The sequence below is a fragment of the Pseudomonas sp. NPDC086278 genome (genome assembly GCF_050280905.1).
In the GTDB taxonomy this organism is placed as follows: Bacteria; Pseudomonadota; Gammaproteobacteria; order Pseudomonadales; family Pseudomonadaceae; genus Aquipseudomonas.
Window position 1 is genome coordinate 110,159 of sequence record NZ_JBNNWE010000001.1, and the last position, 57,671, is coordinate 167,829.

Here is a 57,671-nt window from a genome sequence, read left to right on the forward strand (position 1 = left end):
ATCACCGTGCGCCAAGCCTTGGGCGATCTGCAGAAAGAAGGGCTGATCTTCAAGATTCACGGCAAAGGCACCTTCGTCGCCAAACCGAAAACCTTCCAGAACGTCAGCACCCTGCAAGGCCTCGCCGAGTCCATGACCGGTCGCGGCTACGAGGTGATCAACCGCTTGCGCAGTTTCAAATTCATCGCCGCCGACAAACTGGTCGCCGAGCGTTTGCACGTCAAGGAAGGCGAAACCGTGGCGCAGATCAAACGCGTACGGCTGATCAACCGCGAGCCGATCTCGCTGGAAATCACTTACCTGCCCAAAGCCATTGGCGAGCGACTGGAGAAGTCCGACCTGGTTACCCGCGACATCTTCCTGATCCTGGAAAATGACTGCGGCCTGGCGCTGGGTCACGCCGACCTGGCCATCGACGCAGTGCTGGCCGACAGCGACCTGACCCAGGCGCTGAACGTCGAACCGGGCTCGCCGATCATGCGCATCGAACGCCTGACCCACAGCGCCGACGGCCAGCCCCTGGACTTCGAACACCTTTACTACCGTGGCGATGCGTTCCAGTACCGCTTGCGGATCGACCGGCAAAAAGGGGCGCAGGCATGACCCACGACTCAAGATCCAGAAGCACGCTGGAACAGGAATACGACATCGTCGTGATCGGCGGTGGCACCGCTGGCCCGATGGCGGCGATCAAGGCCAAGGAACGCAATCGCGATCTGCGCGTGCTGTTGATCGACAAGGCCAACGTCAAGCGCAGCGGCGCGATCAGCATGGGCATGGACGGCCTGAACAATGCGATCATTCCAGGGCATTCGACGCCGGAGCAGTACACCAAGGAAATCACCATCGCCAATGACGGCATCGTCAACCAGGCGGCGGTGTACGCCTATGCGACCCACAGCTTCGAGACGATCGAGCAACTGGACCGCTGGGGCGTGAAGTTCGAGAAGGACGAGACCGGCGACTACGCGGTGAAAAAAGTCCACCACATGGGCGCCTACGTGCTGCCGATGCCGGAAGGGCACGACATCAAGAAAGTCCTGTATCGCCAATTGAAACGGGCGCGGGTCAACATCACCAATCGCCTGGTGTGCACGCGATTGCTGACGGACGAAGAGGGCGCGGTCAATGGTGTGATGGGCTTCGATTGCCGCACCGCCGACTTTCATGTGATCAAGGCCAAAGCCGTCATTCTGTGCTGCGGCGCGGCCGGGCGTCTGGGCTTGCCGTCTTCGGGTTACCTGATGGGCACCTACGAAAACCCGACCAATGCCGGCGACGGTTACGCCATGGCCTATCACGCCGGGGCAGAGCTTTCGAACCTCGAATGCTTCCAGATCAACCCGTTGATCAAGGACTACAACGGCCCGGCCTGTGCGTACGTCACCGGTCCGCTGGGCGGCTACACCGCGAATAACAAGGGCGAACGCTTCATCGAGTGCGACTACTGGAGCGGGCAGATGATGTGGGAGTTCCACCAGGAACTCGAAAGCGGCAACGGCCCGGTGTTCCTCAAGCTCGATCACCTGGCCGAGGAAACCATCCAGAACATCGAAGAAATCCTGCACAGCAACGAGCGCCCGAGTCGCGGCCAGTTTCACGCTAATCGCGGCACCGATTACCGCACGCAGATGGTCGAGATGCACATCTCGGAAATCGGTTTTTGCAGCGGGCATTCGGCGTCCGGGGTGTGGGTCAACGAGAAGGCTGAAACCTCGGTCAAGGGTTTGTACTCGGCCGGTGACATGGCTGCGGTGCCGCACAACTACATGCTCGGCGCGTTCACCTATGGCTGGTTTGCGGGCACCAACGCGGCGGATTTTGTCGCCGGACGTGAGTTTTCGGAGGTGGATGTTCAACAAATCGAAACGGAAAAACTCAGGGTCTACGCCCCTCTGGACCGCGAACACGGGCTGCCCCCCGCGCAAGTCGAATACAAGCTACGGCGGTTTGTGAACGACTACCTGCAACCGCCGAAAGTGACCAAAAAGATGCAAATCGGCCTGCAACGCTTTGACGATATCCAGCGCGACCTCGATCAGATCAAGGCCCACAACCCCCATGAACTGATGCGCGCCATGGAAGTCAGCATGATCCGCGACTGCGCCGAGATGGCCGCCCGCGCTTCGCTGTTTCGCGCCGAAAGTCGCTGGGGGCTTTACCACTATCGGGTCGATCACCCGCAACGCAACGACAGTGACTGGTTTTGCCATTGCCACCTGAAGAAGGGTGACAACGGCCAGATGACCAGTTTCAAGAAAGCCGTCGAGCCTTACATCATTGCGCTGGACGCCGATGAAATGCAGGCCTACGGCCGGCTGCGCGTGGGTGCCTTTGCGGCTTGAGCAACACACTACAGAGAGACCGAAAATGGCCTATCAACCCCAGGAAATCTTCTTCCGCTCGAACGCGCCGGTGACGGTCGACGAGGACCTGTGCATTGCCCACAAAGGCTGCACCGTGTGCGTCGACGTTTGCCCGATGGACTTGCTGGCGATCAATCCGGCCACGCAAAAGGCCTACATGGCGTTCGACGAATGCTGGTACTGCATGCCGTGCGAAAAGGACTGCCCGACCGGCGCCGTAAAAGTCGAAATCCCCTATTTGTTGCGCTGAATAACAGGACGCCTTCGCGAGCAAGCCCGCTCCCACAGGGGAATGCATTTCAAATGTGGGAGCCGGGCTTGCCCGCGAAGAGGCCGGTACAGCTTGCATCTTTATTGACCGAGAGCACGCCTTCGCGAGCAAGCCCGCTCCCACGGGGGAATGCATTCCAGATGTGGGAGCCGGGCTTGCCCGCGAAGAGGCCGGTACAGCTTGCATCTTTATTGACAGAGAAGACGCCTTCGCGAGCAAGCCCGCTCCCACAGGGGAATGCATTCCAAATGTGGGAGCCGGGCTTGCTCGCGAAGAGGCCGGTACAGACAAAAAAAGCCATCCGGCAACACCCGGACGCCAGTTTCCAAACACCCCTCGTTTCCCACCGCGCCCTGATCGTGGCGGAGACGACCATCCTATAAATGATTCGAGGGGAAATACTCATGTTATTGCGTGCAGCATTTGCCGGTCTGGTACTGGCCTCATTCACCTTGTCGGCGCAAGCCGAAACCATCCGCATCGCCATCGGCACCCAGGACACCACCATCAATTGCGCTGCCGGCGGATTGCTGATTCGTGAGCTCGGCTTGCTCGACAAATACCTGCCCCACGACGGCGCCTACAAAGATGCCCGATACGACATCGAGTGGAAGAACTTCACCAGCGGCGCGCCCCTGACCAACGAGATGGTGGCCGGCAAACTCGACTTCGGCGCCATGGCCGATTTCCCTGGCGCGTTCAACGGGGTGGCGTTCGAAACCGCCGGCAAGCACAGCCTGTTTATCAGCGTGCTCTCGGGCAGCATCAAGGGCAGCGGCAACGGCATCGTGGTGCCGAGCGCGTCGGGTGTGCAGTCGCTGGCGGAATTGAAGGGCAAGACCATTTCCGTGCCATTTGCCTCCACCGCCCATGGCATGTTGTTGCGTGCCGTGGCGGCGCAGGGCTGGGACCCGCTCAAAGATGTGAACATCATCGCCCAGCCGCCGGAAGTCGCCGGCTCCGCGTTGCAGGCCGGGAAAATCGACGCCCACGCCGACTTCGTGCCGTTCGCCGAACTGTTCCCGAGCCGGGGTTTCGCGCGAAAAATTTATGACGGTTCCCAAGCGGGCGCGCCGACCTTCCACGGTGCCTTGGTGGATCAGGGCTACGCGAAGAAGTACCCGGAAATCGTCGTCGCTTACCTGCGTGCGAGCATCGAAGCCAATCAATTGCTGGCGGCGGAACCGGAGAAGTACAGCGAGTTGATTGCCAAGGTTACCGGGGTCGATGCCGAGGTCAATTATCTGTTCCATGGTCCGCTGGGCGTGCAGACCCGCGACCTGAGCTGGAAGCCGGAATACCGTCAGGCCGTCGGCACCGCTATCGACACGCTCAAACTGTTGAAGAAGGCTGATCGTGGCCTCGATCTGAACACCTTTATCGACGATCAGTACATTCGCGCCGCGTTCAAGGCCGCGAATCTGGACTACACCGCGCAACTGGCCAATTACGCACAGACGCCGTTGAAAGCGGTGGATGCGGCGAACGGGCAAGCGATCACCGACTTCAGCCACGTCGCGGAAATCTGGGTGCGTGGCGAGCCGAAAGTCCGACAGTACGCCTCGGCAGAAGCGGCGTTTACCGCATTGGCCGGTTTGAAGTCGGAAGGCAAAAACATCCGCGCGGTGTATGCCCAGGCGAGTGACAGCGGCATCAAGTTGCTGGCGGATCAGGCGTGGTTTGCCAGTGATGGCAAGGGTCGTCTCAGCGCCTTCCTGCTCAAGGGCCAGGCCCAACAATTTGCCTCGGCCCAGGGCGGCAAAGTCTTCGACTTCACCGACGCCACCACCCAGGCCGTGGCCACCCGCTAACCCCCAAATCAACTCGGTCAACTGTGGGAGCGAGCTTGCTCGCGAAGGCTCACGCACATTCAACATCGATGTGCCTGAGCCACCGCCATCGTCGGAACACCGCCCGGAGCAAACCCGCTCCCACAGGTTTCGGGTTGAGAGGAATTATTGTGTACGGACCCTATTTGCGCTGGCTCCCCCGAGCCGCCTCGCTGCTGCTCTGCCTCGTATTCTGGCAACTCGCCGCCAGCCACCACTGGAACCTCGGCCTGGTCACTTTCGCCAACGTCCCGACGCCGCTGGCGGTGATCCACGCCGCGTTGGGCCTCGGCGACTCCGGCAAGCTCGGCCAGCACCTGAGCAGCAGCCTCAGCCGGGTTTTTGCCGGTTATCTCGCGGCGCTGATCATCGGCATAGCACTCGGCCTGGCCATCGGCCGCTCGAAGTGGGCCGAGGATCTGTTATTGCCGCCTCTGGAAGTATTAAGACCTATCCCCGCCGTCGCATGGATTCCGTTGGCGATCCTGATGTTCCCGTCCTCGGAACTGTCGATGGTGTTCATTACCTTCACCGGCGCGCTGTTCCCGATCCTGCTGAACACCGTGCACGGCGTCGAAGGTGTCGACCCGCGCCTGATCGCCTCGGCGAAAAGCCTCGGGGCAGGGCGCCGGGCGATCCTGCTGGAAGTGATTCTGCCCGGCGCCGCGCCGAGCATCATCACCGGCCTCGCCATTGGCATGGGCACCTCGTGGTTCTGCCTGGTGACGGCGGAAATGATCTCCGGCCAGTACGGCATCGGCTATTACACCTGGGAGTCCTACACCATTCAGAACTACGCCGACATCGTGGTCGGCATGTTGCTGATCGGTGTGCTCGGGATGGGCAGCAGCCTGTTGATCAAACGTCTCGGCGGGCTGTTCACGCCGTGGCACCGACCACGAGGAAAAGCCTGATGAGCGTGATGCAAACCCCCGAAGGGCGGATCGACATCCGTCAGTTGTCGATTGTCCTCGGTGAGAGCGCGCAAGCCTTCGAGGCCTTGCAGGGCCTGGATTGCCAGATCGAAGCGGGGCAGTTCGTGTGCATTCTCGGGCCCTCCGGTTGCGGCAAGTCGACCTTGCTTGGCGCGCTCGCCGGCCACCTGCAACCGCGTTCCGGCACGCTGAAGGTCGACGGCGCACACATTTCAGGCCCGTCACCGCAACGGGGCATGGTGTTCCAGCACCATACGTTGTTCCCTTGGCGGACCGTGCGTGACAACGTCGCCTTCGGCCTGAAGATGCGCGGTATCGGTAAAGCCGAGCGCCACAAAGCCGCCGATGAAATCCTCGCCCTGGTGGGCCTTGAAGGTTGTGCCGAGCGTTGGCCGGATCAACTCTCCGGCGGCATGCAGCAACGGGTGGAAATCGCCCGGGTGTTGATCAACCGCCCACGCCTGTTGCTGATGGACGAGCCGTTCGGCGCGCTCGATGCGCTGACCCGGCTGAACATGCAGGAGTTGCTGCTGGACATCTGGACGCGGATTCGCACCACGGTGGTGTTCGTGACCCACGACATCGACGAGGCACTGTTCCTCGCCGACCGCCTGCTGGTGATGAGTTCGCGTCCCGGCCGGATCATCGAAGACCTGCGCCTGGACTTCCCGCGGCCCCGCACCACGGAACTGGTGACCCGTCATGAGTTCTCGCGCCTGAAGCGTCATTGCCTCGAATTACTGCGTCACGAAGACGGTCGGCAGCTCCCGCGCCTGAACCCTCTCGGACTGCCTCCTGAAAACAAACTGCCGCGATTTGCCCTATGACCTCTCTATTTGAAGCAACCGATAACGACGACATTCTGGCCCTGCAACCGCGCCTGACCGCTGACGACGCGGGCGTGCGCCGCATCGCGCTGATCGAACTGGCCGACCTCGAAGAACCGGATGGCTTGCTGTGGCTGGTCAATCGACTGGCCGAAGACCCGACCGAAGAAGTCCGTGCCGAAGCCGCGCGGTTGCTCGAAGCGTGGGAGGACGCGCCAGTGGTCGAGGCGTTGTGCCAGGCGCTGACCGATCCGTCGTTGGCCGTGCAAGCCGCCGCTGCGCAAAGTCTCAGCCTGCTGAAAAGCGCAGCGGCGGGCCGGGTGATTCTGCCGTGGACCGGCCATGTCGAGGCCAGCGTGCGCATCGCCGCGTTCAGGGCACTGCGTGAGTTGCGTTGCCCTGATGCCGCCGCTGCGGCGGCCGTCGCGTTGCAGGATGCCGATGCCAGCGTTCGGCGCGAGGCCGTCGGCGTGCTGGGCTGGCTCAAACAACTCGATGCGTTACCGGCGCTGGCAACCTTGGCCAGCGAAGACCCGGACACCGAAGTGCGCCGCGCCGCCACGGGCGCACTCGGTCTGGCGTGCGACGCACAGGTGCTGCCAGCCTTGCGCCGGGCCTTGCAAGATCATGCCTGGCAAGTACGCGAGGAAGCCGCGACCACGTTGGGCAAAGTCGGCCATGGCGACGCCGGGCCGGCGTTGGTCGAAGCCTTGGGCGACGATTACTGGCAAGTCCGCCTGCGCGCCACCCGCAGCCTCGGTCGCTTGCGTTACGCCCCGGCGCTTGAAGCCTTGATCGAAACCTTGGGCCATCGCATCAGCAACCTGCGCAAGGAAGCCGCGCTGGCCCTCGGCGAATTGCACGCCAAAGGCGCCATCGCCCCGCTGCTGGCCGCCCAAGACGACGGCGACCCGGAAGTGCGCAAAGCCGTGCGCATTGCCTTGAGCCAGTTGCAATGAATCCGGTGGCGGTGGGCAATTCACAAAGCAAACAGCAGCTGCGCTTGAACTGGCCGGATGGCCGCGAACAGCTGTTGGATCATGCCGAGCTGCGGCGCCAGTGCCCGTGTTCGCAATGCCGGGCGTTTCGCTTGAAAGGGTTGGCGCCCTTGGTGGATGACCGGGTTCGCGTCATCGAGTTGAACGCCCAGGGTTACGGCCTGCAATTGGTCTTCAGCGACGGCCATGAACGCGGCATCTACCCGTGGGCCTACCTGGCTCAACTCGGCTTGAACACCACGCCACTCTAATGTGGGAGCAACTGTCTTAACCCTGCCATTCGTCACCGCCATTCGTGGTCAGCGACCTCGGCGTGGCCGTTGGCACATTGCCTGCCGGATTGACGGTTGTTGTCAGGAAAACCCGAAAAGAGTACAAATGTACTCCATGACGACTCTGACTCCCCGCCGTACCGCCATCCTGACCTTTATCCGTGATCGAATCGCGGAGCACGGTCAGTCCCCGAGCCTCGCTGAAATCAGCGAGGCGTTTGGTTTTGCCTCGCGCAGTGTGGCGCGCAAGCATGTGCTGGCGTTGACCGATGCCGGTTTCATCGAGGTCAATCCCCATCAGGCGCGGGGTATTCGTCTGCTCGGGCAACCGGCGCGCCCCGAATTGCTCGACATCCCGGTACTCGGCCGAGTCGCGGCGGGTGCGCCCATCGGCGCCGATGCCGAGGTGCACAGCCGATTGCTGCTCGATCCGTCGATCTTCTCGCGGGTGCCGGATTACATGCTGCGGGTGCAGGGTGATTCGATGATCGAAGACGGCATCCTCGACGGCGATCTGGTGGGCGTGCACCGCAATCCCGAGGCGTTAAATGGCCAGATCGTCGTGGCGCGGCTCGACGGTGAAGTCACCATCAAGCGTTTCGAGCGGGTCGGCGACGCGGTTCGCCTGTTGCCGCGTAACCCGGCCTATCAGCCGATCACCGTGCAGCCCGATCAGGACCTCGCGATTGAAGGGGTGTTCTGCGGTCTGGTGAGGCAAGGGTGATGGGGGCCGTCGTTGCGCTGGACACGCTGTTCAATGGCGGCCAGGTCTGGAAGGGCCGGCCCGCGCCCCCGGCCGTCAGCCCGCAACCTACCGGGCATGCCGCGCTGGACGCGGCGTTGCCCAGCGGCGGCTGGCCGGAAGCGGCGTTGACTGAAATTCTGCTGGCCGGGCAGGGCGCGGGTGAGTTGCGACTGGTGTGGCCGGCGCTGGCGCGGTTGTCGGCGGCCGGCGAGCGCATCGTGCTGGTGGCGCCGCCGTACGTGCCGTATCCGCAAGCGTGGCAGAACGCCGGAATCGACCTGCGCCAGTTGTCGATCATCCAGGCCTGCGAGCGCGATGCCTTGTGGGCCGCGGAACAATGCCTGCGTTCCGGCAGTTGTGGCGCGGTGCTGTGCTGGCCGCACAAGGCCGATGACCGGGCGTTGCGCCGTTTGCAGGTGGCGGCGGAAACCGGCTCGACCCTGGCGTTTGCCTATCGCTCGCTCCATGAAGCAGTCAACCCTTCGCCAGCGGCCCTGCGCATCGCCATCGACGCCCGGCCTGCGCAATTGCGCGTGCTCAAGTGTCGGGGCGGGCTGGCGCATTCGGCGCCGATTGCCTTCCCCGTGGGGCATTGAGGTTGCCATGCGCTGGGTGTGTATTCTTTTCCCGCAATTGGCGCTGGACGCGGTACTGCGTCAGCGCCCCGATCCCGATGAACCGCTGGCGCTGCTGACCGGCCCGGCCCAACGGCGGGTGCTGCAAGCGGTCAACCCGTCGGCGCGAGCGCTGGGCTTGCGTCCGGGCCAGTCGATGAGCGCCGCTCAGGCCATGAGCAAAGGCTTTGCCACGGCCGAATACGACGTCGCCGAGATAGAGTACTGGCAGCAGTTTCTGGCGGCATGGGCCTATCGCTTCAGTTCGCAGGTCAGCGTGCATTACCCGCGTGCGGTGGTGTTCGAGATCGAATCGAGTCTGGGGCTGTTCGGACCATGGCCACAGTTCGAAGCACGGTTGCGCGCTGAACTCGGCGAGCTGGGCTTTCGCCATCGGATTGTCGCCGCGCCGAACCCGGTGGCCGCGCGGGTACTGGCCAATGTGTATGACGGGCTGGTGGTGCCGGACGATCAAGCCTTGCAACACCATCTCGGGCAATTGCCGGTCGAGCGCATCGCTCTGGAGCCGGCGGTGGCCACGGCGTTGTCGCGCATGGGGTTGCGCACCTTGAGCCAGGTGCGGGCGTTGCCGCGCCATACGCTGGCGCGACGATTCGAGGCTCAGGTGCTCAAGCACCTGGACGCGCTGTCTGGCACGCGGCAGTTGGCCCTGGCGTTTTACCTGCCGCCGGACCGCTTCGATGTGCGTATCGAGCTCAATTTCGACGTGCAATCCCATCAGGCGCTGTTGTTTCCGTTACGACGCTTGACCGGTGACCTGTCGGCGTTTCTGTGTGGCCGGGACAGCGGTGTGCAGCGCTTCGACCTGCACCTGGAACACGCCGGTTTGCCGGATTCGGTGATCAAGGTCGGGTTGCTCAGCGCCGAGCGCGATCCGGCGATGCTCTTCGAACTGGCGCGCGGGCGGCTGGAACAGGTGCAGGTCGAGGCGCCGGTGCGCGGTTTTCGGCTGCGCGCCGAAGACTTGCCGAGCTTCGTTCCGCAGTATCAGGAACTGTTCGACGACCGCCCGCAGCAGTCCTTGCCCTGGGAGCAACTGCGCGAACGCTTGCGCGCGCGGCTTGGCGATGACGCGGTGCACGGCTTGCGCTTTCAGGCCGATCACCGGCCGGAGTGCGCATGGCAGGCGCAGGTCGACAGTCAGCCCTGTGCGGGGCTGGCGGGCGTGCAGCGTCCGGGCTGGTTATTGACGCAACCAGAGGCGATTCACGAAGGTTCGACACGGATCCTCATGGGCCCGGAGCGCATCGAGTCCGGCTGGTGGGACGGCGCCGACGTACGCCGCGATTACTATTTGGTCGAAACCCGTTCCGGCCAGCAGGGCTGGGCGTATCGGGCCGTGGGTGAGGGCGGTCCGCTGTGGCTGCAAGGCTGGTTCGCATGAGCGTCGGCTATGCCGAGTTGCACTGCCTGTCGAACTTCAGCTTCCAGCGCGGTGCTTCCAGTGCTTTGGAATTGTTCCAACGCGCGAAAAAACACGGCTATCAAGCGTTGGCGATCACCGATGAATGCACCCTGGCTGGCATCGTTCGCGCCTGGCAGGCAGCCAAATCCGAAGCGTTGCCGCTGATCATCGGCAGCGAAATCCGCATCGAGAACGGCCCGAAACTGGTGTTGCTAGTGGAAAACCTCGAGGGGTACGAGCACTTGTGCCGGCTGATTACCCGAGCGCGGCGGCGCACGCAAAAAGGTCAATATCAGGTGCTGCGCGAAGACTTCAACGAACCGCTGCCGGGGCTGTTGGCGCTGTGGGTGCCGGACGCGGTCGATGATGTTGCCAGTGGCCACTGGCTGAAACAGGTCTTCAGCGGGCGCCTGTGGCTGACGGTGCAATTGCATTGCGGCCAGGACGACACTCGGCGCCTCGACGCGCTGCTGACGTTGGCGCGAGAGCTACGGATTGCCGCGGTGGCCAGCGGCGATGTGCACATGCACACCCGTGGCCGGCGCGCGTTGCAGGACACCATGACCGCGATCCGTCATCACCTGCCGGTGGCCGAGGCCGGGTTGCGCCTTCATCCCAACGGCGAGCGGCATGTGCGCAGCCTTGAGGCGCTGCAATCGATCTACCCGCAGGCGTTGCTCGATGAAACATTGGCCATCGCCCGCCGCTGCACATTCGACCTCGGCCAGTTGCGTTATCAATATCCACGGGAGCTGGTGCCGAAAGGCCGGACGGCCACGTCCTGGCTGCGTCATTTGACCCATAAAGGCATTGCGTGGCGCTGGCCAGAGGGTCCAAAAGCCAAGGTGTTGGCGCAGATCGACAAGGAGCTGAAGCTGATCGCCGAGTTGGGCTATGAGAGCTATTTCCTCACGGTGCACGACATTGTGCGGTTCGCCCGTGACCAGCAGATTTTGTGTCAGGGCCGTGGTTCGGCGGCCAACTCGGCGGTGTGTTTTGCCTTGGGCATCACGGAGATCGACCCGGACCTCACCACGCTGTTGTTCGAACGTTTTCTCTCCAGGGAACGCAACGAGCCGCCGGACATCGACGTCGATTTCGAGCACGAACGCCGCGAAGAAGTCTTGCAGTACGTGTTCCAGCGTTACGGTCGGACCCGCGCCGCGCTGACGGCGGTGGTCAGCACCTATCACGCGGCCGGCGCCGTGCGCGACGTGGCCAAGGCGTTGGGTTTGCCACCGGACCAGATCAATGCACTGGCCGATTGCTGTGGCCACTGGAGTGACCAGGCGCCGCCCGTCGAGCGCCTGCTGGAAGGCGGTTTCGACCCCGAGAGCCCGGTGTTGCGCCGGGTGCTGAGCCTGACGCAACAGTTGATCGGTTTCCCCCGGCACCTGTCCCAGCACCCCGGTGGCTTCGTGATTTCCGAGCAACCGCTGGACAGTCTGGTGCCGGTGGAAAATGCGGCCATGGCCGAGCGCACGATCATTCAGTGGGACAAGGACGACCTCGACGCGGTCGGGCTGCTCAAGGTGGATATCCTGGCGTTGGGCATGCTCAGCGCGATTCGTCGTTGTTTTGACCTGCTGCGCCGCCATCGCAATCAAGACTTGAGCCTGGCGAAGATCCCCGCCGAAGACTCGCTGACCTACGACATGATTGGCCGTGCCGACACCATCGGCGTGTTCCAGATCGAATCCCGCGCACAAATGTCGATGCTGCCCCGGCTCAAACCGCGCAATTTTTATGACCTGGTGATCGAAGTCGCCATCGTCCGCCCCGGACCGATCCAGGGCGGGATGGTGCATCCGTATTTGCGCCGACGGAACAAGGTAGAGCCCGAAACCTATCCCTCGCCGGAACTGGAATCGGTGCTCAAGCGGACCTTGGGCGTGCCACTGTTCCAGGAACAAGTGATGCAGATCGCTATCGTCGCCGCCAACTACAGCCCCGGCGAGGCCGATCAGTTGCGCCGCTCCATGGCTGCCTGGAAACGCCACGGCGGACTGGAGCCGCACAAGGAGCGGCTGGCTGCCGGGATGGAAAAGAACGGCTACACCGCGGAGTTCGCCGCGCAGATCTTCGAACAGATCAAAGGCTTCGGCAGCTACGGGTTTCCCGAGTCCCACGCCGCCAGTTTCGCCTTGCTGACTTACGCCAGTTGCTGGTTGAAATGCCACGAACCGGCCGCCTTCGCCTGCGCGCTGATCAACAGCTGGCCGATGGGGTTCTACAGCCCGGATCAGATTCTGCAGGATGCCCGCCGGCATCATTTGCAGATTCGCCCGGTGGACGTGCGCGCCAGTGACTGGGATTGCAGCCTCGAACCCATCACCGGGGCGCAACCGGCGATTCGTATGGGGTTGCGGATGATCAAGGGCTTTCGCGAGGACGATGCCCGGCGCATCGAAGCCGCCAGGACGAGGGGCACGTTTGTCGACATCACCGACCTGGGCGAACGCGCGCGACTCGATGCCCGCGCCCAGGAGCAACTGGCCGATGCCGGCGCGCTGCGTGGCCTGGCCGGTGACCGGCATCGGGCGCGCTGGGAAGTGGCGGGGGTGCAAAAACAGCTCGGCTTGTTCGCCGGGCTGCCGAGTCAGGAAGAGGCGCCGGTGTCGTTGCCCAAACCCACGGTGGGCGAAGACCTGCTGGCCGATTACACCAGCGTCGGCACCACCCTGGGCCCGCATCCGCTGGCATTGCTGCGCGGTGAACTCCAAGCCCGGCGCTGTCGTAGCTCGAAACAACTGCTGGAGGTTGAACACGGGCGGCCGGTCAGCGTGGCCGGGTTGGTCACGGGGCGGCAGCGGCCGGGCACCGCCAGTGGCGTGACGTTTGTCACCCTTGAAGACGAATTCGGCAACATCAATGTCATCGTCTGGCGCGACCTGGCCGAGCGGCAACGCCAGGTGCTGGTCGGCTCGCAATTGCTCAAGGTCGATGGCCGTTGGGAAAAACAGGGCGAAGTGCGGCACCTGATTGCCGGACGCCTGAGCGACCTGAGCCCGCTGCTTGACGGCATCCGCGTGCGCAGCCGCGATTTCCGCTGAGCAAGTATCGGGTAATCCTCGGTATTCGCACGGCATCGAGCAGGCGATTCTCGACGTCGCCGCCACCCTGAAAACCGGCTACCATCCGCTCACGCACCTGATCGAAGTGTGAGGCTTTCCCAGATACACAATCAGCTATGCCGCTGATGAAACCATTGGCGACAGCCATGCTCGAAACAGACGGGCGCGTGCCGTCTTCATGCGGTTGCGATCCCGCGAGTCAGCCATCTACAGGGGTATTGAGCCAGTCAATGCAGTTTCTATCTGACAGCCATGGGTGTGCCGGCTGGAACGGCGAAATGGCCGGGCGTATTCGTGCGTTCGACTGGGGCCAGACCGAACTCGGCCACCTCGACACCTGGCCCGCCAGTCTGTGCAGCGCCGTGCAATTGGTGCTCGCCTCGCCGATGCCAATGGTGATGCTCTGGGGGCGCGCCGGCTACATGATCTACAACGACGCTTATTCGGTATTCGCCGGCGGCCGCCATCCCTATTTACTGGGCGCGCCAGTGGAGCTGGGCTGGCCGGAAGTCGCCGAATTCAACCGTTATGTCGTTGATACCTGCCTGGCGGGCGGCACCTTGTCCTACCGCAATAAAGACCTGGTGCTGTTGCGCGACGGCGTCCCCGAGCAGGTCTGGATGGACCTCCACTACAGCCCCGTTGCCAACAATGACGGGCAGCCTGCCGGTGTCATGGCGATGGTTGTGGAAACCACCGAGCATGTGATTTCCGAGCGCCGGCGTCAGGCCGCCGAAGATGCCTACCGCGCCGACAACGAACGTGTGCGCCTGGCCCTGAATGCCGGGGCCTTGCTCGGTTCGTTTGTCTGGGACATCAAGGCTAACGTCCTGTCCGGCGATGAACGTTTTGCCCGGACCTTTTCCTTTACCCCCGAACAGAATTTGTCCGATCTGCCGACCGAAGTGGCCGAGTCCCGCATCCACCCGGACGACCTCGCCTGGGTGCAGGAACGGGTCAACAACTCGGTGAAGACCGGCGAGGCGTTCAACGCCGAATACCGAGTGCTGCGCACCGATGGCAGTTATTTGTGGGTTCAGGCGAGTGGCTGTTGCGAGTTCAATGAACAGGACGAACCGTTCCGTTTCCCCGGCGTGTTGATCGACATCCACGAACGCAAGACCGCTGAAGAGTCCTTGCTCAAGTTCACGCGCAATCTGGAGCAGCGCGTCACTGATGAAGTCGACGCGCGACTGGCGGCGGAAGAACAACTGCGCCAATCGCAGAAACTCGAGGCCATCGGCGGCCTCACCGGTGGCGTGGCGCACGACTTCAACAACCTGCTGCAAGTCATCGCCGGCAACCTGCATTTGCTGGCACGGCACGAACCGGACAACGCCAATGTGCAGCGCCGTGTCAGTGCGTCGATTGCGGCGGTCGAGCGCGGCGCCAAACTGTCTTCGCAACTGCTCGCGTTTGCTCGCCGCCAACCGCTGTCACCGGCGGTGTGCAGCCCGCAACAGATCTTTGAAGGCCTGGGTGAATTGCTGCAGCGGGCGCTGGGCGAAACCATCCAGATTGATGTGCGGCTGCCCACGGAAGTCTGGTCCATCAACGTCGATCGCAATCAACTGGAAAACGCCATTCTCAACCTGGCGATCAATGCCCGTGACGCAATGCATGGCGAGGGCACCATCGACCTCAGCGCCGACAACGTTGCCCTTGATCGCCGGTTCTGCGCGGGCAAAGGCATCGTCGCGGGCGATTATGTGCGCGTGGCGGTGGCCGACACCGGCGCCGGCATGTCAGCCGAGGTGCTGGCGCAGGCATTCGAGCCATTTTTCACCACCAAGGCCGACGGTCAGGGTACGGGCCTGGGTTTGAGCATGGTCTTTGGCTTCGTCAAACAGAGCGGCGGTCACATCGAGATTGCCAGCGAGGTGGGGCAGGGCACGCGAGTGCAGTTGTATTTCCCCCGAAGCCTGCGCCCGGTGCTCAGCGAGACACCGCTGCAAGATGGGCAATACGGCGGCGGTCACGAAACCATTCTGGTGGTCGAGGACAACGAGGCGGTGCGCAGCACGGCGGTGGAGCTGTTGAGTGAAGAAGGTTACACAATCCTGACCGCCGCCAACGGCGACGCCGCCATGCAGATGTTGCTCAACGGGGTGGCGGTGGACCTGATTTTCACCGACGTGGTCATGCCCGGCCTGATCAAAAGTTCGGAGCTGGCGGCGTGGGCCAAAGTGCAACAGCCGCCGGTGGCGGTGCTGTTCACCTCCGGGCACACCCGGGACATTATTTCGCGCAACCACCAGCTCAGCCCCGACACCTTCCTGCTGAGCAAGCCTTATAGCCCGCAAGCACTCACTCAAATGGTCCGCACGGTTCTCAGCGGCTGAACACCTCACCTGCAGGCGCCGAGCGTGCTCGCGATGGCAGCCGCCCTCGTTGGCACACTCATCGCTTGCAGCCCTTGAACTCTCCATCCAAGGTTTTCCATGACTTCCAAGCGCACCTCCAATCCTCCTTCCGGCCTGGTCAGGGTGCGTGGTGCCCGGGAACACAACCTCAAGAATGTCGACGTCGACATCCCGCGCGATGCGTTGGTGGTGTTCACCGGCGTGTCCGGTTCGGGCAAGTCGTCGCTGGCATTCTCGACGTTGTACGCCGAAGCGCAACGGCGCTATTTCGAATCCGTCGCGCCGTACGCGCGGCGCCTGATCGATCAGGTGGGTGTGCCGGATGTCGATTCCATCGACGGTTTGCCGCCGGCCGTGGCCTTGCAACAACAGCGCGGTACGCCGAGCACGCGGTCCTCGGTGGGCAGCGTCACCACGTTGTCGAGCCTGATCCGCATGCTCTATTCACGGGCCGGCAGTTACCCGGCGGGCCAGCCGATGCTGTACGCCGAAGACTTTTCGCCCAACACCCCGCAAGGCGCTTGCCCGCAGTGTCATGGTCTGGGCCGGGTGTATGAAGTCACCGAAGCGCTGATGGTCCCGGACCCGAGCCTGACCATCCGCCAGCGCGCGGTCGCGTCCTGGCCGACGGCGTGGCAAGGGCAAAACCTGCGCGACATCCTTGTGACCATGGGCTACGACGTCGACAAGCCGTGGCGCGATCTGCCGAAAAAACTGCGGGACTGGATTCTCTTCACTGAAGAAACCCCCACCGTGCCGGTGTACGCCGGGCTCACGCCGCAAGAAACCAGGGTCGCGCTCAAGCGCAACATGGAACCGAGTTACCAGGGCACGTTCACCGGTGCCCGACGCTACATCCTGCACACCTTCACCCATTCGCAAAGTGCGCTGATGAAGAAGCGTGTGTCGCAATTCATGCTTGGCAGCCCATGCCCGTTGTGCGACGGCAAACGCCTCAAGCGCGAGGCGTTGTCGGTGACCTTTGCCGGCTACGACATTGGCGAACTGTCGCAGATGCCATTGCTGCAAGTGGCCGAGGTGCTGAAGCCGGTGGCGGCGCAGAGCTACCTCGAACAGGCCGACGAAGCGAGCGACGTGTTGTCCCACGACCAGACCCAGACCGCTCGCGCGCAACGCGTGGCTCACGGCGCCAGCGGCCATGCCAATGCGCCAGACGTGCGCCATACGCCGAATCTGTCGGTGGAAAAACGCTTGGCAGCGCAGCGGATTGCCGAGGACCTGCTGGAGCGGGTCAGCACTCTGACCGATCTGGGCCTCGGTTATCTGGCGCTGGAACGCAGCACACCGACGCTGTCGTCCGGTGAGTTGCAGCGGCTGCGGTTGGCGACGCAACTGGGTTCGCAGCTGTTCGGCGTGATTTATGTACTGGATGAACCCTCGGCGGGCCTGCACCCGGCGGATGGCGAAGCGCTGTTCGAGGCGTTGCAACGACTGAAAGCGGCCGGCAACAGCGTGTTTGTGGTCGAGCACGATCTGGAAACCATGCGCCGCGCCGACTGGCTGATCGATGTCGGCCCGGCGGCGGGCGAAAACGGTGGCCAGATTCTCTACAGCGGTCCGCCGGCCGGCCTGGCCGACATCAGCAACTCGCAAACACGCGCCTACCTGTTCGCCGAGCAGGTCAGCGAACCCCGGGTCAGCCGCCAGCCGACCGACTGGCTGCGCCTGGACGGCATCACCCGCAACAACCTGAACCACCTCAGTGCCGAGTTCCCATTGGGCTGTTTTACCGCCGTCACCGGTGTTTCCGGTTCCGGCAAATCGAGCCTGGTCAGCCAGGCCTTGCTGGAACTGGTCGGCGCGCACCTGGGCCGGCCCGGCAGTGACCGCGAACCCGAAGAGCTGAGCCTTGAGGATGACGCCCCGCAAGTCAGCGGCGGTCAGGTCACGTCAGGGCTGGATTCGATCAAGCGACTGGTGCAGGTCGACCAGAAACCCATCGGCCGCACGCCCCGTTCGAACCTGGCGACCTACACCGGTTTGTTCGACAACGTGCGCAAGCTGTACGCCGCCACGCCTGACGCGCAAGCGGCGGGTTACGACGCGGGGCAGTTCTCTTTCAACGTCGCCAAGGGTCGTTGCCCGACCTGCGAAGGCGAGGGGTTTGTCAGCGTCGAGTTGCTGTTTATGCCGAGCGTTTATGCGCCATGCCCGACCTGTCACGGTGCCCGGTATAACCCTGAAACGCTGGCGATCAGTTGGCAGGGATTGAACATCGCCCAGGTGTTGCAATTGACGGTGGACGAAGCGGTCGAGGTGTTCACCGAGCAACCCGGCATTCGCCGCTCGCTGGAAGTGCTGCGCGATATCGGGCTGGGTTACTTGCGCCTTGGTCAGCCGGCGACAGAGTTGTCCGGCGGTGAAGCGCAGCGGATCAAATTGGCGACCGAGTTGCAGCGCAATCAGCGTGGCGCGACCTTGTATGTGCTCGACGAACCGACCACGGGGCTGCATCCGCGGGATGTCGATCGGCTGCTGGAACAGCTGAATACGCTCGTGGCGGCGGGGCATACGGTGATTGTGGTCGAGCATGAAATGCGTGTGGTCGCGCAGAGTGACTGGGTGATCGACATCGGGCCGGGTGCGGGGGATCAGGGCGGGAAAATTGTGGTGGCGGGGACGCCGCGGACAGTGGCCAAGAGCAAGAAAAGCAAAACCGCACCGTTTTTGGCTCGGGTGCTGGGTTCGGCTTGAGGGCAGTAGTGAGTATGAGGGCGCTTTCGCGAGCAAGCCCGCTCCCACAGGACATTGCGATCACTGTGGGAGCGGGCTTGCTCGCGAAGGCGGTGGGTCAATCAGTACAAGGGCACCTGCCACACCGCCTTCGCCAGAGTGCCAAGCCTGCCCACGGTGCCTGCCGGGTTTACCTCAGGCGTAACCGAGGGTGCGCCTGACTTTGTCCAGCAGTTCACTGATCTGGAACGGTTTGATCAGCATCTCCATGCCTTTGCCGAGAAACACCTGCCGGTTGATCGCGTTTTCCGCGTAACCGGTCATGAACAGGATCGGCAAGCCTTCACGCCAGCCACGCGCCACGTCCGCCAGTTCGCGGCCGTTCATGCGCGGCAACCCGACGTCGGTCAGCATCAGATCAATCGACGGATCGTTTTGCAGCCGTTCCAGAGCGCTTTCGATATCGCCAACTTGCGTGCAGCGATAACCGGCGTCCGCCAGCACTTCGGTGACGAACATGCGCACCGAAGGCATGTCCTCGACAATCAGCACGTGCTCGCCCGAACCTTGATGGTCCACGGTCTCCGGCACGACGTCTGCCGTGGTCGGGTCCGTGCTGGCGGGCAGCATGATCGTCACCTCGGTGCCCCGTCGGGCGACGCTGCGAATGTGCGCGTCGCCGCCCGATTGGCGGGCGAACCCGTAAATGCTCGACAACCCCAGGCCGGTGCCCTGGCCGAGGGGTTTGGTGGTGAAAAACGGGTCGAAGACTTTGTCGATCACGTTGTGTTCGATGCCCGTGCCATCGTCGCGCACTGCCAGCGCGACATACGCGCCGTCCGCCAGTTTCACGTCGCCGTGGGAATACGCCGCGTAGGTGCTGACCCAAATGTTGCCGCCTTGAGGCAACGCATCGCGCGCGTTGATCACCAGATTGAGCACGGCACTTTCCAGCTGGATCGGGTCGACCAGCGCAATGGCCGCTTTGGAGGTCAGTTCGAGTTTCAGCGCGATGTGTTCGCCGATGGTGCGCACCAGCAATTCTTCGAGGGAGCGGATGTGCTCGTTGATGTCCACGGGCCGCGTGTCGAGCGGTTGCTGCCGGGCAAAGGCGAGCAGACGATGCGTCAGCGCGGCGGCGCTCATCGCCGAGTTCAATGCCGCGTCGGTGTAAAACAGCACCTTGTCGGTGCGCGCATCGGCGACCCGTTTCTGGATTAGTTCCAGGCTGGTGATGATGCCGGTCAGCAGGTTGTTGAAGTCATGGGCGATGCCGCCGGTGAGTTTGCCCAATGCGTCCATTTTCTGCACTTGCAGCAACTGCGCTTCGGTGCGCACGCGCTCGGCGATTTCACGTTCCAGTTGCGACGTCGCGTCGTCGAGCCGCGCCAGGTGCGAGCGTTCGCGGTGGCGGTGTTCGGTGACGTCCTCGACGAATACCAGGCTCAATTCCGGGGTGCGATAGGGCGAAATCTGCCATTCGGTCTCCCGCAGCTCGCCTTCGACCCGCATGTTCAAAATGCCTTTCCAGCGCTCTCCGGCCGCGAGCCGCAGGCGCAGTTCGTCGAGCACGGCGTCCTGCTCCTCGGCGAAGCATTCGCGCAGGATATCGGGGTCCAGGTTGTCCTGAATCAGCCGGGCGAATGCGTGGTTGCATTCGTGGACCCTGAATTGCGCGTCCAGCACCGCAATCGGCGCCGACACGTTGACGAAAATCTCGCGAAAACGCGCCTCGCTTTCACGCAGGGCGTTTTCGGTTTCACGCACCCGCAGCAGGGTGCGCAGGGTCGCGAGCAGCACGTCCGGATCAACGGGGTGGATCAGATAAGCATCCGCGCCAGCGTCGAGGCCGGTGATGATGTCGCCGGTCTGGATCGACGCGGCGGACACGTGAATCACTGGCAGCAGGGCGGTGGCGGGCTCGGAGCGCAGTTTGCGCACGATGTCGAAGCCGCTCATGTCCGGCAGATTGACGTCCAGGATCAGCGCGTCGATGGCTTCGCTGTCGATCAGCGCCAGGCCGTCGCCACCGGTCCCGGCTTCCAGCACGACGTAGCCGTGGGGCTCCAGGCGTCGGCGCAGTGCGTAGCGCGTGGCGACGTTGTCATCGACGATCAGCAGTCGGATGTCACGTTTCATCGGCGGGCTCCATGGCGATGGCCAGCGGGATGATCACGAAAAAGGTCGAACCGACCCCGGGCGTACTCTCGACCCCGACTTCGCCACCCAGTAGTGCGGCGAAGCGTTTGCACAGGGACAACCCGAGACCGGTGCCGCGCAGGCGTTTCTGCAACGGCGAGTCGACCTGGGAAAAGTCCTCGAACAATGCGCCATGCAGCTCGGGAGCGATACCTATTCCGGTATCACTGACGGCAAAGCGCACACGGCTGGTGCCTTCGAGCCGGGCCGAAACCCGCACTTCGCCGCGCGTGGTGAACTTCAGCGAGTTGGAAATGAAGTTGCGCAGGATCTGCCCGAGCTTCTTGTCATCGGTGTACAAGCGCGGCAGGCCGACCGGTTCTTCGAAGATCAGGTCCACGGCCGTTGCGTCGACAATCGGGCGAAACATGCCGCGCAGGGCGGCGAACAAATCGAACATGTCGAACCAGGCAGGGGAAATGCTGATGCGCCCGGCCTCGATCTTCGCCAGGTCGAGCAAGTCGTCGACCATGTCGCTCAGTTCACGCGCGGCGGTGCTGACGAAGGCCACTTGCTTGTGTTGTTCCTGGCTCAGCGGCCCGTCGAGTTCATCGGTCAGCAGGCTGGCGATGCTCAGGATCGAACCCAGGGGCGTGCGGAACTCGTGGCTCATGTACGACAGGAAACGGCTCTTGAGGTCCGATGCCTGGCGCAGTTCTTCGGCCTGATTGTCCAGCTCGGCGTAGAGCGCCAGTACACCCTGATTGGTTTCGTCGAGTTCTTCACGCAGGGCGGCGGACTCGCTCTGCAAGCGTTGGATCAGCGCTGTCTGTTCATCGTGCGCAAGTGTGGGCGATTCAGCCATGGGCGGCCTCCAGGGCAACAACCAGTACCGTTACGTCATCCCGGCCACGACAGAAATCGCGGTGCAGGACGGCGGCTATCACGGCGGGATGGCGGTGCACCAGGCCGGGGTAGTCTTGCAGGTTCCAACGAGACTGCAGGCCATCGCTGTACATGATCAATAAGTGTCCATTCACGTGAGCATAGTCAAAAGGCTGGGCTTTCCGGTATTGCCCACCAACGATTCCAGGGTGCGACGCCAGGCCCCGGGACTTGTCGGGCGCGATCAGGCTGGCGCCGATGTTGCCGATGCCAGTGAATTTGAGGCTGGCGTGCTGGCCATCGAATTGCGCAAACGCGGCGGCGCCGCCACGGGTGCCGGTCATGGCTTGATGCATGTCCTCCATCAAGAGGCCCGGCGAGGCAAACGGGGTGAGGGCGAAGGCTTTTTCACCGGCGCGGGCGGCGCGTTCGGCGTCTTCGCCATGGCCCAGGCCGTCGATCACCAGCGCGCTGAGGTGCGGCCCGTCCAATGCAAGGTGCCAGACATCGCCGCACGCCGGGTCGTTGTGCAACGAATGCTGGCTGACGCCCCAGCGCAAGTCAGCGACTTTGTGCGCACGCGGGTACAACCGCGCCAGCAGCACCGCGCCCCTTGCGTCAGCGTACACGTCGAAAACCTCGGTCTGTCGCGACACCGCGCCAAGACCGATGCCCTGCGTACCGCCGGTGGAAAAACCATCCGCCAGGCACGCCTGCAAATCAAACCCTTGCGCGCGATCCACCGCGATCATCTCGATGCCGTTGCCGTTTTTGAAGGGCAGCAACCGCAGGTGCAATTCGCCCCTCGACGCGTGCTTGAGCACGTTGCTCGCCAGTTCGGTGGCTACCAGCGCCACGCGTCCGGCATCGGTGGCGTCAAAACCGTGGGTTTCAGCGAGCTTCTGCGCGGTGCGCCGGGCATGACCGATCTGGCTGCTGTCTTCGAGCGTCAGCACGAGGGTCAACGAACCTGTGATGTTCATGTCCATCGGGTGATCGTTATGCGAGTGCCTTCACCGGGCGTGGTGTCCAGTTCGAATTCATCCACCAGCCGTTTGGCGCCGGTCAGCCCCAGGCCGAGGCCGCTGCCGGAGGTCCAGCCATCGGTCATGGCCAGTTTGATGTCGGGGATGCCAGGGCCTTCATCGCGAAAGACCAGGCGCAAACCGACCCGCGAGTTCTCGTCGAGGATCTGCCAGTCCATGTCGCCACCGCCGCCATACACCATGGTGTTGCGCGCCAGTTCGCTGACGGCGGTCACCAGTTTGGTCAGGTCGATCAAGCGCATGCCGCACTCCGTGGCGAGCCTGCGCGCGGTCTGCCGGGCCAGCACCACGTCCTGCTCGATCTGAATCGGTTGAGAGCCGCTACTGCGCAGGGTCATTGCTCGCGTACTCGATCCTGAAGCAGTTTCATCCCGCGCTCGACGTTCAGTGCGGTGCTCACACCGGGCAAGGTCAGCCCGAGTTCAACCAGCGTGATCGCCACGGCGGGCTGCATGCCCACCAACACGGTTTCGGCGTCCATGATTTTCGACAGGCCGGAAATCGTCCCGATCATCCGCCCGATAAACGAATCGACCATGTCCAGCGCCGAGATGTCGATCAGCACACCCCGCGCCGAGGTGTTGTTGATGCGCTCGGACAGGTCGTCCTGCAAGGTCATGGCGAGCTGATCGTGCATGTCGACCTGGATGGTCACCAGCAGAAAGTCGCCCATTTTCAGAATTGGAATGCGTTCCATCGGTTTATACCGACTTGCTGACGGTGATTCCCAGACGAGTCAGGGCCAGTTTCAGGGCATCGGCCAGATTGGCTTTGGTGACCACGCCTTGCAGGTCGAGGCCCAGGTGAACGATGGTCTGGGCGATTTGCGGACGTACGCCGCTGATGATGCAGTCGGCGCCCATCAGGCGAATCGCGGTGACGGTTTTCAGCAGGTGCTGGGCCACCAGTGTGTCGACGGTCGGCACGCCGGTGATGTCGATAATGGCGATTTCCGAACCGGTGTCGACGATCCGTTGCAGCAACGATTCCATCACCACCTGGGTGCGTTGCGAATCGAGGGTGCCGATCATCGGCAACGCCAGTACGCCGTCCCACAGCTTGACCACCGGCGTCGACAGTTCCAGCAGTTCTTCCTGCTGACGCTTGATCACCGACTCACGGGATTTCTGGAACGTGCGGATGGTGTGCATGCCCAGCGCGTCCAGCAACTCGGAGACTTCCCAGAGTTGCTCGGCCAGCAGCGCCGGGTTGGCTTCGTAGTGGCGTTGCAGCAGGCCGAAGGTCGGGCCTTTCAGCGAGAAAATGAAACTGGCGGTTTGGTGGGAGTCCTGGCCGAGCAGGGCGCGGCTGTGGGAGAGCTTTTCGAGAAACTGGCGGATCTCATCCCAGCCCGGCGTATTGATGTTCTGGCCGTTGCCGTTTTCCAGGCCGGAAATCAACAGGTGCAGAAATTCCGAGGTCTGTAGCTTCAGATCCTGTTCTTTCAGGTTGCGGGCGGCGCCATTGGCTTCCTGGCTCTTGATCCATTCCGCCAGCAGTTGCGGCTGGTTGTTTTTCATCGCATCGAGCGTGCTGATTTGCAGTGCTGCCATGTGTTTTAGCTCCTGGAAAGTCTTCGCCGATTCCCCAAACAACGACCGGCGTGAATCAATGACATTTGCCGATTCAAATAGTTGTTCGCCCGCACGGGATTATTTGCTCCCGTGCAGCACTGCTCCTAACTCTAGTAGGCACTGGCGCTCACGGTGATTTTTGACAAGGATCAGCTATGGCTTGGCTCATTGGATTGAACCCCTGACTTTGCGTGGCTTCGAACCTTCAAGGCCCACACTTTCAGGTGTGGGCTCGCCGAACAGACGAGGTGCGTATGAAAGACGAAACCACACAACGCCAGGATCAATCGGGTGCGCCGATTAACCGCAACGACCCGGCCATCGATCCTGATGTTCCGGGCGAGACTATGCCGGGCGGGCAAGGCCAGTCAACCGCTTCGCCAAGCGCCGATGCCGACGGCCAGGTTGATCAGAAAAACCATCACACCGATAACGACAACGAGTTCAGTCCAGGCTTCAAACCGAATCCCGACCGGCCCAAACCCGGCGAAGCAACCGACGCTGACATCGACACCGATGGCGGCTAGTCAATCGGGTACAAAAAAAGGCCGCATCCATCGATGCGGCCTTCTTGTTTACGGGGTTATTTGCTTGGGTGCGCCGCCTGCAGCTGTTTCGCCGCGTCGAGGTGTTTTTCCAGCGCCGGCAACATTTTCTGGGCGAAGCCCTTCAGCTCCGTCGCGCCCGCCACCTTGTCATCGGTCACGGTGTCCGCTTCTTTCTTGAACAGCGCGATGGTTTCTTCGTGAGCCTTCACCTGGTTGTTGGCGTAAGCCGCATCAAACGACTCATCGCGCATGTCGAGGATTTTCTCCTTGGCCTGTTTCACCAGCGTGGTGCTGTCCGGCACTTTGATGTCGTGCTTTTTCGCAATGGCGGCCAGCTCATCGTTGGCCTTGGTGTGATCGGTGATCATCATGTTGGCGAACGTCTTGATATCGGCCGACGAGCTTTTTTCCAGCGCCAGCTTGCTGGCTTCGACTTCGGCAATGCCGCCCGCCGCTGCATTGTCGACGAAGTCATTGGAAGTGGCGGCGAAAGCGCTGCCCATGCTGGCGCTCAAGGCTACGGCGAGGGCGAGGTGGCGCAAGGTGAATCCGTCCATTGGTCATTCTCCACACAGGTTTTTATCGCGATCCGATTGATCGTTATTCAGTGGAGGCTGGCGGTTGGGCAAAGGTTTTATCGCAATTGCCTCAGGACGACGAACGGACACCGCTGGTCTGACAGGTGGTCGACAGAACCCGCCAACCGAGGCCATTCTGATAGTTGGCGAGCGCAAATGACCGCGTTGGCTACCGATCATCAAACGGAGGTGTTCCATGCCGGTGACCCACGACCTGTATCAGGACTTGAGCTGCACGAAGGAAGAGATCCAGCAAAGACGCACCAAGGATCCATTACTGGATTCACTGATCAACAAGTATTCGCAGGCGGATGCCGAAGTGGTGAAGGCAGAGTCGGCAACCTCCGACGCGCCAAGCGACGACGCATTGAAGAAGCTCAAAGAGAAGCGCTACCAGGTCAAGGAGAAGATCGTCCAGCAACTCCAGACACAGGTATGACCCGCCGCCCCCCAGCCGCCGACGACCGGTGACTGAATTATTGGAACGACGACAAAACCCGGCACCTCGAACGTTCAGAGTCCTACTGTTTTCGACTCCCTGCGAGGTGCCTCATGTCTGGTCCAAGCCTTTCCAACCCAACGTTTCCCAGCGAAGAGCAGGGCGGCTATGATCCGATCCCGACTCATCCAGAACCCTTGAGCCCGAACCACATCACCACCGACCCCGACGCCGACGAGGACAGCACCGAGCTGGACCCGGAACGCGTGCTGGAAGAAACAGAAGACGACACAGACCTCAAGTAAGCCCCAAGCAATGTGGGAGCGGGCTTGCTCGCGAAAGCGCCCAGGCATTCAACATCGATGTTGAATGCTCAACCGCTTTCGCGAGCAAGCCCGCTCTCTCACACTGACGAGTGTTACGGCTGCAGGGCCGTGGTGAGCGGCAGCCGCGCCATGTGTCTGGCCTTCAGCGACCCGAAATACAACCAGTCCCCATACTCGCGCACTGTGGTGATCGGCGAGTAATTGCCGCTGCTCGCATCCTGCAGATTGGCAATCACTTTGCCGTCAACGTCCAGCCCCAGCACAAACGCACGCTTTTCCACGGGTTTTGGCAGCACCGTCATCGCCCGGACAATCATCTTGCGCACGAACGGATGCGCCGCCGTGGCGTCCAGCAGCGCATTGCGCGGCGCGTACAGCGCTACCCAGAACCGGTCCTGACCGTTGAACGACAGGTTGTCCGGCAAGCCCGGCAAGTTGTCGATAAACAGGTCGTGGGTCCCGGCTTTCGGCCCGGTCAACCAGTAGCGGCTGATGCGATAGGCGCCGGTTTCATTGACCAGCACAAAGGCGTCGTCCGGCCCCAGCGTCACCCCATTGGCAAACTCGAGCTTGTCCAGCAACACCGTGGTCTTGCCAGTCTGAAAGTCGTAGCGCAACAACCGGCCATCACCGCCATGCTCGATGATCGCCTCGCCATCCTTGCCGTAACCCCAGCGGCTGGAGGCATCGCTGAAATAGGCGTAATGCCCGGACTTGTCGATGGCCACGTCATCGGTAAAACCAAAGGCCAGGCCCCCGGCCGCCGTCGTCAACGGTATCAGGCGACCCTGGGCATCGAGCGACAGCAAACCCTTGACCCCGTCCGCAATCACCAGCAACCCATTGGGATGGCGGGCCAGCCCCAGCGGCCGGCCACCGGTATTGGCGAGGACTTTGGTGTCCTTGCCATCGAGGCTGGTGCGAATCACCCGGCCATCGTGCAGGCCGGTGATCAGCACGTTGTCTTCCAGCAGCAACGCCTCCGGCCCTTCAATGTCCGGCGGGCCGACGCGCTCCACGCCTTTGAGGCGTTGATTGTCGGCGTATACGCCGCTGCTGAGGGACGGCGCTGGCGGCGGCGTCCAGGCCACCGGCCGCACCTTGGTCGGGAACAGCAACAGGAAGCCGCCGACGAGGATGATCAGCAACACCAGTAAATCGCGGATCCGGAAGGTTTTTCTCACGCATTGACCCCCGCCGGGGTCAGGTGTTGTTGCGCCTTGTCGCGCAAGGCCAGCATCGATTCTGCGGACTCATGGTCGATGCGCCGCTTGAGCAGCAACTGATTGGCAATCCGCATCCCCAAACCGCTGAACTGATATTCCAGCGTGCGCACGAACCGGGTGTTATCACCGTCGGCCTCGCATTCGTAGGTGACCACCAGTGACAAACCGTGATCGCCTTGCGCACGGGCGCTCCAGCGTCTTCCGGGCAGGTACTCGTCGACTTGCCAGCTCAGATGCCCGTCGCGCCCGCCGGCGCGGATGTCTTCTTCGAACCTCGCCCCGGCATGCAGTGCGCCGCTCGGGCCGTCGATCCTCAGGGACGACGGGTGCCACTCCGGCCAGCGCGTCACGGTGCTGGCGTAGGTGAGCACGGCAATCGGGTCGCCAGCGATAACGATCTGGTGCTGCATGCGGGTCATGGGCGCTCTCGTCGGGGTCAGGTTGTCGTGCTCCGGCTCCCAGTACAGCGTGCCGAACAGGTAGTCCATCAGTGGAAAAACGATGTTGAAATTGCGCTCCTGCATCAGTTCGCGGCGGTGATGCAGTTCATGCAGGCGGCGCATCTGGCGGATCCATGGCAGACGCGAGACCGGGTGCCGGGGTGGCAAATGCTCGCAGGCGTGAAACACCTCATACGCCAGGTAACCGAGTACCAGACAGCCGCCAAACAACCCGGCGACATTGGCGTTGAGCTGCGTCAGCAACCACCAGAGCGGCAGGGTGATGACCACGGTGTGCACCACGATCAACCACGCCGGAAACAGGATGACCCGAAAGTCACGGGCGTTGTCGTAGGTCATGTGGCCGGGGGCGAAGAAGCTGTGATGGTCGCCGGCATGCCGTGCGTAGAACATCCGTGCATAGCTTTTTTTATGGTGCCCGAGGTGGCGGTGCACCTGGTACACGCCGAAGTTGAACAGCAACAGGGTCAGCGGCACGGTGAGCCATTGCAGTGGCTGCACTTCATGCACTGTGCTCCAGAACCCGGCAATGGCCAACACCCCGAACAGCAGCACGAAGGTGCCGTGCAGCCAGGGGTTGTAGATCGGATGGATAGCGGCTCGATAACGGCTGCGGAATGTTTCGGTGGTCTGCCTCACTGCAATCACCTCTAATTATTGTTAGCTCCAGCAGATTAGCCGATCTCGCCGCAAAAGCAGCGCCAACTTGTACGCCACAAACGCCAGGTTCCAGTCTGCTCAGGCCAACGGGTTCCAGCGTTGCGACCAGTCCTCGTCGCTTTTGATCACTTCACGCAGTAAATCGAAGGCCCGTTGCAAGGTGGCGGAGTCACGATCCCGGGAATACACGAGGTAGGTCGGGTAGCTGAATTCCGGGGCTTTGGGCACCGCTTCCAGCAGGCCGCTTTCCAGATAGCTCTGCACCACGCGGGTGCGGAAGTAGCCGCTGCCGCCGTGCTCCAGAATGTATTGCAGGGCCAGCGGGCCGAGGTTGAAGCTCAGTGCAGCCTTGGCTTTTTCAGGCAGGGCGGCATCGTGTTGACGGCGGAATTCCGGTCCCCAGTCGACGTAAACGTAGGGATCAGGCTGACCGGCCAGACGGACCAGGACCAGTTTTTCTTCCAGTACTTGCTCGACTTGCAGGCGCGGCCAGTATTCCGGCTGGTACACCAGCGCGGCGTCCAGAACGCCCAATTCCAGCTGACGCAACAGGTTTTCGCCGTCACGGATTTCCATGCGCAGGGCGTGCCCCGGGATTTTTTCGCGCAGTTCGCCCGCCCAACTGAGCATCAACGGATTGCACAGACTGACCTCGCCGCCGATGTGCAGCATGTCGTCGAAACCCTCGGGCAGCGGCAAGTTCCGCCGCGCGGCGTTCCAGGTTTCGACCAGTTGATTGGCGTACACCACAAACGCTTCGCCGTTGGGTGTCAGGCGCGCACCGGCGCGGTTGCGCACGAACAGCGTGCTGCCCAACTGGCTTTCGAGCTTCTGCACGCGTGCGGTGATCGCGGTCTGGGTGACGTGGAGTTTTTCGGCGGCGGCAGCGAGGCTGCCGTGACGGACGATTTCCAGGAAGGTGCGAGCGAGATCGATGTCCATGGGGTAGCCGGCGCGGGAGGTGCCGGCATTGTAAACGGATACACCGGCGGCTACAGGGGATGTTCAGTTATGCAACCGGGCAAAGCACTATACTGCAACCGTCTCTTGCCCAACGGACCCACCCATGACGGCCAAACCCGTAACAAGCATCCTCGATACCACCGAAGGTCAGCGCCTGACCGGCAGCGATGCCGACGCCTGGCGCGAATGGGGGCCGTACCTGAGCGAACGCCAATGGGGCACGGTGCGCGAGGACTACAGCGCCGACGGCGATGCCTGGCGTTACTTCCCGCATGATCATGCGCGCAGTCGCGCCTATCGCTGGGGTGAAGACGGGCTGGCGGGGTTCTCGGACAAGGCGCAGCACTGGTGCCTGGGGTTGGGTTTGTGGAACGAGCGCGACCCGATTCTCAAGGAACGTCTGTTTGGCCTGAACAACTCCGAGGGCAATCACGGCGAAGACGTCAAAGAATTGTATTTCTATGTCGATGGCGTGCCGAGTCATGCCTATATGCGCATGCTCTACAAATACCCGCAGGCCGAATTTCCCTACGCCGACCTGGTGGCGCAGAACGCCCGTCGCGGTCTGGCCGATGCCGAGTACGAAATTCTCGACACCGGCGTGTTCGAAGATGAGCGTTATTTCGACGTGTCGGTGGAATACGCCAAGCACACCGCAGACGACATTTTCATGCGCGTCACCGTGCACAACCGTTCTGACCTGCCGGCGCGTCTGCATGTGCTGCCGCACCTGTGGGCCCGCAATACCTGGAGCTGGGCGGCGGACGAGCAGAAACCGGGTTTGACCCTGGACGGCGCTCAGGTGCTGGCCCGGCATCCACTGCTGAGCGACCGTCAAGCCAGTGCCTGGGGCGGTGACGACTGCCGCTGGCTGTTCTGCAATAACGAAAGCAATTTCCCCAAACTCGATGGCGTGGCGGTCAGCGGTCCGTTCAAGGACGGCATCAACGACTTCATCGTCAATGGCGACACCGCTGCGGTTCGCCCTGACGCCGGCACACGGGTGGCGGCGCATTTTCTGCTGGTGTTCGAGGCAGGGCAAAGCCGTAGCGTGTACCTGCGTTTCGCGCCGGCCGGTGCGCCGCCGGTCAGTGCCAAGAGCGTATTCGATCAACGCCGCGCCGAAGCCGACGGCTTTTACGCCGCGTTGCAAGCCGGGATCAGCGACGCGGATGCGCGCAATGTTCAGCGCCAGGCGCTGGCCGGTTTGCTCTGGTCGAAGCAGCTGTATTACTTCGACGTCAATCAGTGGCTCGACGGCGATCCGGCGCAACCTTCGCCACCCCCCGAGCGCCTGCACATCCGCAATAAACATTGGCGGCACTTGTCGAACGCCGACATCGTCTCGATGCCCGACACCTGGGAATATCCGTGGTACGCCTCGTGGGACCTGGGCTTTCAGGCGGTAGCTTTCGCGTTGATTGATCCGGGGTTCGCCAAGCATCAACTGTTGCTGCTGGTCAAAGACCGCTTCATGCATCCCAATGGCCAGTTACCGGCGTATGAGTGGCGGTTCGACGATGCCAACCCGCCGGTGCATGCGTGGGCCAGTTGGCGCGTGTATCAGCAGGACAAGGCGCTGACCGGCGTCGGCGACATGGATTTCCTTGAGCGGATCTTCCATAAACTGCTGCTGAATTTTTCCTGGTGGGTCAACCGCAAGGACGCCGAGGGGCGCAACCTGTTTCAGGGCGGGTTTCTGGGGCTGGACAACATTGCCCTGTTCGACCGCTCGGCGTTGTTGCCGACGGGCTATCAACTGGATCAGGCCGACGGCACGGCGTGGGTGGCCGCGTATGCGCTGGACCTGATGCGCATCGCGCTGGAACTGGCCAAGCGCAACAGCGTGTACGTCGACATCGCGGTGAAATTCTTCGAACATTTTCTCTACATCGCCGGGGCGATCAACCGGGTCGATTCCGAGGCCGAAGGTTTGTGGGATGAGCAGGATCAGTTTTTCTATGACGTGCTGCACCGTCCCGACGGCGTCAACGAACCGCTGCGGTTGCGCTCGATTGTCGGCCTGATGCCGCTGTTCGCCGTGCAAGTGCTGGAGCAGCACGAGCACGAAGGCTTGCCGGGTTTGCGTGATCGATTGCTCGGGTTTATGCGCCATCGGCCCGATCTGGCCAGCCTGGTGTCGCGCTGGACCGAGCCCGGTGAGGGCAACCGCATGCTGCTGGCGCTGTTGCGCGGTGAACGCACCAAAGACTTGCTCAAACGCATGCTCGACGAGGATGAGTTTCTGTCCCCGTACGGCATTCGTTCGTTGTCCAAGGCCTTTGCGGAACAACCTTTCGGCTTGCTGATCAACGGCGACCAACTGTGTGCCCGTTACGAGCCGGGCGAGTCCGAATCGCGGCTGTACGGCGGCAACTCGAACTGGCGCGGACCGGTGTGGATGCCGATCAATTACATGCTGATCGAATCGCTGCGCGAGTTTCACCGGTATTACGACCAGAACTTTTCGGTGGAATACCCGACCGGGTCAGGCTTTCTGGCGTCACTTGAGGAGGTGGCTGACAGCCTGAGCCAACGTCTGACGAAGCTTTTTCTGCGGGACGAAGAGGGCAATCGGCCGTCAATGGCGGCGTATCCGCAGTTACAGGCCGACCCCGCCAGCCGCGACCTGGTGTTGTTCCATGAGTATTTTCATGGGGGAACCGGACGCGGCCTGGGGGCCAGTCATCAGACGGGGTGGAGCGCGCTGGTGGCGCTGTTGTTGCAACCCTGATTCCACCTCCATGCAAAATTCCCTGTGGGAATGTCGGTGTCTGTGCGGTCGTTGATCAAAACGCAAAACACGAGCAGCCGAACGCGCCCCAGAAGCCCTGAAAGTCACTGACCGGCGCCGAGGACAGTCGCGCCCGCTCGTGGCTGTGTGCATGCACCGCGCACGCCCCCACACATTGGTGAACCTGCGCCGCCAGCGGCGCCAGGTGTTTCCAATGACCGGGCACGGTGGTCACCGGCGACCACTCCGGCACGACCGGGATCGGCGGCGGCCCGAGTTTTTCGAACTCGGCCGTGCCATACACGATCTTGCCGTCAACGATGGTCAGCACCGATTCAATCCATTTGACCGCCTCATCCTCGATGTGAAAGTAGTCCGCCGACAATGCAATGAGGTCCGCCAGTTGCCCGACCTTGATCTGGCCTTTCTTGCCTTGCTCGGAAGAAAACCAGGCGCTGCCGTGGGTGAACAGTTCCAGCGCGGTGTCGCGGCTCAAGCCTTGCGGGTACAACTCCAGCCCGCCGACCGTGCGGCCGCTGACCAGCCAGTACAGCGACGTCCACGGGTTGTAGCTGGAGACGCGGGTGGCGTCGGTGCCGGCGCCGACGGGCAGGCCTTCGGCGAGCATGCGGGCGATGGGCGGTGTGTGTTCGGCGGCTTTGGCGCCGTAGCGCTCGACGAAATATTCACCCTGAAACGCCATGCGATCCTGAATCGCAATCCCCCCGCCCAGGGCTTTCACCCGTTCGATGTTCTGCGGGGTGATGGTTTCGGCGTGGTCGAAAAACCACGGCAAACCGTTGAATGGAATGTCGCGATTGACCTTCTCGAACACGTCGAGCATGCGGCCGATGGATTCGTTATAGGTCGCGTGCAAACGGAACGGCCAACGCTGTTCAACCAGATGGCGAACCACCGGTTCCAGTTCCTGCTCCATGGTTTGCGGCAGGTCGGGGCGCGGTTCGAGGAAATCTTCAAAGTCCGCCGCCGAGAACACCAGCATTTCCCCGGCGCCGTTGTGCCGCAGAAAGTCGTCGCCCTGACCGTAGTGCGAGGTGCTGGTCCAGTTTTTGAAGTCGCTCAATTCTTCCTTGGGTTTCTGCGTGAACAGGTTGTAAGCAATGCGCACCGTCAACTGTTGGTCTTTCGCCAGTTGCTGGATGACCTGGTAATCGTCCGGGTAGTTCTGATAACCACCGCCGGCATCAATGGCACTGGTGACGCCGAGGCGATTGAGTTCGCGCATGAATTGTCGGGTCGAGTTGACCTGATACTCCAGCGGCAATTTCGGCCCTTTGGCCAGCGTCGAATACAAAATCATCGCGTTGGGGCGGGCGATCAGCATGCCGGTCGGATCGCCGTTGCTGTCGCGCTGAATCTCGCCACCCGGCGGGTTGGGCGTGTCACGGGTGTAACCGACCACTTTCAACGCGGCGCGGTTGAGCAGGGCGCGGTCGTAGAGATGCAGCACAAACACCGGGGTGTCCGGCGCGGCCTTGTTGAGTTCATCAATCGTCGGCAGACGCTTTTCGGCGAACTGGAATTCGTTCCAGCCACCGACCACTCGCACCCATTGCGGGCTCGGCGTGCGATCAGCCTGCTCCTTGAGCATGCGCAAGGCATCGGCCAGTGACGGCACGCCTTCCCAGCGCAGTTCGAGGTTGTAATTGAGGCCGCCACGAATCAGGTGCAGGTGCGAGTCGTTGAGACCGGGGATCACCGTGCGCCCGTGCAGGTCGACAATCGTCGTCCCCGGACCTTGCAGTGCCATGGCCTGAGCGTCGCTGCCGACCACCACGAAGCGTCCGTCCTTGATCGCGACAGCACTGGCCTGGGGTTTCTTGCGATCGACGGTGTGCAGGCGTCCGTTGTACAGAATGAGGTCGGCCGGGGCGTCGGGCATGGTTTTACTCCCTGCAAATAACGGGCTGATCCAGGCGCCGACGGCACCCGCCGAAAGGCCTTGCAGTACACGTCGGCGGTTGTAGCCGTCGTGGTCGTCAGGTGGGCTCATGGCAGTGCTCCGCGCCAATGGATTGGGGGGCAAACAGCCGATGTCCGACGCAGGCGGCCAGAAGGAATATAGACCGCAAATCCGCTTGTAGCCGTTTTCCGCCCGCACAAAACGACGAATCCCGCCACAAGGGGCGGGATTCGTTGAAAGCCAGACGTATTCCCGAAGGCCGGGAGCGGCTGCTTAGCTTGGGAACAGCTCGGACAGTTTCATGGCCAACATCATGTCGCCTTCGGCGCGCAGCTTGCCGCCCATGAACGCTTGCATGCCGTCGGTCGAACCGTCAACGATGCCTTCCAGGGTTTCGCCGTCCATTACCAGCGTGACTTGGGCGTCAGGGTTGACGCCTTCCTGCAACTCGCAGGTGCTGTCTTTGACGATCAACGAGAAGTTCTTGTCTTCGTCGATGCGGAAACCGAATACCAGGTCCAGACCGGCAGCGGCGGCTGGGTTGAACTTGGCTTTCATTGCTTGTACGGCGTCAGCTACGGAGGTCATGGTTCGATCCTTTCTTGGGTAATAAGAGCTGGGTGATTACAGCCAGGGTCACAATAATCCGGACTCAGCGAAACGTGATGAGTTCCGGTGCCTTCATCAGTTGCAGGTGTGCATGACCGTTGAAGGAAGCCAGTGCCACTTCGCGACCACGGAATTTCAGTTGGTGGAGCGAGGTGTTGACGATTTGCCAGTTGAGTTCAAAGGCCTGTCTTGCCGGCATTTGAGTAATGAGGTGGAGCAGGGCAGTGATGGTGCCGCCGGAGGTGAACACGGCGATTTTCTGGGGGTTGTCGGCCTGTTCAAGGATGCGGTTCAGGCCGGCCTGTACACGTTCGACAAAGCCCAGCCAGCTTTCGAGACCCGGCGTGTCATAAGTCCCGGCCAGCCAGCGCTCTATGATCAGGGCGAAGATGCGCTGGAACTCGGCGCGGTTCTGCGTGGCGTTGCGCAGGATGTCCAGGGCTTCGGGCTCGTCTTCGAGCATGGCCGGCAGCAGCGCGCGGATTATCGCGTCGGCGTCGAACTCATTGAAGGCGGAATCGGTTTCCAGGGTCGGCACCGGCAGCCCGACGGCAGTGAACTGTTCCAGGGTGCTATTGGCCGTGTGTTGCTGGCGGCGCAGGTCGCCGGACAGGCAGCGATCAAAGTTCAGACCCAGCCCGGCCAGGTGCTGGCCGAGGATTTCAGCCTGGCGCACACCGGTCGGCGACAGGACGTCATAGTCGTCTGCACCAAAGGAGGCCTGGCCATGTCGAATCAAATAGATGCTGCCCACGTCCGCGTCGTCCCGGTACGTTGAAGGTTTGGCGAGGTTATGGGGATGGCGGTGAGCTGTCAATGAAAAAACATACGCTTGTTTGAAAGGCCCGTTACAGGCTTGTTGCCGAAGGTTTCACGGCTGGCCGTCGAGCCGAGGCATGGGTATGCTGGGCGCATTCCGCGCGTGTTTTAAGTCGTGCATCGTATTGAAGGAGTCACTGTGGAGTTTTTGTCCGAGTACGCCAGTTTCCTGGCCAAGACCGTGACGCTGGTGATCGCCATTCTGGTGGTCCTGGCCAGTTTCGCGGCGTTGCGCAGTAAAGGTCGGCGCAAGTCGGCCGGGCAGTTGCAGGTCAGCAAGCTCAATGATTTCTACAAAGGGCTGCGTGAACGCCTGGAGCAAACCTTGTTCGACAAGGACCAGCTCAAGGCGCTGCGCAAGTCCGAAGCCAAATCGACGAAAAAGCAAAAGAAGAAACCCGAAGCCAAGCCACGGGTATTCGTGCTGGATTTCGACGGCGACATCAAGGCATCCGCTACCGAGAGCCTGCGCCACGAGATCACCGCGCTGCTGACTCTGGCAACGCCGAAGGATGAAGTGGTACTGCGTCTGGAAAGCGGCGGCGGCATGGTCCATAGCTACGGCCTGGCGTCTTCGCAACTGGCGCGCATCCGCGATGCCGGTGTGCCGTTGACCGTGTGCATCGACAAGGTGGCGGCCAGTGGTGGCTACATGATGGCGTGCATCGGCGAGAAGATCATCAGCGCGCCGTTCGCGATCCTCGGTTCGATCGGTGTGGTCGCGCAGTTGCCCAACGTCAATCGCCTGCTGAAAAAGCACGACATCGACTTCGAAGTCCTGACCGCCGGCGAGTACAAGCGCACCCTCACAGTGTTTGGCGAAAATACCGAGAAGGGCCGCGAGAAGTTCCAGGAAGACCTGGACATCACTCACCAGTTGTTCAAGAACTTTGTCGCGCGCTACCGCCCGCAACTGGCCATCGACGACGTGGCCACCGGTGAAATCTGGCTTGGCATCGCTGCGCTGGACAAGCAATTGGTGGACGAACTCAAGACCAGCGACGAATACCTCGCGGAGCGGGCGAAAAAGTCCGAGGTCTACCACCTGCATTACGCCGAACGCAAAAGCCTGCAAGAGCGCATCGGCATGGCGGCCAGCGGATCGGTCGACCGGGTATTGCTGAGCTGGTGGAGCCGGTTGACCCAACAACGTTTCTGGTAACACTTTCAATACCGCGGGCCCTTTCATTGTCAGGCAATGAAAGGGCCCTTTTTTTAGTGGTGGTATATAGGTAACGCTGGTTAAAAAAGATGGTCGGTAAGCTGAAAGTTCTTTTCAGTTTCCGAGTTACTCAAGCATGTCTTCCATCTCCACCGCTAAAAACATTCCCGTGTTAACGCCGGATCAACAAGGCGTTTTCCTTGAACTGGTCAAAAATAATGTTCCCTCCTGGTTACTGTCCGCCTCGGCTGAGTTGCGACGTGAGCTCCATGAAAGCCTGATTGCCAGCCATCGCTCAAAAACCGCTGCCGCCAGCCTTCTGAAAAACCTCAAGTCCGTGCAGGCGTTCTGCGCGCCGTTGCTGGCCAAGGCCTTGTCCGACAAGCTGGGTACGCCGCTTGACGTCACGGGCGTGGTATTTCAGCACGTGCGATCGACCTCGAGCCTGCTGGGGCTGCGCAAGAAACTGGTGTTGCCGATCGACCGGGATTTGTTGACCGCTGCCTGTGAGAATTTCGCCGCAAGCGAAATGCTGGAGGGGAACTACCACGACAGTTCGTTGATTTATATTCCTGAAAAAGTGACCGGCAAAAAAAACCGGATACTGCCGATCAAGCCCCATGAATTTGCCACCGTGTGCCGGTCACTGGATCTGGGCAAACAGTACCAGGCCCATCTTCAGTCGCTGTTTGAACCCGAATCAACAGTGAATGAGCTGCGGGCCGCATGCATCAGCCATTCGCAGAATTGCTTTGAAGTAGACAGGCATCTGGCGTTGATGAAAAAACATATCAGCGTCGAGGCTCACCAGATGTTGCGGGCGGTTGGAAACAATGATCAGCCCTGCAGGCCAGGCGCCAACGGCCTGGGATACCGAACCTTGAAAATGTTCGACGTGACACTCATGGGGGCGATGTCGATCAGCCCGGTCAGTGAGCGTGATGATGACCGGTGTGTGGTCTATTTGCCGGGTGATCTGCTGCATCCACTGAAAGAGTATTCATCGTTCACTCATTTTGAAGCGGAGTTGAGCGCTCGATTGAAAGTCGCGGCGTTTCGTCGATCCTTCTTGCGGTATATCAAGCTGGCGGACCGCGCTGCGTTTCTGAGTGCCCTGGAATCAAATCTGCTAGCCCCCAAATCGTCGCCGCTTCCAGCGAGCGCCACTTATGTCTCGGTGGCCGGCGTCGACGTGAAAGGTGACTTGTTTCAGACGCTTTTTCGCCACTATTCCAGCCAGATCATGGCCGATGCCCGGCTTCTGGTCGTTCCCACTGACGATGAAGACGAACTGTCGCGGCTCGCTCGGCTGGAAGTCTGGAAGGCGATCGGCCTTGATTTTCTGCTGGCGGCAGCCTCCTTGTTACCCGTTGTGGGCGAGATCCTGCTGGTGGTGACCGGCGCGCAACTGCTGACGCAGGTTTATGAAGGAATCGACCGGTGGTCCAGGGGCGAACAGGAGCAGGCCATGGACTACCTGTTCGACACGGTGGAAAACCTGGTCCTGATGGCGGCTTTCGTGGCGGGTACGGCGGTGGCGGGCACGGCCTGCAAAGCGATCAGGACATCGACGTTCATCGAGCGGCTGCGGACCGTCCACCTCGGGGACTCCCGTACCCGCCTGTGGAAGCCTGATCTGGCGGTCTATCAGCAGCATCGGTCGTTACCGTCCACGCTGGCGATGGATGATCAAGGGCTGCGTTGGGTGGGTGATCAAGCGTACCTGGCCATCAATGCCAAGGTTTACGCCGTGCGGCCCAAGGCCGAAACCGACCTCTGGGAAATCCTTCAACCCAACGGTATCGCCGACGGCTATTTACCGTTGCTCGAAACCAACGGGCGTGGCGCTTGGCGGCACGATTCGGAGCTGCCCCAGGCCTGGGACCGGCTCACGCTGTTTCGCCGTTTCGGTCACGGCGCCGATGATTTTTCCGACGTCGTCGCCCTCCAGATCATGGCCGTCAGCGGGATCGACGACAGCGCTCTGCGTCAGGCCCACATTGATCGACGCAGCCCTCCGGCCGTGCTGATTGATACGGTTCGGCGGTTTCGCGCCGACGCCGCCGTCAGCCGATTTATCGAGCGCATGCAAACCCCATCATCGGCCTCTCGGGCGGATCACGACCTGCAATTGCAGCTGCTGACGACCCACACCCGTTGGCCGGCGGATACCGCTGTCAGTGTCGTCAATGCCGCAAACGAACAAGTGCACGTCTATGGCCCGTCCAGCGCAGGGGCCGCCAAGACCGTCAGACTCAGCCAGGCGGCGTTGGGAAATGGGCATTTCTACACGGCGTTGCTATCGGCGCTTGACCGTCACCTGCGGGCGCAGCTGTTGGGACTGAACATCGATAATCCGGTGGTCGAGGTTGCTGAACTGATCAGAATTCTTGGTCAGGAGGCTCAACGCAAACGACCGACCCTGTTCACACGGATTTATCAGCGCACCGAAACCCCGGCCAATACGCGAGTGTCCGTCCTGCTCGGAAAATTCCCCGAATTGCCGGCCAGTGTGGCCGAGGAGTTGGAGCGAAACGCGTTATCCGCTGAGCGGGAAGAACTGGAGATGGCACGGGTACCCTTACGGCTGGCGGAGGAGGCGCGCCATTACTTGCGGGTATTACGCGTCGCTCGGGCCTATGAAGGTTTGTACCTGAACAGTGCCGAGAGTATCGACAGTCACCGATTGGTGCTGCACACCCTTGAGCACCTGCCTGGCTGGGACGGCAATCTGCGGGTCGAGGTGCGGGAGTGGGCAAGCGGAAAGGAAGAAGTGGCCAGTATCGGATCAGACTCCGCCACGCAGCAGCTGGTGATCAAGGCACAGGGTGATCGCTACAGTGTTTTCGACGGCCGGGATGGGCCAGTGACCTCGTTCTTCAATCGAACCCGCGAACACTACTTCCAGGCACTCTGGCACGGGCTGTCGACCGCGCGCAGAACGGCGCTGGGTGTGCAAACCGATGACGCCTGGATGGCGTTGCGGCAGAAGATCACGCAGGTTGCCCTACAGCGCCGCGATACCGTTACGCAGGTCATTGATGCTGCGGGTCGGCTGGGTGACCACTCGCCGATGGAGTTTGCCGACCGGCTCTGCGCTGCACATGCCGCGATGCCCTCTGCAAGCGCTGCCATCGTCAGCAGCTCCGACGTGATGGTGCGCCGGGCGCAAGAGCTGTATCCGACGCATTCCCCGGCACAAATCCACAGATTCCTCGCGGCCCTCGGTACCAACGAAATTCTGATTCTGCAGAAGCTGGAGTCGCTCAGGCTTGAGTTTTTCTCGATCAGGGAAGCATTGGGCCGCTGGGTGAGTCGCACGACCTGGCATCAGGCACCCGATGGTCCGAGGCTGAAAGTCGCGAAGCACAGCAAGGTTCGCGCAGCGCAGGCCATCATCGGTGGTTGGCGTAAGGAATCCGGGTTTGTCCAGACAAGCGAAGGGCTGTTCAGAACGCTGGCCTTTGATCCGCAGCCATTGGGTGAACTGCCTGTGATCAGCGGTGACTTCCATCACATTGACCGTCTGGTGATGGAGGGCGTGGGTGCCAGCAGCGGCTTGAATGCGTTTCTGCGCAACTTCAGCAATTTGCACAGCTTGACCTTGACCGCTAATCACCTGACCCGATTGCCTTTGGCGGTGACGAGCATGCCCCGACTGGCCCACCTGGATCTGAGCGACAACCTGATTCAACTGACGGCGGAATCGGCCGGCCAGTTGGCCGGCATGAGCAATCTGCGCACGCTGAACCTCGCCTGCAACCCGAGCCTTTCGTACGTGCCGGATGTCAGCAAACTGCAGCACCTGCAACAGCTGAACCTGAGGGCGAGCGGGATCGACCAGTGGCCGGCGGGCACCTCCGATCTGCGGGAGCTGCGCGTGGTCGATGTGCGTGACAACCGAATAGAGTGTCTTCCAGCGATGTTCTTCAAGGACGCCTGGGCGTCAAAACGGGAAATCCATCTGCATGGCAACCCGTTATCGCCCGCGACCTTTAAACAGCTCCTTGCCTATCAGCAAAAGAACGGCGTCAGTTTTGGGGTCATGGAATATCGTCGACAGGCTGCGCCGACCCTGACCCAGGCAGCGCAAAGCGCCTCATGGCTGGCCGGGAAAACGCTTGCTGAAACCGTGTCCGGGCGCGCGCTGTGGGAGTCATTGCTGGCCTGTCCGGGTTCCAGGGATTTTTTCAACGTGCTCGCGCGCCTCCAGAGCACGGCGGACTTCAGCCGGCTGTACTCGCAATTCAGCCAGCGGGTGTGGAATGTTCTGGAGGCGGCCGGTGAAGATGACCGTTTACGACGCTCGCTTTTCAGCATCGCCCGCACCGGAGGGATCAGCGCCGATGGTTACTTGGCGCTGTTCAGTGAAATGGAAGTCCGTGTGTTGTGTTTCAGGGCCATGGCAGCAGCTACCACGGGGTTGGCGGCACTGGAGCAACAGTTCATCAATCTGCTGCGCGGGTTGTTCCGGTTGCAAGAGGTCGAGAGACTGGCTCTGACGGATATCAACACCCGCAGCAGCGCTCAACTCAATCGTTACGATCATGCACTGGAGATCAGCCTGGCGTATCGCGTGGGTCTGGCCGAACGATTGGACTTGCCGGCGCAGCCACGGCGGATGGTGGCCGGATTGAATGTCGAAGTGACGGCGGCAGCACTGGACAAGGCCTGCCTGGCTGTCTTGGAAATCGAGCGTACAAGCGCGTTGCAAGACTGGATCGTTCAGCAAGGCTTTTGGATCGAGTATCTGGAAGCGGCCCATCGTGACCGTTTCGCGGTGATCACGGACCGCACGGCACAAGGCTTTGCGCAGCTCGAGGGACAGGTCCAGTTGTCTCGCGAGACCGCTGCGGAGCGCATGAATGCCATCCTTCAAAACTTCAGAAACGAACGTCGGGATTTGATCTGGCAACTGACGTCCCAGGCGCTGGGGCGCCATCCCGCGCCCGAAGTGCCCGGTACCAGCGCCAGCGGGGCCGAACAATGAACAACTGTGCAGGCAATCAAGGGAATGCACCGGCCTTGCCGCAAACGCGCGAGAACCTCAGGCACGTCGTGGATGACGCGCTGCCACAGACGCCCGCCCGGTTTGGCGCACACCTGATCCAGGAAAAGTGGGGCCAGGACATCGACCCGGCAACGGCGCAGTTGGTGACGCTCGATTACGACTACAAGGGGCGGCCTGCCCGGAACGGCATCCACCAGGGGCGGATCGCGAGCGCCATGTCCCTGGTGCAGGCGTTGCTGTCCAACTATCAGACTGTGGGCGACGGGCGCTTCGTGGAAACAATGTTCGGGTTATACACGCCACCCGATGTCGGGCCGTCTGTTCGGATTGTCGAGCATGTCGATGACAAGACCGAGCCCGGCAACGACTACCACTACTCCTACGAAGGCCTCTACCGTCGGACCGATCCGCAAGTCTATGGGCCTGCGACCCAAATCGCGGTGAGGCCCGCCGACTTCAGGAAGTGGGTCTGGGAGCTGGATCTGCAAGGGCGGTATCAACGCTATCTTGATCAGGCCTGGCCAGCGGACGACGTGATCGTTGCCGCCACGCCGAACGTCCTGAAAACGTCGGCCAGGATCGCCTTTGTCATGGCCGCTTTTCTCCAGCAGCAAGAGGCCAGCCTGACTCCCGAGGGCCTGGCGCTGGCCATGCAGGCAATGGGATTGCCGCCTGACCAAGCCTGGGCAACCTTGACGATCAACCCACTGCAGGCACCGACCCAAGGGGCGCCAACGCTGAAGATTGGCCGCCTGAAACTCTATCGCTACACCGCGAAGGATATCTGGGGCTGGCGGGCCCCTGACGGCGCGCTGCTGGTGTACATCCCCGGCAACTCTTCGCCACTTCACGCGTTCACCGACACCCGGCAATTGCATCAATGGGTTGTGCGGCAGGGCACAAGTGATGCGACGAAACAGGCCCTGGCCGCCCACTTCGCCGAGGATGACCGCAAGGATGGTACGTTCCATGCCGGTGTGCTGACGGCGCTGGAGGGCATGGCGCTCTACCCGCGAAAACATCGGCTGACCAAAGAAGCCGGGCTCTTCAACGACGACGGCTACTGGGAGCCCGCCCGATACATCGGTTTCGATGACTCGCCCGTCGGCACCGATCCGTTTGCCCACTTGGTGCTGACCATGAAGGAAGCTTCGCGGGCCAGTGTCAAAACCATTCGTGACGATGCCCAGGTCAACCGGGATAACTTGAGTGCGGTGGTCGAGCCGGTCGTGCAGTGGGTCAACCGTTTCGCTCCGTTGGCGCTATTTGTACCGGGCGGCGAAGGGCTGCTGGCGCTGGCCGGCATCATTGACGCGGGGTATGGCCTTGATCAGGCCATCAACGGTGCAACGTCAAGTGATCGAGCGGCAGGTGTGACGCGTACGGTGTTTGGCTTGCTCAATGCGCTGCCGCTGGCTGGCGCGGGCGCGGCGCTCAAACGGGAGGGGGCCGAGGCCGGCGTCGTTGCGGAGCGTGCCCACGAGCCCGGAGCCCATCCGACGGTGGAGGGCGTCAGGCCGGTGGCGGATCCGGTCGCGGGCTCTTCCGCGTCAACCGGCGTCCCGCCGCTGAACCGCGTGGAACTGATCCGTGGCATCGGTCCGCCAGTGGCCTCTTTCAGCGACGAGGTGCTGGCGCAGATCGGCAAAGTCAGCGCCATCGATGACGACATGCTGCGCCTGATGCACGGCGGACGCCCGCCGACGCCCTTGCTGGCAGATACCTTCAGCCGCTTCAGGATCGATCAGGAACTGGCGCAGGCCGGGGTGTCCCAAAGCCAGCGCGCCGAGCTGTTCACCGCCCGCTATGAAGCGCTTCAGCGCTCGGAACAAGAGTGGGTCCGGTTGTTTCAACGGCAATATCCTGACTTGCCCAGGAATGCCATTGAGCAAATGCTCGATCGTCATGGCGTGGACGTCCAGAGCCCGGTCGACGCGGCCCGGGTCCGGCAAGTGTTCAGGCAGTTGCACAACAAGGCCCGGCAATACCAACAGCATGTGCGGCTCAACCGCGCGTATGAGGGGCTGTACCTGCGCTCGGTGGCGAACCCCGAGTCCGACACCCTGGCCCTGCATTCGCTGAAAAACCTTCCGGGATGGCCGAAAAAGGTGCGAATCGAAATCCTCGACGGTTCCCCCACCGGCCGGGTTCTGGATCGAAGCATCGCGCTGGATAACAGCGTGTCCCGGCAGTTGGTCAAGGTCGGGAATCGTTATGGGCACCAGGGCGGCGAGACGGATTTTTACCAGGCCATCCTCGGCTTGTTGTCCGACCAAGAGCGTTTGGCGTTGAACCTGGGGTCGCTTGATCCAGCCAATGAACTGCGGCTGCACATCAGTGACCGTGCATTGTCCCGCGCGGATTTGAGGCTTGGACTGGACCGGCTGGACTCCGGTTTGCCCTTCGAGGCGCAAGGACTGCGCGGTGGCGGTTTCCCCGGTACACCGCAGGCCGAAGCGCTGACACGCCAGGTGATGAGGTTGCAGGTCAAGGAGATTTATCCGGATTTTTCGGATGCTGAAGCGGATGAACTGCTACAGCGCACGGCGGGCAATGCTCAGGCACACCTCGATTCGCTCCGGCAACAGCTACTGCAGCTCAACACAGACTTGAATGCCTGGGTCGACCAGGTGGCGGAAGACATTGAGGACATGGATATCCCGTTTCTGTTTGAAGAGGATGATGAGGCTGAGGGCCTGAGCGATGAACAAATCGCCGAACATAACGCTGAGCTGGTGCATAACGTCGTGAACCAGGAGCGGGAAACCCGCACTGAGCTGGCCGAGGAGCTGATTGCGATCTGGCAAAAACGCCAGTCGCAAGTCAAACGCGTCTATTCGCAGGGGCAGGTTGCAGGTTTCAAGCTGGACCTGAGTTATGAGGACTATCACCGATTGCCGTTGATGAGCGTGCGGTTCAACGAAGTCATCGAAATATCGATGCTCAATTTCCAGGTGACCGAGCGTGGCACGCTAAATGGCTTTTTAGAGAGTTTTCCTGATCTTCGGACGCTAAATCTTGAGCATGTGGACCTGATTCAATTCGACGCCGCCGGTGGCGCCCAGGGCGTTTTGCCGCCGGTGATTTCCAGCCTGACCCGACTCACGTCACTCAATCTCATCGCTACCGGGCTGGTCTTTACCGAAGAGACAGCGGGGCAGTTGAGCGAACTGGTGCGGCTCCAGACATTGGAGATGAGTGAAAATCCCTTGGGTGTGCCTCCCGTGGTGCTAGGCATGAACGAGTTGCGCCGGCTAACCCTGAGGAATACCGGCATCAAACGATGCCCTGTCGGCATTCCGGATGAGCCGCGCCTGACCTTGCTGGATTTGCGTGACAACCGGATCACGCGGGTTCCCACGGCCGTATTCAACCAGGTCGCCGCCGAGGATAGCGTGCTGCTGTGGGGGAACCCGCTGACAGACGAGGACACACTTCGACGCATTGTGAGCCATCGAGAGCGAACGGGAATCAATCTGTGGCTGAGCGAGGAGGGCGCCGACTACGGGCAGTCGGTGGTCTGGTTGCGAGACTGTGACGCACAGACACAAACGGCGATGCAAGCCATATGGGAGCGGCTGGCAAGTAACCCGTCCGGTACACGGTTTCTGAATGTCATAAACCGGCTCAGCCTGACGGCGGATTTTCGAGTGGAGTATTCGTCGCTGCAAGCGCGAGTCTGGCAGCTCTTGCGGGAGGCGGATGCCTCGCAAGAGTTATGGCGGAGGCTGAGTCAGGGCAGCGGTCGGTTCGAAAATCCGTTGGCCGCTTTCAGGGAATTGGAGAATCGCGCCGGGCTTTAAGCAAGCCGGGTATTCAATGTGTCATCACAGGAAATAAGCCTTGAACCCCACAACGGGGTTCAAGGCTGGACGATCAGCGGCGACGGAACAGCGGCAGCGGTTCGTCGGTGGCGGCCTGATAGGTCACCGAAAAGTCCTTGAGGCTTTCAAGGGCTTCGTACGGGTCTTTGTCGGCACGAATCGCAAATGCATCGAAACCGCAGCGGTGCAGGTAAAACAACTGGTCGCGCAACACGTCGCCAATCGCCCGCAGCTCGCCTTTGAAACCGTAACGGTCACGCAGCAGACGGGCGTTGGAGTAGTTGCGGCCATCGGTGAACGCCGGGAAATTCAAGGCAATCACCTTGAACTGCTCGACGTCGTCACCGATTTCCTCGGCTTCTTCGTCGGCGTCCAGCCACACGCCAAGACCGCCATCGCGGGCCTTGAGCGCATGCGCATGTTCGCGCCACAGGGCCAGCGGCACGATCAGGTCGTCGCAGTTGGAAATGCCATCGAGGGTCGCGTCCTTTGGCATCAAGTGCCAGGTTTCATCGACGACTTCGTTGTTCTTAATGATTCGCTGCATAGACGCGCTCCTTGAAGAGGTCGATGCCGATACGCTGATAGGTGTCGATGAAGCGTTCATCTTCGTTACGTTGTTCGACGTATACGTTGATCAGCTTCTCGATCACGTCAGGCATGGCGTCCTGGGCGAAGGACGGGCCGAGGATTTTACCCAGGCTCGCATCGCGACTGGCGCTGCCACCCAGGGAGACCTGGTAGAACTCTTCGCCTTTCTTGTCCACGCCGAGAATGCCGATGTGGCCGACGTGGTGGTGACCGCAGGCGTTCATGCAACCGGAAATGTTCAGGTCCAGTTCACCGATATCGAACAGGTAGTCCAGGTTGTCGAAACGACGCTGGATCGACTCGGCGATCGGGATCGACTTGGCGTTGGCCAGCGAGCAGAAATCACCGCCAGGGCAGCAGATGATGTCGGTCAGCAAGCCGATGTTCGGCGTGGCGAAACCTTGCTCGCGCAACTCGCCCCACATCGCGAACAGTTGCGACTGTTCCACGTCGGCCAGAATGATGTTCTGCTCGTGAGACGTGCGCAGTTGCCCGAAGCTGTAACGCTCGGCCAGGTCGGCCACGGCGTCGAGCTGCTTGTCGGTGATGTCGCCCGGGGCAACGCCGGTCGGCTTCAGCGACAGCGTCACCGCCACATAACCCGGCTTCTTGTGGGCCAGGGTGTTGCGGGTGCGCCAGCGAGCGAAACCCGGGTGTTCGTTGTCGAGTCGGGCCAGTTCGGCGGTCTGGTTGTCCAGGGCCTTGTAGTCCGGGTCGACGAAGTGTTTCGCGACGCGATGCACTTCGGCGTCGGTCAGCGTGGTCTGGCCACCGCGAAGGTGTTCCATTTCCGCGTCGACTTTTTGCGCGAAGACTTCAGGCGTCAGGGCTTTGACCAGAATCTTGATCCGCGCCTTGTACTTGTTGTCGCGACGGCCATAGCGGTTGTAGACACGCAGGATGGCGTCGAGGTACGTCAACAGGTCTTGCCACGGCAGGAATTCATTGATGAACGCACCCACCACCGGGGTACGGCCCAGGCCGCCACCGACCAGCACACGGAAACCCAGTTCGCCAGCGGCGTTGTGCACCGGCTCAAGGCCGATGTCATGGACTTCAATGGCTGCACGGTCAGAGGTCGAGCCATTGATGGCGATCTTGAATTTGCGCGGCAGGTAGGCGAATTCCGGGTGGAACGTCGTCCATTGACGAACGATCTCGCACCACGGGCGCGGGTCGATCAATTCGTCGGCGGCGACACCGGCGAACTGGTCGGTGGTGACGTTGCGCAGGCAATTGCCACTGGTCTGGATCGCGTGCATCTGCACGGTGGCCAGCTCAGCGAGAATGTCCGGAATGTCTTCCAGCGCCGGCCAGTTGAACTGCACGTTCTGCCGGGTACTGATGTGGGCATAGCCCTTGTCGTAGTCGCGGGCCACTTTGGCCATCATCCGCGTCTGGCGCGAAGTCAGTTGGCCGTAAGGCACCGCCACTCGCAACATCGGCGCGAAGCGCTGGATATAAAGCCCGTTTTGCAGGCGCAGGGGGCGGAATTCTTCTTCGCTCAGCTCGCCTGCCAGGTAGCGTCGGGTCTGATCACGGAACTGCTTGACGCGGTCCTCGATGATCCGCTGATCGTACTCGTCGTATACGTACATATAAGTCCTGTTCTCAGGCTTGGGCCGGTCGGATCCCGTTACGTTTTTTGCTTGGAAGTCTCCGATACTGCTTCGGCAATTCTGCGCGCACGGCCGCGCACTCCCAACGGAGCCGGGGCAAGATACCAGTTTGTAGTTATGCGCAAAAGTGATGTTTGAGTATATGTAAAGAACCAAAACGACTAACGAGAACGGTTATTGCTAAACCCCTATTTGTGGTGCGGGCAATCGTCGTCTTTACTCTGGTCGAGTCTTTATGCAATCACCGATAAAACCGACAAGAGGCGATGCAATGAGCAACCCTACCAAAGCTACAAAGCCTGACAGTACGGTCGACGCCTGGGCGATTTTGTTCCTGATCATCCTGGTCGTTGGCACAGCGGTATTCTGGGTCAGTCATCAATAACCGACCCCGTCCGGGCCTGGTTCCGACAGTTGTCGGGCGTACAACGGAATAAACGCCGTTTCCGGCACTTCGCTGGCTATAATGCGCGGCGATTTTCCGGGGGCTCGGACGTTAAATGTTGAAGTTTTTCTCCACCTTTGTGCTGATGCTGGGCATGGCGTGCGGATCGGCTGCGCGTGCGGAATCGGTGTTGTTCCTCAATCCGGGGAAAACCCAGGAAGCCTTCTGGATCAGTTACTCGCAATTCATGCAGGCCGCGGCCCGGGATCTGGGCATCGACTTGCAGATTCTCTACTCCCAGCGCATGCCGGAACTCACCCTGGCGCAGGCGCGCCTGGCGTTGCAAGGTGCCCATCGTCCCGACTACCTGGTGTTCGTCAACGAACAGTCCGTTGCCCCGCAAATCCTGCGCCTGGCCGAGGGCAGCGGCGTAAAGCTGTTCATGGTCAATGCCTCGCTGACCGCCAATCAACTGAGCTTGCTGGGCGAGCGTCCTGATCGTTTGGGCAGCCTGGTGCCCAACGACGAGGAGGGCGGGTACCTGATGCTCAAGGAAATGATTCGCCAGCACCCGCCGGCGGCGCCCGGCCAGGTAATCGAGTTGCTCGCGTTCTCCGGTCTGAAGATCACCCCGTCTGCACAACGGCGCGAGCAAGGCATGATGCGCGCGCTGGCCGAGCACCCTGAAGTGCGATTGCGCCAACTGGTCTACGGCGGCTGGACCCGTGATCGGGCGTACGAGCAGGCGAAATTGCTGTTTCGACGCTACCCGAACGTCTCGCTGGTGTGGTCGGCCAATGACGAAATGGCGTTCGGTGCGATGCAGGCGTTTGCCGAAACGGGCGGCGTGCCAGGCAAGGACGCGTTGTTCAGCGCGGTCAACACCTCGCCCGCGGCGTTGCAGGCGATGGTCGACGGTCGACTGAGCGTGTTGCTGGGCGGCCACTTCACCTTGGGCGGATGGGCGCTGGTGGAGTTGCATGACGTTGATCGAGGGGTGGACCTGAGCCGTTACGGCGGTCGCGATCAGCAGATACCCTTGCTGCAACTGGTCGACAAGGCGCAAGCCAAGCGCCTGTTGGCGCTAGGCGAATTCCCTGACTACGGCGTGAATTTTGCTCGACTGTCGGCCAAGGGGCGGCCAGCATCCTATCGCTATCCGTTCAGCCTGCACACCCTGATGCGCTAAACCCCGGCCAGGTGCAACACCAGGAGCACAATGCCGAACAGCGTCAACGCAAATATGGCCGTGAACAAAATCCCCAGAATCACGAAATGACTCGGTTTGCCGTGGGTGAAGTCCCGGGCGCGATTCTTCCCGCTCTGTACGCCGAACGCGGCGGCCATCACGCTGTGCATCATCTGCCAGAAGCTCGGCGGCTTGTTGTCGACTGGATCGTCCATAAATTCCTCGTCATTAATGTCGTGGCGTAAGCATAGACAATCGCGAAAGAATGCCGGCAGCGATCCGGAACCGGGCGGGCGCTACCGGTGAAGTCGGTAAAACCGCGCAACAGTAAGCGTGAGGGTTTCGTCCTCCCTATAAATATGTACCGCCATCCGGCCGGTTGGCCGTGATGTCCTGAGGCTCTATCAATGAGTTATCAGGATTCACATCATGCAGGACCTTTCCAAGCCCGCGAACCAAGGGCTTCATACCCCGTTTATCAAGAGCCGTCTGCCCGACTGGACCGAACACCTTGTTCGCCCCGATCTTGAGCGCCTGACCCGGGCGCGTGATCCCGCGCGGCTATTCGCCCAGACTTACCCGACGCTTTATGCCGGGGCGCTTGCGGCATGGCGCCAGGCATTGCTCGATGCTCAGGTGCGCAGCAACACCTCCAGCCAGGCGCTGGCCAAGACGCTTAAAGACTTCAAGGGCATCAGCGAATTCGCCAGGCCATTGCTGGAAGCAGCCATGAGCAACACCTTTGGCCAGTCAGCGGATGTGACAAGGACAATGCTGTTTCATCTGCGCGCGCCCAATCAGGCCGATGAGCAGACACTGTTGCAGGCGGCGTTGCGCAACTTTGAAGCTGACGAACCCTTCGATGAAGTTGCCCTGCAGGAAACCAGCGCGCTGGCACCCGCCGGGGCATTGGAGAGTGAGCTTTACGATCAACGGGAGCGTTATCCGTTCGGCAAGACGCGCTACAAAATACGCGACAAATCGTCGATCAAGCCCGATGCGTTCGCCAGGCTGTGTCGCAAGCTCGACCTGGGCAAGCAGTATCAGGAGCACCTCAGCGCGGTTTTCGATTCGCCCGAAACATCGGCGACGGTCCGCGAGCAGACGATCGCGGCGAGCAAGGACAGGCTGCGCGTGCAGGCGCATATCGCGCGGATGAAGTCGAACATCAATGAAAGCGCTTACGCCGCGTTGCTGGCGATACTCGATGGCAACCCTGAGGCCAGGCTCGATGGGCGCCGGCTGGCCTACAGCCAGTTGACGGTGCTGGGATCGGAGTTGAGTGAGGTATTGATCATCGGTCCGGCGTCCCGTAAACCCACTTCGACGCTGGAGGACATTGCCGAGGCGTTTTTGCCGGTGCCCACCTTCAGTCGGTCAGTCACCCCCGACGCGAAAGTCATCGTGTACGTTCCGGGTGACCCGTTAAGCCCGGTCAAGGAGTATTCGTCGCTTGGCGCGTTCGAAAAGGACCTGGCGATCAAGTTGCGCTCGCGGTCCTATCAACGGTTCTTCGCCGGGTTACTGCCGCAGGACGAGTCCGCGAGCTTTTTCCGACGGCTCAAGTCCCAGCTCAAGGTCCAGCGCTGGAACCCGAAACCGGTCTATCCGGGCCCACCTTTCAACCCGAAGACCTTCCGCAACGGCCTGTACGAATTGGTCTGGAACCCGGACGTCAACCTGGCGTTGAGCGAAACGTTCATCGGCAGTGAAGTGTTCGGCGCGCGCTATGAAGCTCACCTTGCCAGGGCAAAGTCCAACGCAAGGTTGCTGGCGATACCCACGGCTGAAGTTGACCACCAGGCCTGGCTGGAACGCCTCGGGCACTGGGCTGAATGGGGGCTCAATGCACTGAATGTGGCCGCCTTTTTTGTGCCGGGACTGGGCGAGGTGATGCTGGTCGTGACCGCCGTGCAGTTGTCTGGCGAGGTCTATCAAGGCGTGGAGGCATGGAAGGAGGGGGATGCCGAGGAGGCCTGGGGGCATCTCAAGTCAGTGATGGAGAACGTTGCCTTCATGGCCGCTGTGGGTGCAGTGGCAAGCAAGGCGCCACCGATCACATCGTCCGGTTTTGTCGACGGGATGCGCACGATCACTACGCCATTTGGCGAGCCGCGCTTGTGGCATCCGGACCTCGCCGCCTACAAAAGTGGCGTCGCGCTGGAGGGCCTCAACCCGAACGCCCTGGGGCAATACGAGGTCGGCGGCAAGACCTACATCAACCTGGAGGGCAATGCCTACGAAAAGGCTTTCGACCCCGCGCTCAAGCAGTGGCGGATCAAACACCCCACCGACCCGGACGCTTACCAACCGGTCTTGCTTCACAACAACCTTGGCGCCTGGCGCCATAGCCTTGAACGGCCGCTGCAGTGGGATCGCCTGAGGCTGTTGCGTCGCATTGAGCCGCAAATGCAGGCTTTTTCCGACGCTGAACTGGAGCAGATCGCCAGCGTGAGTGGTGTCAGCGATGATGCCTTGCGCCAGATGCACGTCGACCATCTGCCACCACCGCCGCGATTGTCCGAGACCGTGGCGTCATTCAAGGCTGATCGGCAAGTGACCGGGCTGATCGACCGACTCCGCAGCGGCGGCCGCCTGGACCACGCTTATGACTGGGTCGTCAATCTCGCGCTGGAGTTGCCGGACTGGCCTGGCGAAGAGGTGCTGGAGGTCTTCGAGGGCCCGGAACTCTGGGGCGCTTCGCGGCGCTTCAGTTCGGTATCGACGGTGAACAGCGCCAGGCCGACCATCAAGATCACCCAAGCCGAAGTGAGGGCAGGGAAACTGCCTGAGCGTGTGTTGTCAGCGCTCGACGAACCGCAAGTTATCCGCTTATTGGGTGGTCGGAGCACGGCGCAAGGCGCGGACCGTGTGCAGATGTTCAGGGACCGCTTGGCCGATCACGGGCTGGATAAAAAACAGTCTTTGTTCGACCGCCTTCGCGCTGATCAGCAGACGGCAGATACCGACACTCGACGCCTGACACGCAGTTTTCCGACGCTGTCGCCTGAGGCCGCTCGCGAGGTGCTCGCCGAGGCCAGTGCTGCCGAGCTGTCCCGGTTGCACAGCACCGGGAAAATCCCCTTGCGCCAGGCAAAAGCGATTCGCGTGCATCTACAGCAAGGCACTTTCAGCCGGGCACTCTGCGGTCTGCACCTGGAATCCATGGCGTCGGTGGCCAGCGACCGGTTGGCGTTGCACAGTCTTGAGCACTTGCCCGGCTGGTCGCCGGACATACGTGTGGAAGTGCGCTCAGGCTCGATCCAGGGAGCGCTGCTGGACAGTGTCGGTGACAGCGGCGCAACTCGCTTTTTTCTGGTCAAGCGCGACGAGTGTTTTCAGGCGTTCGACGGGCAAGGCAGGGCGCTTAACAATATTCCTGCCCACGGCCGTAATCTTTTTGCGTCGTTGCTGGAAGTTGTGCCGCAGGCATCACGGGCACGTTTCGAAGGTGAGCCAGTCCACGCGTTGCAAAAAACACTGGCCAACTATGCCAGCGCTCATCGCAACGAGATGTCCATGGTCTTGAAGCAACGCCCCATTAATGCTCGCCCGTCGCTGCGCTTGCCCACTGGCCGTCTCGGTTACCTGGCCAGTGGCCGTGGCGTCGGCTTTCCCGACAGCGCATTGGTCTCCCGAGTGCGAGACCTCTATCCCAACCTGTCTGATGAGCAAGCCGAGCAATTCGTCAGGAGTCGCCTGAGCGCCGGAGACAGCCATTCGCAAGTGTTCAATCTGTTGGCTAACCGGCAGCGGGAATTCGACGGCTTGGGCACCACATTGAACAACTGGGTGCGGGCCGGCGCAGATGAGTCCGCCCGCAGGCTGCTCGCCGACCAGCTGATCCGGTGTTGGCGCAACGGTCTCTACCGAGGCCTGGAACCTGCGTTTTATCTTGATTTGCGCGGTGCCGACCCGTTGCCTGAGCTGGCTGCCGACTTCACCCATGTGCGTGACGTTCATCTGAACAGTGACCAGATCATTGGTGACATGAGCGTTGCGGTGTTAGGGCAGTTTCCGAAGGTCAAAAAGCTCAATATTGCCGTCAGCGCTGAGGATATGGTGGCACTGGCCGAGAAACTGCCGGAGTTGACCACTATCACCGAACTGAGGCTCGACAGCGCCTCTCAGGCTTATGCGCCGCAATTGTTGCGGGCTCTCGAAGGCATGACGCAACTGCAACAGCTCTCGCTGAAAGGCGATATGAGCCTGATGGATTTCAGCACGCTGACCAATCTACGCTCCTTGAGGCTGGCGGGTAACCTGGCCAAGTGGCCGACGGGTGTGTTGGGCCTTGCCCGGCTTGAAACCCTGGATTTGCATGGGTTACCGATCCGTTCGCTGCCCGCCGAGCTGTTCAACGGCTACGAGCCGTTATGGCGCAGCCTGCAGCTGAACTGGGCGGCCCTGGAACGGCAGGCGTTCCTGCACGCTTATGAATATGTGCATGACCACCCGGCTCATCTGGTCGATGAGCGGCAGATGCTTGCGCAGTACTGTGAGGGGCGTTTGTCCGACCTGATGCCCGATGAACGCACCTTCGCTCAGGACGCACTGGCCCGGTTCAATGCCGACGGGCTCGCGGGGCGAACGTTGCTGGATCGGGTCGAGGGATTGCAAGAACAGCATCGCGCCTTGAATCAGTCGCTGGACACATGGAAGGACAACGTGGTGCAGGTCGATGGCGAGCAGATGGAAGTCCATCACCGTGAGCGGATCGCTGACACAATCCGTGACTGCGCGCGCGACGGGTTACGTGCAAGGTATGCAACACAGGAACCCGTGGCGGGCCGGTCGTGGTGGACTGTCAGCCCGATAAACCTGGTGTTGGACCTGACCGGGTTTGGGCCATTGGGCGACTTGCCCGCGCTTGGCGATACGGTCTTTCCTCATATTCGCCGCCTGGTCCTGAGAGGTGGCGGCCTGTCGACCCCGCAGGTGAATGATTTCCTGCGTGGGTTTCCCCAGTTGCGCACGCTCGAACTCAGCGCCAACCGACTGACCGATATTCCGCAGGCCATTGATGCGTTGGGGCAGTTGACCGAGTTGTACCTGTCACTCAACGAGTTAACGATCACGGCGTCAGCGCAAGCACGGTTGAACCGCCTGACCTCATTGGAAACGCTGTACCTGTCACACAACCGCATCGGCACCCTGGACGTTGGCTCGCTGACCAAACTACGAAGTCTGGACCTGAGTCATACGCAAACCAGAGCGTGGCCCGAGGGCGTACTGTCGCTGCCGGATCTGCGCCGCCTCGCGTTGAATAACACTGCCATTACCGAGATCCCCAAGGCGGCCCTGAGCGGGCATGATCGACTGCTGCAAGGAACCTCGTTGCAAGGTTGCCGGTTGAGTCCGCAAGCGTTGACGGCGGTGCGCGCATACGCACAACGCACGGGGTCCGAAAGCCCGATGGGCATCGCGATGGCGCATCTGTCGGCAGGACGAACCGGGGGCGATCCGGAGTTCTATCCGGTTGAAGCCGCGGAGCAGCCGGACCTTTTGCTGCCCCTGGACCTCGGACCTGGCGAAAGTGCTGTGTCGCAGACCTCGGCCGCCCGGTTGCAGCGTCTTGATCCTCGACTTGGCGATGCCGAAGCGGTCGAGCAAATTGACGCATGGCTTGCCCGGGGCATGGGCGCTGGCGAAATCGAAGCACGGTTGGTCCAATGGCACCAACAGCAGACGCAATTGATCACGCTGTTGAATGACTGGATCGCTGTCCCGGCCGTGCGTCGTCGCGGGAACTGGGTAAGCGCGGTATACCGCCGCCGGGCGGCTGACCGGCTGCTGGAATGCTGGCGAGCTACCTTGCGCGAGGTGCCTGTAGCGGATGGAGGTCCGGGTGATTTTGCACTTGATCTTTCCGGTCTGGTCATCGGCGATGTGCCTGCCTTGCCGCTCACGTTCAATCACGTCGGGGTGTTAAACCTAAGCGAGGTCGAACTCACGCAAAACTCCACTGCGTTTTTGCGCTCATTTCCCCAGTTGCGTAGCCTGGTCCTCAACGGTAACGGCTTGGGCAATTTGCCCGAGGCCATTACGCAATGCGAGCACCTCACGCGTTTGAGCGCCCGCTATAACAGCCTCAGCAGCAATGAACCGTTGCAACGTCAGTTGCGCTCGCTGACGCGTCTGCAATGGCTGGACCTGAGCGAAAACCGGCTGAGTGAGTTTGACGTGACCGGCCTTGACCAGGTGCAGAGCCTGGATTTGAGTGGTAACAACCTTGTCGACTGGCCTGAGGGAACGCTCCAGGCGCCAGCCCTGACGACCCTCGACTTGAGGACCAATCAGATAACGACGATTCCTGCCGATGCGTTGCAGCCAGAGCACGCCACCTTGATGGCGGGCACCAATCTGTTCGATAACCTGCTGGAAGAAGAAGAGTTCATCCGTTTACAGGAGTACATGCAGAACACCGGGCGCGGGCTGGGTTTTACCAATGAGCAAATAGACCGTGTGCTGGAGGGGTTCGAGCCGATCGACTCTTCCGATACCGATGAGGAAGATGATCACCCCGACCACGAGGCGCCCGACGCGCAGAAAAACCGTTGGTTTGCCGGCGTGGCGGCAGACTCGGAAAAGCACCCGATATGGAACACGTTGATGGCCCAGGACGCCACACAGGACTTCGCATACATTTTTTCGCAACTTCGACACACCCATGACTTTGCGGCGGATCGCGCCGGGCTGACACAGCGCGTCTGGCGTGTGCTTGAGTCCGCGTACGGCGATGAGGCACTGAGCCAGCGGTTGATGGGCCTGGCGAGAGCGTTGAGGCATCAAGTGACCTGTGGTGATGGCCGAATATTGTTGTTCAACGAGCTGGAGGTCGAGGTCTTTGAGTTCGAAGCCTTGAAGTCCATCGCCCCGGAGCATAAAGGTCGCGAGTTGCTTCAACTATCCAGGCGTCTGTTTCGACTGGCTCAGGTTGAGGAGGAGGCCAAGGTGCGGATTCAGCTCAATCCCCGTATCGATCCCGCCGAAATCCGTCTGGCTTATCGCACCGGCCTGGCGCAACGTCTCGATCTGCCCAGCCAGCCAAAAGGGATGATTTACGAAAACCTGGCGAAATTGAACGCAGCGGATCTGGAGCAGGCGTACACCAGGATCATTGCCCGCGAACAGACGCCAGCGTTTGTCGAACAACTGATTGCGCGAAAATACTGGAGAGACTTCCTGGAGGAAAAATACCCTGCTGAATTCAGTCGGGTACAACAGGGCTTTCAGGCGAAAGCAACTGCGCTTGAGGACAGCTTCCCCGAATTCAATCAGACGTACTTCCTGGCGTTGAGGACGCTGGAAACCGCCAACAAGGCCGAGCGCCAGCATTTGCTGGTCGAACTCTCGACGCGTGAAATGGCCGCACTGGCCGCGCAGACCTGATCGTCAGCCGGCGACGCTCTGGAGTTGGCACACGTGCACCTCCAGAGCGCGCCGTTTCGAAGATCAGTTGTCGTAGCCCAGGTTCGGCGCCAGCCAGCGCTCGGTCACGCTCAATTCCTGGCCTTTGCGCGAGGTGTAGCTCTGCACCTGATCCTTGTCGACCTTGCCCACGGCGAAGTACTGCGCTTGCGGGTGAGCGAAGTACCAGCCGCTGACCGCTGCGGCCGGGAACATCGCGTAATGCTCGGTGAGGAACACGCCGCTGCGGCCGGCCTTCAGCTCTTCGGCTTGCGGGTCGAGCAGTTTGAACAGCGTTGCCTTCTCGGTGTGATCCGGGCAGGCCGGATAACCCGGAGCAGGGCGGATGCCGGTGTATTGCTCTTTGATCAAGGCATCGTTGTCGAGGGTTTCGTCCTTGGCGTAGCCCCAGTAATCCTTGCGGACCTGCTGGTGCAGCCATTCGGCGCAGGCTTCGGCCAAACGGTCGGCAAGGGCCTTGACCATGATCGAGTTGTAATCGTCGCCGGCGTCCTGATAAGCCTTGGCGACTTCTTCGGCGCCGATGCCTGCGGTGGTAATGAAACCACCGACGTAGTCGGTCACTTCGCTGTCCTTCGGCGCCACAAAGTCGGCCAGCGAGAAATTCGGCTTGCCGTCAGTCTTGATGATTTGCTGGCGCAGGTGATGCAGCTTTGCAATCGGCTTGCCGTCATCGCCATAGACTTCGATGTCGTCGTCGCGTACCTGATTGGCTGGCCAGAAGCCAAACACCGCACGGGCGCTGATCAGTTTTTCATCGATCAGCTTGGCGAGCATTTCCTGGGCATCGGCGAACAGCGAGGTGGCGGCTTCGCCCACCACTTCGTCCTGCAGGATGCGCGGGTACTTGCCGGCCAGGTCCCAGGAAATAAAGAACGGGGTCCAGTCGATGTATTCGGCCAGCACCTTCAAGTCGATGTTATCCAGCACCTTGGCGCCGGTGAATGTCGGCTTGACCGGCGCGTACGTGCTCCAGTCGAACTGCGGCTTCTTGGCGATAGACGCCGGATAGCTCAGGCGTTCGGTACGGGCGCTGCGGTTGGCGGTGCGCTCACGAACCTCGATGTATTCCAGGCGGGTTTTCTCGACGAAGGCCGGTTTCAGTTCCTTGGAC

General features: G+C 61.3%; 40 protein-coding genes and 1 pseudogene (2 of these 41 running past the window's edge). 24 read left to right on the forward strand and 17 right to left on the reverse strand.

What is annotated here, in order from left to right; all coding sequences use genetic code 11:
* The 15 genes and pseudogenes from ACQKP4_RS00605 to ACQKP4_RS00675 all read left to right on the forward strand — a co-directional run.
* Window positions 1-603: the 3' portion of a GntR family transcriptional regulator gene (locus ACQKP4_RS00605; RefSeq protein ID WP_427629415.1), read on the forward strand. It extends 150 nt beyond the left edge of the window; only the last 603 of its 753 coding nucleotides appear in the window; its start codon lies off the left edge, out of view; its stop codon occupies window positions 601-603.
* A complete protein-coding gene (locus tag ACQKP4_RS00610) occupies window positions 600-2,345 on the forward strand; it encodes a fumarate reductase/succinate dehydrogenase flavoprotein subunit (RefSeq protein WP_427629417.1) in 1,746 nt (581 codons plus the stop codon). Before ACQKP4_RS00605 ends, ACQKP4_RS00610 begins: the two co-directional genes overlap by 4 nt.
* A gap of 25 nt (window positions 2,346-2,370) precedes the next feature.
* On the forward strand, window positions 2,371-2,616 hold the full coding sequence (locus ACQKP4_RS00615) for a 4Fe-4S dicluster domain-containing protein (RefSeq protein ID WP_007946457.1): 246 nt from the start codon (window positions 2,371-2,373) through the stop codon (window positions 2,614-2,616).
* Between the two features lie 425 nt (window positions 2,617-3,041).
* Window positions 3,042-4,448 carry an ABC transporter substrate-binding protein gene (locus ACQKP4_RS00620; RefSeq protein ID WP_427629419.1) on the forward strand — a complete coding sequence of 469 codons (1,407 nt, stop codon included), beginning with the start codon at window positions 3,042-3,044 and terminating at the stop codon, window positions 4,446-4,448.
* A 149-nt stretch (window positions 4,449-4,597) separates the two neighbouring features.
* Window positions 4,598-5,380, forward strand: coding sequence for an ABC transporter permease (locus ACQKP4_RS00625; RefSeq protein WP_427629421.1), 783 nt, complete (start codon window positions 4,598-4,600; stop codon window positions 5,378-5,380).
* The gene (locus tag ACQKP4_RS00630) at window positions 5,380-6,228 is read left to right on the forward strand and encodes an ABC transporter ATP-binding protein (RefSeq protein WP_427629422.1); all 849 of its coding nucleotides are present in this window, start codon (window positions 5,380-5,382) and stop codon (window positions 6,226-6,228) included. The genes ACQKP4_RS00625 and ACQKP4_RS00630 overlap by 1 nt, the downstream gene beginning before the upstream one ends.
* Window positions 6,225-7,187, forward strand: a complete 963-nt coding sequence (locus ACQKP4_RS00635; RefSeq protein ID WP_427629424.1) for a HEAT repeat domain-containing protein — start codon at window positions 6,225-6,227, stop codon at window positions 7,185-7,187. The genes ACQKP4_RS00630 and ACQKP4_RS00635 overlap by 4 nt, the downstream gene beginning before the upstream one ends.
* On the forward strand, window positions 7,184-7,477 hold the full coding sequence (locus tag ACQKP4_RS00640) for a DUF971 domain-containing protein (protein WP_427629426.1): 294 nt from the start codon (window positions 7,184-7,186) through the stop codon (window positions 7,475-7,477). Before ACQKP4_RS00635 ends, ACQKP4_RS00640 begins: the two co-directional genes overlap by 4 nt.
* Before the next feature lie 127 nt (window positions 7,478-7,604).
* On the forward strand, window positions 7,605-8,222 hold the full coding sequence (gene lexA / locus ACQKP4_RS00645) for a transcriptional repressor LexA (protein ID WP_427629428.1): 618 nt from the start codon (window positions 7,605-7,607) through the stop codon (window positions 8,220-8,222).
* A complete protein-coding gene (imuA, locus tag ACQKP4_RS00650) occupies window positions 8,222-8,839 on the forward strand; it encodes a translesion DNA synthesis-associated protein ImuA (RefSeq protein WP_427629430.1) in 618 nt (205 codons plus the stop codon). The genes lexA and imuA overlap by 1 nt, the downstream gene beginning before the upstream one ends.
* Before the next feature lie 7 nt (window positions 8,840-8,846).
* Window positions 8,847-10,262, forward strand: coding sequence for a Y-family DNA polymerase (locus ACQKP4_RS00655; RefSeq protein WP_427629432.1), 1,416 nt, complete (start codon window positions 8,847-8,849; stop codon window positions 10,260-10,262).
* Window positions 10,238-13,336, forward strand: a complete 3,099-nt coding sequence (locus tag ACQKP4_RS00660) for an error-prone DNA polymerase (protein WP_427629434.1) — start codon at window positions 10,238-10,240, stop codon at window positions 13,334-13,336. The genes ACQKP4_RS00655 and ACQKP4_RS00660 overlap by 25 nt, the downstream gene beginning before the upstream one ends.
* Before the next feature lie 31 nt (window positions 13,337-13,367).
* A pseudogene (locus tag ACQKP4_RS00665) lies at window positions 13,368-13,448 on the forward strand (GntR family transcriptional regulator); the annotation flags it as partial.
* Window positions 13,449-13,587: 139 nt separating this feature from the next.
* Window positions 13,588-15,699, forward strand: a complete 2,112-nt coding sequence (locus ACQKP4_RS00670) for an ATP-binding protein (RefSeq protein ID WP_427629436.1) — start codon at window positions 13,588-13,590, stop codon at window positions 15,697-15,699.
* A gap of 99 nt (window positions 15,700-15,798) precedes the next feature.
* Complete coding sequence (locus ACQKP4_RS00675) at window positions 15,799-18,435, forward strand: excinuclease ABC subunit A (RefSeq protein WP_427629438.1); 2,637 nt, start codon at window positions 15,799-15,801, stop codon at window positions 18,433-18,435.
* 174 nt (window positions 18,436-18,609) lie between these two features.
* On the opposite strand, the gene ACQKP4_RS00680 is transcribed toward ACQKP4_RS00675, so the two are convergent.
* From ACQKP4_RS00680 to ACQKP4_RS00705, 6 genes are read right to left on the reverse strand one after another with little or no spacing between them, the layout of a single operon-like run.
* Window positions 18,610-20,553 carry a response regulator gene (locus tag ACQKP4_RS00680; RefSeq protein ID WP_427629440.1) on the reverse strand — a complete coding sequence of 648 codons (1,944 nt, stop codon included), beginning with the start codon at window positions 20,551-20,553 and terminating at the stop codon, window positions 18,610-18,612.
* Complete coding sequence (locus ACQKP4_RS00685) at window positions 20,543-21,418, reverse strand: sensor histidine kinase (RefSeq protein WP_427629442.1); 876 nt, start codon at window positions 21,416-21,418, stop codon at window positions 20,543-20,545. Before ACQKP4_RS00685 ends, ACQKP4_RS00680 begins: the two co-directional genes overlap by 11 nt.
* Window positions 21,411-22,421: an ATP-binding protein gene (locus ACQKP4_RS00690; RefSeq protein WP_427629495.1), complete on the reverse strand. Its 1,011-nt coding sequence runs from the start codon at window positions 22,419-22,421 to the stop codon at window positions 21,411-21,413. Before ACQKP4_RS00690 ends, ACQKP4_RS00685 begins: the two co-directional genes overlap by 8 nt.
* Window positions 22,418-22,822 carry an anti-sigma regulatory factor gene (locus tag ACQKP4_RS00695; protein WP_427629444.1) on the reverse strand — a complete coding sequence of 135 codons (405 nt, stop codon included), beginning with the start codon at window positions 22,820-22,822 and terminating at the stop codon, window positions 22,418-22,420. Before ACQKP4_RS00695 ends, ACQKP4_RS00690 begins: the two co-directional genes overlap by 4 nt.
* Window positions 22,819-23,181 (reverse strand): STAS domain-containing protein, encoded by a 363-nt coding sequence (locus ACQKP4_RS00700; protein WP_427629446.1) that lies wholly within the window; start codon window positions 23,179-23,181, stop codon window positions 22,819-22,821. Before ACQKP4_RS00700 ends, ACQKP4_RS00695 begins: the two co-directional genes overlap by 4 nt.
* A gap of 4 nt (window positions 23,182-23,185) precedes the next feature.
* Window positions 23,186-24,037: an STAS domain-containing protein gene (locus ACQKP4_RS00705; RefSeq protein ID WP_427629448.1), complete on the reverse strand. Its 852-nt coding sequence runs from the start codon at window positions 24,035-24,037 to the stop codon at window positions 23,186-23,188.
* 275 nt (window positions 24,038-24,312) lie between these two features.
* Between ACQKP4_RS00705 and ACQKP4_RS00710 the strand changes: the two genes are divergently transcribed.
* Window positions 24,313-24,585 carry a hypothetical protein gene (locus ACQKP4_RS00710; protein WP_427629449.1) on the forward strand — a complete coding sequence of 91 codons (273 nt, stop codon included), beginning with the start codon at window positions 24,313-24,315 and terminating at the stop codon, window positions 24,583-24,585.
* Between the two features lie 56 nt (window positions 24,586-24,641).
* Here the strand turns inward: ACQKP4_RS00710 and ACQKP4_RS00715 are convergent, their stop codons facing one another.
* On the reverse strand, window positions 24,642-25,163 hold the full coding sequence (locus tag ACQKP4_RS00715) for a DUF4142 domain-containing protein (RefSeq protein WP_427629451.1): 522 nt from the start codon (window positions 25,161-25,163) through the stop codon (window positions 24,642-24,644).
* A 217-nt stretch (window positions 25,164-25,380) separates the two neighbouring features.
* On the opposite strand from ACQKP4_RS00715, the gene ACQKP4_RS00720 reads away from it, so the two are divergent.
* Both ACQKP4_RS00720 and ACQKP4_RS00725 read left to right on the forward strand, forming a co-directional pair.
* Complete coding sequence (locus ACQKP4_RS00720) at window positions 25,381-25,623, forward strand: hypothetical protein (RefSeq protein WP_427629453.1); 243 nt, start codon at window positions 25,381-25,383, stop codon at window positions 25,621-25,623.
* Window positions 25,624-25,736: 113 nt separating this feature from the next.
* Window positions 25,737-25,928 carry a hypothetical protein gene (locus tag ACQKP4_RS00725; protein ID WP_427629455.1) on the forward strand — a complete coding sequence of 64 codons (192 nt, stop codon included), beginning with the start codon at window positions 25,737-25,739 and terminating at the stop codon, window positions 25,926-25,928.
* Window positions 25,929-26,041: 113 nt separating this feature from the next.
* Here ACQKP4_RS00725 and ACQKP4_RS00730 read toward each other — a convergent pair whose 3' ends face one another.
* The 3 genes from ACQKP4_RS00730 to ACQKP4_RS00740 all read right to left on the reverse strand — a co-directional run bounded on the left by ACQKP4_RS00730 (window position 26,042) and on the right by ACQKP4_RS00740 (window position 29,238).
* Entirely contained in the window at window positions 26,042-27,133 is a 1,092-nt protein-coding gene (locus ACQKP4_RS00730; RefSeq protein WP_427629457.1) for an SMP-30/gluconolactonase/LRE family protein, read from the reverse strand.
* The gene (locus tag ACQKP4_RS00735; RefSeq protein WP_427629459.1) at window positions 27,130-28,275 is read right to left on the reverse strand and encodes an SRPBCC family protein; all 1,146 of its coding nucleotides are present in this window, start codon (window positions 28,273-28,275) and stop codon (window positions 27,130-27,132) included. The genes ACQKP4_RS00730 and ACQKP4_RS00735 overlap by 4 nt, the downstream gene beginning before the upstream one ends.
* A 99-nt stretch (window positions 28,276-28,374) precedes the next feature.
* Complete coding sequence (locus tag ACQKP4_RS00740) at window positions 28,375-29,238, reverse strand: LysR family transcriptional regulator (protein ID WP_427629461.1); 864 nt, start codon at window positions 29,236-29,238, stop codon at window positions 28,375-28,377.
* 124 nt (window positions 29,239-29,362) lie between these two features.
* Between ACQKP4_RS00740 and ACQKP4_RS00745 the strand changes: the two genes are divergently transcribed.
* Window positions 29,363-31,993: an MGH1-like glycoside hydrolase domain-containing protein gene (locus ACQKP4_RS00745; protein ID WP_427629463.1), complete on the forward strand. Its 2,631-nt coding sequence runs from the start codon at window positions 29,363-29,365 to the stop codon at window positions 31,991-31,993.
* A 55-nt stretch (window positions 31,994-32,048) separates the two neighbouring features.
* On the opposite strand, the gene ACQKP4_RS00750 is transcribed toward ACQKP4_RS00745, so the two are convergent.
* The 3 genes from ACQKP4_RS00750 to ACQKP4_RS00760 form a co-directional block, all read right to left on the reverse strand.
* Window positions 32,049-33,896, reverse strand: a complete 1,848-nt coding sequence (locus tag ACQKP4_RS00750) for an amidohydrolase (RefSeq protein WP_427629496.1) — start codon at window positions 33,894-33,896, stop codon at window positions 32,049-32,051.
* A 294-nt stretch (window positions 33,897-34,190) separates the two neighbouring features.
* Window positions 34,191-34,505, reverse strand: coding sequence for an SCP2 sterol-binding domain-containing protein (locus ACQKP4_RS00755; RefSeq protein WP_427629465.1), 315 nt, complete (start codon window positions 34,503-34,505; stop codon window positions 34,191-34,193).
* Window positions 34,506-34,569: 64 nt separating this feature from the next.
* Window positions 34,570-35,280, reverse strand: a complete 711-nt coding sequence (locus tag ACQKP4_RS00760; RefSeq protein ID WP_427629467.1) for a histidine phosphatase family protein — start codon at window positions 35,278-35,280, stop codon at window positions 34,570-34,572.
* A gap of 204 nt (window positions 35,281-35,484) precedes the next feature.
* Here ACQKP4_RS00760 and sohB point away from each other — a divergent pair, with 204 nt between their 5' ends.
* The 3 genes from sohB (at window position 35,485) to ACQKP4_RS00775 (ending at window position 45,321) form a co-directional block, all read left to right on the forward strand.
* Window positions 35,485-36,507, forward strand: coding sequence for a protease SohB (gene sohB / locus ACQKP4_RS00765; protein WP_427629469.1), 1,023 nt, complete (start codon window positions 35,485-35,487; stop codon window positions 36,505-36,507).
* A gap of 136 nt (window positions 36,508-36,643) precedes the next feature.
* Window positions 36,644-41,497 carry an NEL-type E3 ubiquitin ligase domain-containing protein gene (locus ACQKP4_RS00770; protein WP_427629471.1) on the forward strand — a complete coding sequence of 1,618 codons (4,854 nt, stop codon included), beginning with the start codon at window positions 36,644-36,646 and terminating at the stop codon, window positions 41,495-41,497.
* Window positions 41,494-45,321: a dermonecrotic toxin domain-containing protein gene (locus ACQKP4_RS00775; protein WP_427629473.1), complete on the forward strand. Its 3,828-nt coding sequence runs from the start codon at window positions 41,494-41,496 to the stop codon at window positions 45,319-45,321. The genes ACQKP4_RS00770 and ACQKP4_RS00775 overlap by 4 nt, the downstream gene beginning before the upstream one ends.
* A 73-nt stretch (window positions 45,322-45,394) precedes the next feature.
* Here the strand turns inward: ACQKP4_RS00775 and ACQKP4_RS00780 are convergent, their stop codons facing one another.
* Both ACQKP4_RS00780 and ACQKP4_RS00785 read right to left on the reverse strand, forming a co-directional pair.
* Window positions 45,395-45,889, reverse strand: coding sequence for a DUF934 domain-containing protein (locus ACQKP4_RS00780; RefSeq protein WP_427629475.1), 495 nt, complete (start codon window positions 45,887-45,889; stop codon window positions 45,395-45,397).
* Window positions 45,873-47,531 carry a nitrite/sulfite reductase gene (locus ACQKP4_RS00785; protein ID WP_427629477.1) on the reverse strand — a complete coding sequence of 553 codons (1,659 nt, stop codon included), beginning with the start codon at window positions 47,529-47,531 and terminating at the stop codon, window positions 45,873-45,875. Before ACQKP4_RS00785 ends, ACQKP4_RS00780 begins: the two co-directional genes overlap by 17 nt.
* A 521-nt stretch (window positions 47,532-48,052) precedes the next feature.
* On the opposite strand from ACQKP4_RS00785, the gene ACQKP4_RS00790 reads away from it, so the two are divergent.
* A complete protein-coding gene (locus ACQKP4_RS00790) occupies window positions 48,053-49,126 on the forward strand; it encodes an ABC transporter substrate-binding protein (RefSeq protein WP_427629479.1) in 1,074 nt (357 codons plus the stop codon).
* Here ACQKP4_RS00790 and ACQKP4_RS00795 read toward each other — a convergent pair.
* Window positions 49,123-49,341, reverse strand: coding sequence for a DUF2970 domain-containing protein (locus tag ACQKP4_RS00795; RefSeq protein WP_427629481.1), 219 nt, complete (start codon window positions 49,339-49,341; stop codon window positions 49,123-49,125). The genes ACQKP4_RS00790 and ACQKP4_RS00795 overlap by 4 nt on opposite strands.
* A gap of 214 nt (window positions 49,342-49,555) precedes the next feature.
* On the opposite strand from ACQKP4_RS00795, the gene ACQKP4_RS00800 reads away from it, so the two are divergent.
* Window positions 49,556-56,518, forward strand: coding sequence for an NEL-type E3 ubiquitin ligase domain-containing protein (locus ACQKP4_RS00800; RefSeq protein ID WP_427629483.1), 6,963 nt, complete (start codon window positions 49,556-49,558; stop codon window positions 56,516-56,518).
* Between the two features lie 63 nt (window positions 56,519-56,581).
* Here the strand turns inward: ACQKP4_RS00800 and ACQKP4_RS00805 are convergent.
* Window positions 56,582-57,671: part of a vitamin B12 dependent-methionine synthase activation domain-containing protein coding region (locus tag ACQKP4_RS00805; protein WP_427629485.1), annotated on the reverse strand (this coding region is incomplete at its 5' end). The annotated region continues 1,109 nt past the right edge of the window; the window shows 1,090 of its 2,199 annotated nt.

Bases quoted from the DNA above. Each gene is read 5' to 3' on its own strand.
- ACQKP4_RS00695 (WP_427629444.1), bottom strand. From the start codon at position 22,822: ATGACCCTGCGCAGTAGCGGCTCTCAACCGATTCAGATCGAGCAGGAC.
- ACQKP4_RS00785 (WP_427629477.1), bottom strand. From the start codon at position 47,531: ATGTACGTATACGACGAGTACGATCAGCGGATCATCGAGGACCGCGTC.
- imuA (WP_427629430.1), top strand. From the start codon at position 8,222: ATGGGGGCCGTCGTTGCGCTGGACACGCTGTTCAATGGCGGCCAGGTC.
- ACQKP4_RS00800 (WP_427629483.1), top strand. From the start codon at position 49,556: ATGCAGGACCTTTCCAAGCCCGCGAACCAAGGGCTTCATACCCCGTTT.
- ACQKP4_RS00740 (WP_427629461.1), bottom strand. From the start codon at position 29,238: ATGGACATCGATCTCGCTCGCACCTTCCTGGAAATCGTCCGTCACGGC.
- ACQKP4_RS00675 (WP_427629438.1), top strand. From the start codon at position 15,799: ATGACTTCCAAGCGCACCTCCAATCCTCCTTCCGGCCTGGTCAGGGTG.
- ACQKP4_RS00635 (WP_427629424.1), top strand. From the start codon at position 6,225: ATGACCTCTCTATTTGAAGCAACCGATAACGACGACATTCTGGCCCTG.
- ACQKP4_RS00640 (WP_427629426.1), top strand. From the start codon at position 7,184: ATGAATCCGGTGGCGGTGGGCAATTCACAAAGCAAACAGCAGCTGCGC.
- ACQKP4_RS00680 (WP_427629440.1), bottom strand. From the start codon at position 20,553: ATGAAACGTGACATCCGACTGCTGATCGTCGATGACAACGTCGCCACG.
- ACQKP4_RS00725 (WP_427629455.1), top strand. From the start codon at position 25,737: ATGTCTGGTCCAAGCCTTTCCAACCCAACGTTTCCCAGCGAAGAGCAG.
- ACQKP4_RS00670 (WP_427629436.1), top strand. From the start codon at position 13,588: ATGCAGTTTCTATCTGACAGCCATGGGTGTGCCGGCTGGAACGGCGAA.
- ACQKP4_RS00655 (WP_427629432.1), top strand. From the start codon at position 8,847: ATGCGCTGGGTGTGTATTCTTTTCCCGCAATTGGCGCTGGACGCGGTA.
- ACQKP4_RS00700 (WP_427629446.1), bottom strand. From the start codon at position 23,181: ATGGAACGCATTCCAATTCTGAAAATGGGCGACTTTCTGCTGGTGACC.
- ACQKP4_RS00770 (WP_427629471.1), top strand. From the start codon at position 36,644: ATGTCTTCCATCTCCACCGCTAAAAACATTCCCGTGTTAACGCCGGAT.
- ACQKP4_RS00795 (WP_427629481.1), bottom strand. From the start codon at position 49,341: ATGGACGATCCAGTCGACAACAAGCCGCCGAGCTTCTGGCAGATGATG.
- ACQKP4_RS00610 (WP_427629417.1), top strand. From the start codon at position 600: ATGACCCACGACTCAAGATCCAGAAGCACGCTGGAACAGGAATACGAC.
- ACQKP4_RS00705 (WP_427629448.1), bottom strand. From the start codon at position 24,037: ATGGCAGCACTGCAAATCAGCACGCTCGATGCGATGAAAAACAACCAG.
- ACQKP4_RS00715 (WP_427629451.1), bottom strand. From the start codon at position 25,163: ATGGACGGATTCACCTTGCGCCACCTCGCCCTCGCCGTAGCCTTGAGC.
- ACQKP4_RS00755 (WP_427629465.1), bottom strand. From the start codon at position 34,505: ATGACCTCCGTAGCTGACGCCGTACAAGCAATGAAAGCCAAGTTCAAC.
- ACQKP4_RS00710 (WP_427629449.1), top strand. From the start codon at position 24,313: ATGAAAGACGAAACCACACAACGCCAGGATCAATCGGGTGCGCCGATT.
- ACQKP4_RS00685 (WP_427629442.1), bottom strand. From the start codon at position 21,418: ATGGCTGAATCGCCCACACTTGCGCACGATGAACAGACAGCGCTGATC.
- ACQKP4_RS00790 (WP_427629479.1), top strand. From the start codon at position 48,053: ATGTTGAAGTTTTTCTCCACCTTTGTGCTGATGCTGGGCATGGCGTGC.
- ACQKP4_RS00690 (WP_427629495.1), bottom strand. From the start codon at position 22,421: ATGAACATCACAGGTTCGTTGACCCTCGTGCTGACGCTCGAAGACAGC.
- lexA (WP_427629428.1), top strand. From the start codon at position 7,605: ATGTACTCCATGACGACTCTGACTCCCCGCCGTACCGCCATCCTGACC.
- ACQKP4_RS00720 (WP_427629453.1), top strand. From the start codon at position 25,381: ATGCCGGTGACCCACGACCTGTATCAGGACTTGAGCTGCACGAAGGAA.
- ACQKP4_RS00620 (WP_427629419.1), top strand. From the start codon at position 3,042: ATGTTATTGCGTGCAGCATTTGCCGGTCTGGTACTGGCCTCATTCACC.
- ACQKP4_RS00750 (WP_427629496.1), bottom strand. From the start codon at position 33,896: ATGCCCGACGCCCCGGCCGACCTCATTCTGTACAACGGACGCCTGCAC.
- ACQKP4_RS00745 (WP_427629463.1), top strand. From the start codon at position 29,363: ATGACGGCCAAACCCGTAACAAGCATCCTCGATACCACCGAAGGTCAG.
- ACQKP4_RS00615 (WP_007946457.1), top strand. From the start codon at position 2,371: ATGGCCTATCAACCCCAGGAAATCTTCTTCCGCTCGAACGCGCCGGTG.
- ACQKP4_RS00775 (WP_427629473.1), top strand. From the start codon at position 41,494: ATGAACAACTGTGCAGGCAATCAAGGGAATGCACCGGCCTTGCCGCAA.
- ACQKP4_RS00630 (WP_427629422.1), top strand. From the start codon at position 5,380: ATGAGCGTGATGCAAACCCCCGAAGGGCGGATCGACATCCGTCAGTTG.
- ACQKP4_RS00780 (WP_427629475.1), bottom strand. From the start codon at position 45,889: ATGCAGCGAATCATTAAGAACAACGAAGTCGTCGATGAAACCTGGCAC.